The sequence below is a fragment of the Streptomyces roseicoloratus genome, from assembly GCF_004117935.1.
GTDB classification, from domain to species: domain Bacteria; phylum Actinomycetota; class Actinomycetes; order Streptomycetales; family Streptomycetaceae; genus Streptomyces; species Streptomyces roseicoloratus.
On the sequence record NZ_SDOY01000177.1, the window covers coordinates 1 to 49,699 of the forward strand.

General features: G+C 73.4%; 45 protein-coding genes, 2 tRNA genes, 1 other RNA gene and 1 pseudogene. 28 read left to right on the forward strand and 21 right to left on the reverse strand.

From position 1 onward, the window contains the following. Positions 1-1,867 (reverse strand): DNA polymerase III subunit gamma and tau (locus ESG85_RS33250; protein WP_128984907.1); only part of this gene is annotated, 1,867 nt, incomplete at its 3' end. A 36-nt stretch (positions 1,868-1,903) separates the two neighbouring features. Further along, an RNA gene (gene ffs, locus ESG85_RS33255) (signal recognition particle sRNA small type) lies at positions 1,904-2,002 on the reverse strand. A gap of 118 nt (positions 2,003-2,120) precedes the next feature. Between ffs and ESG85_RS33260 the strand changes: the two genes are divergently transcribed. Continuing rightward, a tRNA-Ser gene (locus ESG85_RS33260) sits at positions 2,121-2,205 on the forward strand. A gap of 310 nt (positions 2,206-2,515) precedes the next feature. Continuing rightward, positions 2,516-4,918 (forward strand): helicase C-terminal domain-containing protein, encoded by a 2,403-nt coding sequence (locus ESG85_RS33265; protein ID WP_309548734.1) that lies wholly within the window; start codon positions 2,516-2,518, stop codon positions 4,916-4,918. Between the two features lie 240 nt (positions 4,919-5,158). Here ESG85_RS33265 and ESG85_RS36725 read toward each other — a convergent pair whose 3' ends face one another. Continuing rightward, positions 5,159-5,362, reverse strand: a complete 204-nt coding sequence (locus tag ESG85_RS36725; RefSeq protein WP_281288106.1) for a hypothetical protein — start codon at positions 5,360-5,362, stop codon at positions 5,159-5,161. 130 nt (positions 5,363-5,492) lie between these two features. Here ESG85_RS36725 and ESG85_RS33275 point away from each other — a divergent pair, with 130 nt between their 5' ends. Then, the gene (locus ESG85_RS33275; RefSeq protein WP_128984909.1) at positions 5,493-6,965 is read left to right on the forward strand and encodes an AAA family ATPase; all 1,473 of its coding nucleotides are present in this window, start codon (positions 5,493-5,495) and stop codon (positions 6,963-6,965) included. Positions 6,966-7,089: 124 nt separating this feature from the next. Continuing rightward, positions 7,090-7,611: an Rv1352/Rv1906c domain-containing protein gene (locus ESG85_RS33280; protein ID WP_128984910.1), complete on the forward strand. Its 522-nt coding sequence runs from the start codon at positions 7,090-7,092 to the stop codon at positions 7,609-7,611. A gap of 110 nt (positions 7,612-7,721) precedes the next feature. Here the strand turns inward: ESG85_RS33280 and ESG85_RS33285 are convergent, their stop codons facing one another. After that, positions 7,722-9,515, reverse strand: a complete 1,794-nt coding sequence (locus tag ESG85_RS33285; protein ID WP_164986377.1) for an RCC1 domain-containing protein — start codon at positions 9,513-9,515, stop codon at positions 7,722-7,724. Positions 9,516-9,836: 321 nt separating this feature from the next. After that, a complete protein-coding gene (locus tag ESG85_RS33290; protein WP_128984912.1) occupies positions 9,837-10,154 on the reverse strand; it encodes a hypothetical protein in 318 nt (105 codons plus the stop codon). A gap of 275 nt (positions 10,155-10,429) precedes the next feature. Between ESG85_RS33290 and ESG85_RS33295 the strand changes: the two genes are divergently transcribed. The 5 genes from ESG85_RS33295 to ESG85_RS33315 all read left to right on the forward strand — a co-directional run bounded on the left by ESG85_RS33295 (position 10,430) and on the right by ESG85_RS33315 (position 16,568). Continuing rightward, positions 10,430-11,491, forward strand: coding sequence for an aldo/keto reductase (locus tag ESG85_RS33295; RefSeq protein WP_128984913.1), 1,062 nt, complete (start codon positions 10,430-10,432; stop codon positions 11,489-11,491). A 343-nt stretch (positions 11,492-11,834) separates the two neighbouring features. Further along, entirely contained in the window at positions 11,835-12,281 is a 447-nt protein-coding gene (locus ESG85_RS33300) for a YciI family protein (RefSeq protein WP_128984914.1), read from the forward strand. Between the two features lie 257 nt (positions 12,282-12,538). Continuing rightward, complete coding sequence (locus ESG85_RS33305; protein WP_181019186.1) at positions 12,539-13,759, forward strand: RNA polymerase sigma factor; 1,221 nt, start codon at positions 12,539-12,541, stop codon at positions 13,757-13,759. Between the two features lie 93 nt (positions 13,760-13,852). Beyond that, positions 13,853-16,093 carry a TerD family protein gene (locus tag ESG85_RS33310; RefSeq protein ID WP_128984915.1) on the forward strand — a complete coding sequence of 747 codons (2,241 nt, stop codon included), beginning with the start codon at positions 13,853-13,855 and terminating at the stop codon, positions 16,091-16,093. Positions 16,094-16,280: 187 nt separating this feature from the next. Beyond that, positions 16,281-16,568 (forward strand): metal-sensitive transcriptional regulator, encoded by a 288-nt coding sequence (locus ESG85_RS33315; RefSeq protein WP_128984916.1) that lies wholly within the window; start codon positions 16,281-16,283, stop codon positions 16,566-16,568. A 212-nt stretch (positions 16,569-16,780) separates the two neighbouring features. On the opposite strand, the gene wrbA is transcribed toward ESG85_RS33315, so the two are convergent. After that, the gene (gene wrbA / locus ESG85_RS33320) at positions 16,781-17,392 is read right to left on the reverse strand and encodes an NAD(P)H:quinone oxidoreductase (protein ID WP_128984917.1); all 612 of its coding nucleotides are present in this window, start codon (positions 17,390-17,392) and stop codon (positions 16,781-16,783) included. A 161-nt stretch (positions 17,393-17,553) separates the two neighbouring features. Here wrbA and ESG85_RS33325 point away from each other — a divergent pair, with 161 nt between their 5' ends. The 5 genes and pseudogenes from ESG85_RS33325 to ESG85_RS33345 all read left to right on the forward strand — a co-directional run bounded on the left by ESG85_RS33325 (position 17,554) and on the right by ESG85_RS33345 (position 22,786). Continuing rightward, positions 17,554-18,222 (forward strand): TetR/AcrR family transcriptional regulator, encoded by a 669-nt coding sequence (locus ESG85_RS33325; RefSeq protein WP_128984918.1) that lies wholly within the window; start codon positions 17,554-17,556, stop codon positions 18,220-18,222. Between the two features lie 227 nt (positions 18,223-18,449). Further along, complete coding sequence (locus ESG85_RS33330; RefSeq protein WP_128984919.1) at positions 18,450-19,127, forward strand: RBBP9/YdeN family alpha/beta hydrolase; 678 nt, start codon at positions 18,450-18,452, stop codon at positions 19,125-19,127. Positions 19,128-19,137: 10 nt separating this feature from the next. Further along, positions 19,138-20,181, forward strand: coding sequence for an alpha/beta fold hydrolase (locus ESG85_RS33335; protein WP_128984920.1), 1,044 nt, complete (start codon positions 19,138-19,140; stop codon positions 20,179-20,181). A gap of 93 nt (positions 20,182-20,274) precedes the next feature. Then, a pseudogene (locus ESG85_RS33340) lies at positions 20,275-20,868 on the forward strand (HhH-GPD-type base excision DNA repair protein); the annotation flags it as partial. A 364-nt stretch (positions 20,869-21,232) separates the two neighbouring features. Beyond that, positions 21,233-22,786 carry a M28 family metallopeptidase gene (locus ESG85_RS33345; protein ID WP_246095530.1) on the forward strand — a complete coding sequence of 518 codons (1,554 nt, stop codon included), beginning with the start codon at positions 21,233-21,235 and terminating at the stop codon, positions 22,784-22,786. A 30-nt stretch (positions 22,787-22,816) separates the two neighbouring features. On the opposite strand, the gene ESG85_RS33350 is transcribed toward ESG85_RS33345, so the two are convergent. Then, entirely contained in the window at positions 22,817-24,544 is a 1,728-nt protein-coding gene (locus tag ESG85_RS33350) for a helicase HerA-like domain-containing protein (protein WP_128984922.1), read from the reverse strand. A gap of 95 nt (positions 24,545-24,639) precedes the next feature. Between ESG85_RS33350 and ESG85_RS33355 the strand changes: the two genes are divergently transcribed. Continuing rightward, entirely contained in the window at positions 24,640-24,936 is a 297-nt protein-coding gene (locus tag ESG85_RS33355) for a type II toxin-antitoxin system VapB family antitoxin (protein ID WP_003999914.1), read from the forward strand. A 107-nt stretch (positions 24,937-25,043) separates the two neighbouring features. Continuing rightward, a complete protein-coding gene (locus tag ESG85_RS33360; RefSeq protein ID WP_128984923.1) occupies positions 25,044-25,676 on the forward strand; it encodes a LytR C-terminal domain-containing protein in 633 nt (210 codons plus the stop codon). A 65-nt stretch (positions 25,677-25,741) separates the two neighbouring features. Here the strand turns inward: ESG85_RS33360 and upp are convergent, their stop codons facing one another. Then, entirely contained in the window at positions 25,742-26,377 is a 636-nt protein-coding gene (gene upp, locus ESG85_RS33365; protein ID WP_128984924.1) for a uracil phosphoribosyltransferase, read from the reverse strand. Positions 26,378-26,464: 87 nt separating this feature from the next. On the opposite strand from upp, the gene ESG85_RS33370 reads away from it, so the two are divergent. The 4 genes from ESG85_RS33370 (at position 26,465) to ESG85_RS33385 (ending at position 28,078) form a co-directional block, all read left to right on the forward strand. Continuing rightward, positions 26,465-26,668 carry a hypothetical protein gene (locus ESG85_RS33370; protein ID WP_128984925.1) on the forward strand — a complete coding sequence of 68 codons (204 nt, stop codon included), beginning with the start codon at positions 26,465-26,467 and terminating at the stop codon, positions 26,666-26,668. 198 nt (positions 26,669-26,866) lie between these two features. Further along, positions 26,867-27,394 carry a tRNA adenosine deaminase-associated protein gene (locus ESG85_RS33375; protein WP_128984926.1) on the forward strand — a complete coding sequence of 176 codons (528 nt, stop codon included), beginning with the start codon at positions 26,867-26,869 and terminating at the stop codon, positions 27,392-27,394. 68 nt (positions 27,395-27,462) lie between these two features. Continuing rightward, positions 27,463-27,891 (forward strand): tRNA adenosine(34) deaminase TadA, encoded by a 429-nt coding sequence (gene tadA, locus ESG85_RS33380; RefSeq protein ID WP_128984958.1) that lies wholly within the window; start codon positions 27,463-27,465, stop codon positions 27,889-27,891. 102 nt (positions 27,892-27,993) lie between these two features. Continuing rightward, positions 27,994-28,078, forward strand: a tRNA-Ser gene (locus tag ESG85_RS33385). A 71-nt stretch (positions 28,079-28,149) separates the two neighbouring features. On the opposite strand, the gene lysA is transcribed toward ESG85_RS33385, so the two are convergent. The 10 genes from lysA to ESG85_RS35225 form a co-directional block, all read right to left on the reverse strand. Beyond that, a complete protein-coding gene (lysA, locus tag ESG85_RS33390; protein WP_246095532.1) occupies positions 28,150-29,382 on the reverse strand; it encodes a diaminopimelate decarboxylase in 1,233 nt (410 codons plus the stop codon). Then, positions 29,375-30,913 carry a hypothetical protein gene (locus ESG85_RS35415; protein ID WP_181019184.1) on the reverse strand — a complete coding sequence of 513 codons (1,539 nt, stop codon included), beginning with the start codon at positions 30,911-30,913 and terminating at the stop codon, positions 29,375-29,377. The genes lysA and ESG85_RS35415 overlap by 8 nt, the downstream gene beginning before the upstream one ends. Further along, positions 30,910-32,241 (reverse strand): ATP-grasp domain-containing protein, encoded by a 1,332-nt coding sequence (locus tag ESG85_RS36730; protein WP_128984928.1) that lies wholly within the window; start codon positions 32,239-32,241, stop codon positions 30,910-30,912. The genes ESG85_RS35415 and ESG85_RS36730 overlap by 4 nt, the downstream gene beginning before the upstream one ends. Next, the gene (locus ESG85_RS33405; RefSeq protein WP_128984929.1) at positions 32,238-33,788 is read right to left on the reverse strand and encodes an MFS transporter; all 1,551 of its coding nucleotides are present in this window, start codon (positions 33,786-33,788) and stop codon (positions 32,238-32,240) included. Before ESG85_RS33405 ends, ESG85_RS36730 begins: the two co-directional genes overlap by 4 nt. After that, positions 33,785-34,474: a redoxin domain-containing protein gene (locus tag ESG85_RS33410; protein ID WP_164986379.1), complete on the reverse strand. Its 690-nt coding sequence runs from the start codon at positions 34,472-34,474 to the stop codon at positions 33,785-33,787. Before ESG85_RS33410 ends, ESG85_RS33405 begins: the two co-directional genes overlap by 4 nt. Continuing rightward, complete coding sequence (locus ESG85_RS33415; protein WP_164986380.1) at positions 34,471-35,844, reverse strand: glutamine synthetase family protein; 1,374 nt, start codon at positions 35,842-35,844, stop codon at positions 34,471-34,473. The genes ESG85_RS33410 and ESG85_RS33415 overlap by 4 nt, the downstream gene beginning before the upstream one ends. Beyond that, a complete protein-coding gene (locus tag ESG85_RS33420) occupies positions 35,841-37,460 on the reverse strand; it encodes a SidA/IucD/PvdA family monooxygenase (protein WP_128984932.1) in 1,620 nt (539 codons plus the stop codon). Before ESG85_RS33420 ends, ESG85_RS33415 begins: the two co-directional genes overlap by 4 nt. Before the next feature lie 12 nt (positions 37,461-37,472). Then, positions 37,473-38,888: an NAD(P)/FAD-dependent oxidoreductase gene (locus ESG85_RS33425; protein ID WP_128984933.1), complete on the reverse strand. Its 1,416-nt coding sequence runs from the start codon at positions 38,886-38,888 to the stop codon at positions 37,473-37,475. After that, entirely contained in the window at positions 38,888-40,183 is a 1,296-nt protein-coding gene (locus tag ESG85_RS33430; RefSeq protein WP_164986381.1) for an ATP-grasp domain-containing protein, read from the reverse strand. The genes ESG85_RS33425 and ESG85_RS33430 overlap by 1 nt, the downstream gene beginning before the upstream one ends. Positions 40,184-40,791: 608 nt before the next feature. Then, entirely contained in the window at positions 40,792-40,968 is a 177-nt protein-coding gene (locus ESG85_RS35225; protein WP_164986382.1) for a hypothetical protein, read from the reverse strand. A 160-nt stretch (positions 40,969-41,128) separates the two neighbouring features. Between ESG85_RS35225 and ESG85_RS33440 the strand changes: the two genes are divergently transcribed. The 6 genes from ESG85_RS33440 to ESG85_RS36475 all read left to right on the forward strand — a co-directional run bounded on the left by ESG85_RS33440 (position 41,129) and on the right by ESG85_RS36475 (position 46,410). Then, positions 41,129-42,178: a helix-turn-helix transcriptional regulator gene (locus ESG85_RS33440; RefSeq protein ID WP_164986383.1), complete on the forward strand. Its 1,050-nt coding sequence runs from the start codon at positions 41,129-41,131 to the stop codon at positions 42,176-42,178. 438 nt (positions 42,179-42,616) lie between these two features. Beyond that, positions 42,617-42,781: a hypothetical protein gene (locus ESG85_RS35230; RefSeq protein ID WP_164986384.1), complete on the forward strand. Its 165-nt coding sequence runs from the start codon at positions 42,617-42,619 to the stop codon at positions 42,779-42,781. Between the two features lie 29 nt (positions 42,782-42,810). Continuing rightward, positions 42,811-43,104 carry a Dabb family protein gene (locus ESG85_RS33445; RefSeq protein ID WP_128984936.1) on the forward strand — a complete coding sequence of 98 codons (294 nt, stop codon included), beginning with the start codon at positions 42,811-42,813 and terminating at the stop codon, positions 43,102-43,104. 204 nt (positions 43,105-43,308) lie between these two features. Next, positions 43,309-44,157, forward strand: a complete 849-nt coding sequence (locus ESG85_RS33450; RefSeq protein WP_128984937.1) for an RNA polymerase sigma factor SigF — start codon at positions 43,309-43,311, stop codon at positions 44,155-44,157. A 235-nt stretch (positions 44,158-44,392) separates the two neighbouring features. Beyond that, complete coding sequence (locus tag ESG85_RS33455) at positions 44,393-45,451, forward strand: RNA polymerase sigma factor SigF (protein WP_128984959.1); 1,059 nt, start codon at positions 44,393-44,395, stop codon at positions 45,449-45,451. A 680-nt stretch (positions 45,452-46,131) separates the two neighbouring features. After that, positions 46,132-46,410, forward strand: coding sequence for a hypothetical protein (locus ESG85_RS36475; protein ID WP_246095534.1), 279 nt, complete (start codon positions 46,132-46,134; stop codon positions 46,408-46,410). On the opposite strand, the gene ESG85_RS33465 is transcribed toward ESG85_RS36475, so the two are convergent. The 3 genes from ESG85_RS33465 to ESG85_RS33475 all read right to left on the reverse strand — a co-directional run bounded on the left by ESG85_RS33465 (position 46,391) and on the right by ESG85_RS33475 (position 48,435). Next, positions 46,391-47,383: an alpha/beta fold hydrolase gene (locus ESG85_RS33465; RefSeq protein ID WP_128984939.1), complete on the reverse strand. Its 993-nt coding sequence runs from the start codon at positions 47,381-47,383 to the stop codon at positions 46,391-46,393. The genes ESG85_RS36475 and ESG85_RS33465 overlap by 20 nt on opposite strands. Next, a complete protein-coding gene (locus ESG85_RS33470; RefSeq protein ID WP_128984940.1) occupies positions 47,380-47,961 on the reverse strand; it encodes a TetR/AcrR family transcriptional regulator in 582 nt (193 codons plus the stop codon). Before ESG85_RS33470 ends, ESG85_RS33465 begins: the two co-directional genes overlap by 4 nt. A gap of 84 nt (positions 47,962-48,045) precedes the next feature. After that, complete coding sequence (locus ESG85_RS33475; RefSeq protein WP_128984941.1) at positions 48,046-48,435, reverse strand: hypothetical protein; 390 nt, start codon at positions 48,433-48,435, stop codon at positions 48,046-48,048. A 126-nt stretch (positions 48,436-48,561) separates the two neighbouring features. On the opposite strand from ESG85_RS33475, the gene ESG85_RS33480 reads away from it, so the two are divergent. Next, entirely contained in the window at positions 48,562-49,512 is a 951-nt protein-coding gene (locus ESG85_RS33480) for a helix-turn-helix domain-containing protein (protein ID WP_246095536.1), read from the forward strand. Next, entirely contained in the window at positions 49,475-49,585 is a 111-nt protein-coding gene (locus tag ESG85_RS36480) for a DUF397 domain-containing protein (protein ID WP_246095538.1), read from the forward strand. Before ESG85_RS33480 ends, ESG85_RS36480 begins: the two co-directional genes overlap by 38 nt. Positions 49,586-49,699: the final 114 nt, after the last annotated feature.

Consider the following 49,699-nt stretch of genomic DNA (forward strand, 5'->3'; position numbering starts at 1 on the left):
CACCGAAGCCGCCCGCGGCGGGCGGCGGGCTGGCGCCGCCCGAGGGGTCGATGATCGCCTCGATCCGCCAGTGCACCTGGAACTGCTCGGCGAGGGCCGCCTTCAGGACGTCCTCGCTGCCGCTGCTCGCGAAGTTGTCGCGGGCGCCGGCGTTGAGGAAGCCGAGCTGGAGGGTGGTGCCGTCGAACCCGGCGACCTGCGCGTTCTGCGAGAGCAGGATCCACGTGAAGCGGCGCCGGTTCTTCACCGCCTCCAGGATCTGTGGCCACATGGTGCGCACCTGGGCGGCACCGGCGGCCATGCCGGCGGAGCCGCCGGCGGCGGGGCCGGGCCCCTGCGGGCCGGCGTGAGCCGGAGGCTGTACGGGCGCGGGGGCCGGGGCAGGAGCCTGCTGCGGCGCGGACGCGGGCGCGGATGCGCCGGGCCAGGCTCCGGGCGCACCGCCACCGGGCCGCGCGGCCCCGGGCCAGGCGCCGGGCCGCTGGGCCTCGGCGCCTGGGGCGGGAGCGGGAGCCGGGGTCTGTACGGGAGCGGGGGCCTGCGGGGCGGCCGGGGCCTGCTGCACGGGCTGCGGCTGAGCGGGAGGTGCGGACGGGGCGGGCGCGGCCGGCGGGGCGGGCGGCGGAACGTGCGCGTCCGCACCGGGCACGTATCCCATCTGCGGCGCGGGCGAGGTGGTCGTGAAGACGGCGGCGGGCGGCGCGGCGGCGACCCCGCGCTCCAGCCGGTCGAGGCGCGCCTGCACGGAGCGCTCGTCGTCGAACGCGGCGGGCAGCAGCACGCGCGCGCAGATCAGCTCCAGCTGGAGGCGCGGCGAGGTCGCGCCGCGCATCTCCGTGAGACCGGCGTTGACGAGGTCGGCGGCCCGGCTGAGTTCGGCGGCACCGAACACGGAGGCCTGCGCCTGCATGCGCTCGATGACGTCGACGGGTGCGTCGACGAGCCCCTTCTCGGCGGCGTCGGGCACGGCCGCGAGGATGACGAGATCGCGCAGCCGCTCCAGCAGGTCGGCGACGAACCGCCGCGGGTCGTTGCCGCCCTCGATCACCCGGTCGACCACCTCGAAGGCGGCGGCGCCGTCACCGGCGGCGAAGGCGTCCACGACCGAATCGAGCAGCGAGCCGTCCGTGTAACCGAGCAGCGACGTCGCCATGGCGTACGTCACGCCGTCCTCGGCGGCGCCCGCGAGCAGCTGGTCCATGACGGACATCGAGTCACGGACGGACCCGGCCCCCGCCCGCACGACCAGCGGCAGCACGCCGTCCTCGACGGGGATGCCCTCCCGGCCGCAGACCTCGCCCAGGTACTCCCGCAGGGTCCCGGGCGGCACGAGCCGGAAGGGGTAGTGGTGCGTGCGCGAGCGGATGGTCCCGATGACCTTCTCGGGCTCGGTCGTCGCGAAGATGAACTTCAGGTGCTCCGGCGGCTCCTCGACCACCTTCAGCAGGGCGTTGAAGCCCGCCGAGGTGACCATGTGCGCCTCGTCGATGATGTAGATCTTGTAGCGACTGGAGGCGGGGCCGAAGAAGGCCTTCTCCCTCAGGTCGCGGGCATCGTCGACACCACCGTGCGAGGCGGCGTCGATCTCGATGACGTCGATCGAGCCCGGCCCGTTCCGCGCGAGGTCCCGGCAGGACTGGCACTCGCCGCAGGGCGTGGGCGTGGGACCCTTCTCACAGTTCAGGCACCGGGCCAGGATCCGAGCGCTGGTCGTCTTGCCGCAGCCACGCGGCCCGCTGAACAGGTACGCGTGATTGACCCTGTTGTTCCGCAGCGCCTGCTGCAGCGGGTCGGTGACATGCTCCTGCCCGATGACCTCGGCGAAGGACTCGGGACGGTAGCGGCGGTACAGCGCGAGAGACGACACGTATACGAGGTTATAGGCGCCCACTGACAACCCGGGAACGCAAGCGCCCCCCACGCACCCGCCAGAGCCGACCTACCCTTGCTGCCTTCCGGCCCTGGGGGAGTTCAGTCAGATAGCGCCACGTGAGGGGCTCCGCCCAGAGTACCCGATCCCCACCCCGCCCCGACCCCACTCCCCCACGGAAAACCTCCGCCCACCCCCCACCCCGGCTCACGTGCGCAAGCACCCTCTCCGGTCATGTAATGTTCTCCACGGAGGATTCGCCTAGAGGCCTAGGGCGCACGCTTGGAAAGCGTGTTGGGGGCAACCCCTCACGAGTTCGAATCTCGTATCCTCCGCAGCCGCCTGAACAGGCGAAACGAAGACCCCGGTCGCGCAAGCGGCCGGGGTCTTCGGCATGCGTGGGTCTCAGTCGCGGTCTCGCCCGTATCCGACCTTCGCGCGCGCTCTCTGCCGGTGCGCCGGAATCGGCGGCTCCCCTGCCGGTCGAGCGGCTCGCATTCAAGGGTGAAGCCTCACGTACGCCACCGGCGGCCAGGGGATGCGCCATCCTTGATCTGCGCACGGGCCGCAACCGGTCCGCCGCTCGTACGATCCCGACCCCGCGAGGTGTTCCCTGTGACGTCCCGGTCCACGCTGACGGCTTGGTTGACGGGCCTCGACGCCCCGCGGCTGGGGCGCGTGCTCGCCCTGCGGGAGGACGCCTCGGCTCCCCCTGAGCCGCGCTCGCTGGACGAACTGGCCGAACGTCTTCTGCGACCGGGCTCGGTGGCGCTCGCCCTGCCGCGGCTCCCACTGCCGTGCCTCCAGGTGGCCGAGGCCCTGGCCGCCCTGGGGACGCCCCTGCCGCGCGGCGCTTTGGCGAACACGCTGGGAGCGACGGCACCCACCGCCGCTCGGGAACTCGACGCCGTGCTGGAGACGCTGACCGATCGCGCGCTGGTCTGGCCTGATGGCGACGGAAGGCTCCACATCGCCGCGCCCTTGCGGCAAGCCTGGGAAGCACCCTTGGGTCTTGACGCTCCGTTGGAGGATCTCCTGGAGGGCGTGACGTCCGACGAGCTGCGCGGCATGCTCGTCGCGCTGGGCATCAAGCCGCCCGGCACCAGGCAGCAGCGCACGGCCGCCGTCCTCCACCACCATGGCGATCCGGAACGCATCGCCTCCGTGGTCGCGAAGGCTCCTCCCGCTGCCCGCGAGCTGCTCGAACACCGAGCGAGGTCCGCACCGCGGCACACGGAGTTCATCATGTTCGGGAGTCCCGGGCCCGATTCCCGGCCCGGCGAGCGATGGGCCCTCGACCGGGGCCTGCTGATCCGGAACCGTGACGGATACGGGCCGGCCCGCATGCCCGTCGAAGTGGCACTCGCGCTCCGCGGCCCCGACTGGCATGCCCCGTTCGATCCCGTACCGCCTGCCGCGGAGATGGTGTCCGTCGCCGCTGCGGAGGTGGAACGGGAGGCCGCGGCAGCGGCCACGGGCTTCGCGGCCCGCGCCGCCTCGGTCCTGTCGGTCTGCTCGTCGGCGCCGCCGGCCCGGCTGAAGTCCGGTGGGATCGGCACTCGTGAACTGGGCCGGATCGGCAAGGCCGCGCAGGCCGATGACGCCGCGGTGCGCCTCGTCCTGGAGGCGGCGTACTCGGCCGGCCTCCTGGCCGGAGACGGCCCTCGCGTCGCGCCCACCCAGAAGTACGACGCCTGGGCGGCGCAGGAACCCGCAGCGCGGTTCGCGGGACTGCTCCAGGCATGGTGGAACCTGCCGCTCACTCCGTCCCAGGCCCGCGACGAGGAGAACAAGGCGCTCCCCGCCCTGGCCGGAGCGCCTCCCTGCGACGGCTGCCTGCAGGCTCGCAGGGGACTCCTCACGGCTGCGGCGCAGCTGCCTGAGGGGCTGGGCACGCGGGTCGCCACGGATCTGGGCCCGCTCGTGGCCTGGCACCGTCCGCTCGCCCACCTGTCATTCCAGGATGAAATGCCGTTCGCCACCGCGGTCCGCGAGGCCGAGCTGTTGGGCATCATCGCCCGGGGCGCCCTCTCCCCGCTCGGTGCGGCGCTGCTGGCCGACAACGCCGAGGTGGTGGCCACCGAGTGCCGACGGCTGCTGCCGAAGGCCACCGGTACGGCCCGGCTGGGCAGCGATCTCACGGCCGTCGTCAGCGGCACGCCCACGGCGCACCTCGCCGAGCTCCTGGACGCGACCGCGGACCGCGAGACCAGCGGGATGGCCTCGGTATGGCGGTTCAGCTCCAGCAGCATCCGACGGGCCTTGGACACCGGCCGCGCTCCGGACGAGGTCTCCGCCGCGCTGACCGCCATCGCCGAAGGGCCCCTGCCACAGGCCCTGTCCTACCTCATCGCCGATGCCGCACGCCGTCACGGCCGTGTGCGCGTCGCCCCCGCCGCCAGCGTCATCCACGGCGACGAGCCGTCCCTCCTGGCCGAAATCGCCGCCCACCGAGGGCTCGCCTCGCTCGGGCTGCGACAGCTCGCCCCCACGGTGCTCGTCAGCGCCGGCCCGCCCGACCGGACCCTTGCCGCTCTGCGGGACCAGGGCTACGCCCCCGTCGCCGAGGCCCCGGACGGGACCGTACGCGTCGAGAGGGCCCCGGCCCAACGGGCCGCCGCCGTCCCGACCGCGCGGAAGCCATCCGCGAAGACCGGCGGACGACGCACGGCGCCCACGGCAGCCGAGGTGTCGAAGGCCGATGACTCGCACACCGTGGCTGCCCGACTGCTGGCGGCCCCGCCGACCCTCCCGGACCCCGATCCCTTCGGCGCCGGAGGCCCCTTCGGAACGGACACCGAGGAGATCGTCGCCGGGTACGCGAAGCAGCTGACGTACGCCGACGTACGCCAGCTCGGTCACGCCCTCGACGCCGGCACGGCCATCACGATCGAGTACGTCGCCGCCTCGGGCAGCCGCACCATCCGCACCCTCAGCCGCCTCGCACTCGACCCGCCCTACCTCGAAGCCTGGTGCCACCTGCGTGAAGCCGAACGCGTCTTCACTCTGTCCCGCATCCACAGCGTCATGCCGACAGGGCATGCCTGAGGCGCGGCACGGGTGGTGACCGATCGGAGCGTCCCTGTGAACGCACCCCAGCGTTCTTCCACGGCGCCCGATCCGCCGACGACCGCGCGCAAGGCTACGACCGCCCCTTCCACCAGCGGGGCCGGGAAATGGTGGTGGGGCCGCTGTGTGGACGCTCTCGCCGGTCCAGGAGCGACTCGGCCACGACGGGGTTGGGGAAGAGGGGATACCAGTCGCTGGGCGCCCGGTTGCTGGTGATGATCAGAGACCGGCCCTGCCGTTCGGAGACGAGCTCGTAGAGGTCGTCGGCCTGACCGCGGACAGCTGGCGCATCGCGAAGTCATCAAGGATGAGGACGTCGGGCCGGATGAGTTCGCGGAGCCGTTTGTCCCAGGTGCGGTCCGCGTGGCCGCCGGCGAGGTCGGCGAGGATGCGGCTGGTCTTTGGCGAAGCGGACGTGGGCACGACAGGCGCCGCAGTGCGCCAGGGCGCCTTGGGGTAAGCGACGGAGGGCCGGGCCGGCGGATGCGCGCTCCGCGGCTCCCAGAACGAGGAGTATGTTTTATGGAGGCGTACTTCTCTATCTGGAGCCCTTGTGGACAAGCCTGCCGAGATGTTCGACCGGGACCACGAGTGGTCGGCGCTGAGCCGGTTCATCACCGACCCGCAGCCCGGCGCGACTCTGGGGGTGGTCTCCGGGCGCCGCCGCCAGGGCAAGACCTTCCTGCTGGATGCCGCCTGCCGAGCCGCCGGAGGCTTCTATTTCGGCGCGACCGAGGCTGCCGATGCCGAGTCGCTACGGCGGATCAGCTCGGCGCTGACCGCCCACGTCCGTCCTGCCAGCCCGTTCCACTTCGCCGACTGGGCAGAGGCCGTCGACGCTCTGCTCGCACTCGGTGCCGAGCGGCCCGTCCCCGTGGTGATCGACGAGTTTCCGTACCTCGCCAAGGCCAACCCGGAGCTGCCCTCGATCATCCAAGAGGCATTGCGACCTCTGCGTGACCAGCGCACCGGCTCCCGTACCCGGCTGCTGCTGTGCGGCTCGGCGCTGTCCTTCATGGGCCGGCTGCTCTCAGGTAACGCCCCACTGCGCGGACGAGCCGGGCTGGAGCTGGTCGTCCGCCCCCTCGACCACCGCCTCGCCGCCGAATTCTGGGACATCACCGATCCTCACCTGGCCATGAAGGTGAACGCGATCGTGGGCGGCACCCCGGCCTATCGGCGCGAATTCGCACGCGGCGACACACCAAAGGGGCCGGATGACTTCGACGAATGGGTCGTGCGCACCGTCCTCAACCCCGAAACCCCCCTCTTCCGCGAGGCCCGCTATCTGCTGGCCGAAGAACCCGACCTTCGCGACACCGCCCTGTACCTGTCCGTGCTGGCCGCCGTCGCCGACGGCAACGCCACACGCGGGGGCATGGCCGGCTACCTCGAACGCAAGGCCACCGACATCGCCCATCCCATCAACGTCCTCGAAGACGCGGGCCTGCTGCGCCGGGACGCGGATGCCTTCCGAGAGAACCGTCCCACGTACCGCATCGCCGAACCGCTGATCGGCTTCCACCACGCGATCATGCGACCGGTCTGGGACCAGCTCGAACGCCCCGGCAGCGCGGCACGGGTCTGGCAAGCCAGCCGTCGCCGCTTCGTCAGCAACGTCCTCGGGCCCCACTTCGAGCAGGTCTGCCGGGACTGGGCTCTGCATCACGCCGACCCCGAACTGCTCGGCGGTCTACCGGCCCGCGTCGGACACGGTGTCGTTCACGACACCAAAGCCCGTACCGGCCACGAAATCGACGTGGCGGTCATCGGAATCGCAGAGGGCACCAAGCCGCCACTGCTGGCCATCGGAGAGGCCAAGTGGAACGACACCATGGGCGCTGCACACATCGACCGCCTCCGGCACATCCGTGACCTCATCACTCTGGCAGGCCGATACGACACCACGCGCACACAGCTCTTGTGCTTCAGCGGAGCCGGATTCAACGACAACGCGCACGCTGCAGCGGCAACCGACCCGGGCATCCGACTGATCGATCTGGCGACCCTCTACGGCCGCGTCTGACCTTTGCCCGAACAGCATGATGAGCGCGCCCGGTGGCGCGTCCCCCGTGCGGCCGCGGCCAAACCGTACCTCCAGCAGGACGCACTGCCGTGCGGATCAAGGGTGCCGGTCGCAGTCTGATGGCATGAGCGGAAACAAGCCCACGGGTCCGCCGCCAGGACCGCAGCGCGGTCAATCGCTGCCTCCGCCTGCGGCCCCCTATCCCCGCAGGAAGATCCTCACCCACGCCGCAGCCGCGCTCGGCGGGCTACTGGTCGGTGTACTGATCGGCATTACCGGATCGCGTGGCGACGTTGCGGACACTCCTTCGGCCACCCGGACCGTAACTGCCACTCCTCAAACGCCCCAGCCGACCGACACGGACTCGCCGCCTGTCACCAGCGCGTCAGGGGAGAACACCGCACGTACTGGGGAGATCCCTGGTGACGGTGTCTTCCTCGTGGGCAAGGACATCCAGCCGGGCACATACCGCAGCGAGGGCAAGGACAACATCCTCTGCTTTTGGGCCCGGCTGAGCGACACCACCGGCGAGTCCGGGGACATCATCGCCAACGGAAATGCTGAGGGACCGGCCATCGTCAAGATCGCTCCAAGCGACCAGGCGTTTCAGACCTCCGACTGCAAACCCTGGCAGAAGATCGGATAGGCCGGACGGCCCTGCTGGACAGCCGTGATGTGGAAGGCCGAGAGATCCCGCGAAGCCGACGCCGCGCCGCTCGCCGGCGCTCAGCTCACCGGCGGTCAGCTCATCGGCGCTCAGCTCACCGGCGTGCTGATCGTCGAGGTGTTGTTCGTCGGGTTCGGGTCCGGGGTGTCGCTGGTTGCCGTCGCGGTGTCGGTGACCGGGGTGCCGGGGGTCGTGCGGATCTTCACCGCGAGGGTGACGGACGCGGAGCCGCCGCGACCCAGGGTGCCGAAGTGGCAGGTCATGGTGTCCGTCGCGCCCGTCGGGGGGGTGTCGCAGTGGCCGGACGTGGTCGCCGCGCTCACGTAGCGCACCGTCCCCGGCAGGTGGTCGGTGAGGACGACGTTCGCCGCCGCCGTCGGGCCGTGGTTGTGCACGCGGATCGTGTACGTGAGGGTGCCGCCGTTCGCCACCGGTTCCGGGCTCGCCGCGATCGAGGCCGTCAGGTCGGCCGACTGCACCGCCAGGGCCACCGTGTGCGTGTCGCCGCCCGCCAGGGACGTGACGCCCTCGAGCAGGCGGCCGCACGGTGCGCTCTGGCCCGCGGCGCACACCCGCACCGGGAAGGTGCCGGTCGTACGGGTGCCGTCGCCGAGCTGTCCGGACCGGTTGAGGCCCCAGGCCCGTACCGTCCCGTCGTCCCGCAGCGCCAGGCTGTGCGCGCCGGTCGCGCCCGCCGCGACCTGCGTGACCCCGCTCAGCTTCGTGGCGCAGCCGTCGGGCGCGCACACCTGCACCGGGACCCTCCGGTCCAGGTCGGTGCCGTCGCCGATCGCGCCCTGACCGTTGTCGCCCCAGGACACCACGGTCCCGTCGGTCCGGGCGGCGAGGCTGTGGTGCGCGCCGGCGGCCACGCTCCGCACCCCGGTCAGGAACGACGTGCACGGCACGGCCTCCTCGACCGCGCACACCCGTACCGGCGTGCCGGTCCGCGCGCCCACGCCGTCGCCGAGCGCGTCGCCCTCGCCCCACGCCCGCACCGTGCCGTCCGCGCCCACCGCCAGGCTGTGCGCCGCGCCGCCCGCCACGGACACCGCCCCGGTCAGTCCGGAGACCAGGACGGGGACCGGGCGGTCCTGGGTCGTGCCGTCGCCGAGCTGGCCGGCCGCGTTCAGGCCCCAGGACGCGACCGAGCCGTCCGCGCGCACCGCGAGCGAGTGCCGGGCGCCCGCCGCCAGAGCGGTGACCCCGCTCAGATACGTGGCGCACGGCACCGCCTCGTGCACGGCGCAGACCCGTACGGGACTCGCCCGGTGGTCCACCGGGGTGCCGTCACCGAGCCGGCCCTGGCCGTTGTCGCCCCAGGACACCACGGTCCCGTCGGTCAGCAGCGCCATGCTGTGCGCGGCGCCCGCGGCGACGGCCACCACGCCCTTCAGGTACGACGCGCACGGCGCCGTCTCCCCGACGGCGCAGACCCGGACCGGCGTGGTGCGGTCGGTGGTCGTGCCGTCGCCGAGCTGGCCGCTGCCGTTGGCGCCCCAGGCCACCACACCGCCGTCGTCGAGAACGCCGACGCTGTGCCCGCCGGCCGCCGCGACCCGTACGACGGCGCCGAGCGCCGTCGTACAGGTGGCGTTCCCGCAGACCCGTCCGGGAACGGCGCCCGAACCGGAGGTGTTGCCGTCGCCCAACTGGCCCCTGTCGTTGCTGCCCCAGGTGAGGGGAGTGCCGGGCGGTCCCGTACGGATGTCCCGCGCGTGGTCCTGTCCCTTGGCCTGTCCCGTCCCTTCGGGGTCCGCGGACGCACGTCCCCTCCCCGCCGGGCCGGCTGACGCGGCGGCCGGAGCCAAGGCGGACGCGGCGAGGACGGCCGTCACGACGAGCAGGACGAGTGATCCGGCGACGGCCCCGGCTCCCCGCACGGCCCGTCGCCCGGCTCGGCCGACGCGTCGCACGGCTCGCCCGGCCCGTCGCCCGGCTCGGCCGGCCCGCCGCCCGGCTCCCACGGTTCCTCGCACGGCTCCCATGGTTCCTCGCACGGCTCGCACCGCTCGCACGTTTCCTCGCACGATGCGCGCTCCTCTCCCACAGCTCACGGCGTCCCGCCTTCCGTCCGACGCGGCGTGCACGGGCCTGCGCCACGACCGACGCGCCCACCATGCGGGTGCGCCCGGGTGCGTACGTGTGAACGACACCTCGCCTTCACCCGATCAGTGCGGGCGGGGCCGGTGGGGTGCGTCCGGTCAGCCGAAGTTGTCGCTGGCCAGGCGGAGGGCGAGCTCCTGGAGGATCGGCTCGGTCGCCGGCTCCGCGCCCGAGGCGTCGTGGACGTCGGCCACCGCATCGAAGGCCAGGATGAAGCCGTTGACCAGGGCGCTCAGGGGTTCCGAGAGCTGCGCGAGCACCGAGAGGCCGGCCTCCTCCGCGGTCGCCCCGGCCGGCACCGCGAACTCCCCCGGGATCACCTCGCCCAGGAGGTCCGAGACGAGGCTCTCGTCGACTCCGCCGCGCAGCGCCGTCAGTGCGGCGATGGCCTTGAGTTTGATCTCGTTCTCGGTCACGGAAGGAGCGTAGGAGCAACGTACGGGCGCAGTGGCGCTATTCGCCCGACACGCGGCGAGACCCGCCACCATGGCCTCGTCACCGCCCACCGCGGCGGACGGTCCGGTGGCGCGCCGCCTCCCCGCCCTGCGCGGGGTCTGCGTACCCGGCACCGGGCACGACCCGCACCCGGAACGGCCCGAGGTCCTCCACCGTCTCCTCGCCGGGTTCCTCGCCGAACTCCCCGCCGAACCCTCTTGCGTTGGAGTGGGCTCCAGCTCCTAAGGTGCGGCGCATGCGCTATCGGGTACTCGGTGGGACCGGGATCGAAGTCAGTACGTACTGCCTGGGCACGATGATGTTCGGAGCGGTCGGCAACGCCGACCACCAGGACTCCGTACGGATCATCCACGCCGCCCTCGACCAGGGGATCAACTTCGTCGACACCGCCGACATGTACTCGGCGGGCGAGTCCGAGGAGATCGTCGGGAAGGCGCTGCGCGACCCGCACCGCCGCGACGAGACGGTGCTCGCCACCAAGGTGTACTTCCCGGTCGGCGGCGAAGGGCCCAACCGGGGCGGCGGCTCGCGCCGTTGGATCACCCGGGCCGTCGAGAACAGCCTGAAGCGGCTCGGCACCGAGTGGATAGACCTCTACCAGGTGCACCGGCCCGACCACCGCACGGACGTCGAGGAGACGCTCGACGTCCTCACCGACCTGGTCGCGCAGGGCAAGATCCGGGCCTTCGGCTGCTCGACCTTCCCCGCCGAGCAGATCGTCGAGGCGCACGCCGTCGCCGAGCGGCGCGGCCTGCGCCGCTTCCGCAGCGAGCAGCCGCCGTACTCGCTGCTCGCGCGCGGCGTCGAGTCCTCGGTGCTGCCGGTCGCGCAGCGGTACGGGATGGGCGTGCTGACCTGGTCGCCGCTGGCGTCCGGCTTCCTCACCGGCAAGTACCGCAAGGGCCGGGACGTCGACATGACGAGCGGCCGGGCCGCGCTCCAGCCGCAGCGCTTCGACCCGTCCCTGCCGCTGACCCAGGCCAAGCTGGACGCGGTCGAGGAGTTCGCCGCGCTCGCCGAGGAGATCGGCTGCACGCTGCCCGAGCTGGCGATCGCCTTCGTCACCGCGCACCCGGCGGTCACGTCGGTCATCCTCGGGCCGCGCACGATGGAGCAGCTGGAAGGGCTGCTGAAGGGCGCGTCGCTGGGCCTGACGGACGAGGTCCTCGACCGCATCGACGAGATCGTCCCGCCAGGCACGAACGTCTACCCGCCGGACGGCGCCTGGCGCCCCGCCGCCCTCACGGACCCGTCCCTGCGCCGGCGACCGACGGGGGAGCGGGCGGCAGCGGACTGAGGCGACCGGGCTCGTGCCGCCCCGGCCGGCACGCGGACGCCCGCACGGCCCGTCGACCCCGAGGAACGGGCAGGTGGTCACGGGCAGCCGGTACGCCGTGTACGGCCGTCTCGAACCCTCCTCGACGTCGTCCTGCGGGCGGCGGGCCCGCGCGCGGCCGGCCGAGCGGGACCGTTCGTATCTTCGGGTGCGTCCGAACCAGTGATGTCCGGCGAGGTGTCGAGAAACGCGGGCCTGCTCCGACGTCCCCTGTAGAAGGCCCCGCCCGGGGTCGAGGGCCCCGCCCGGGGGCCGCGGTCACGGAACGGGACCGTAGTGGAAGAGGACTGAGCAGGAGGACGTCATGAAGTACCTGGTGATGGTGCAGGGCGCGCAGGCCGACTACGAGGCCATGAACGGCAAGGCCTCGGAGCACAGCCCCGCCTGGAGCGAACAGGACCTCAGGGCGATGTTCGCGTACATGAACGACATCAACGACGACCTGGCGGAGACCGGGGAGTTCATCGACGGGCAGGGGCTGGTCGAACCGGCCAGGACCCGGTTCGTGACCGCGGACGCCGAGGGACGGCCGGTGGTCACCGACGGGCCGTACGGGGAGACGAAGGAGGTGCTCGCCGGGTACTGGGTGCTCGACTGCGCCAGCCTGGAGCGGGTCACGGAGATCGCGGCGCGGGTCGCACAGGCCCCGCAGCCGGCCGGGGCGCCGGCCTACCCGGTGGTGATCCGGCCGATCGACGAGTCCGGCGGCGCCGACCTGGGCGCGGGCGAGCTCGCGGGAGGCGGGGTGTGAGCTCGGCCGACCCGGAGGGCGGGGAGAGCCGGAGGACGGACGCGGAGGGCGGGGAGAGCCGGAGGACGGACGCGGAGGGCGGGGAGAGCCGGAGGACGGACGCGGAGGGCGGGGAGAGCCGGACGGACGCGGAGGGCCCGGCGGGCGCGGCAGACGCCGTGGACACCGCGCACACCACACGCGCCGCGCACGCCCCGCACCCCGCCGTCCCGACCGTCCCGACCGTCCCGGCCGTCCCCGCCGTCCCGGCCGTCGCCGTGCCCGCCGCGGGCGCCGTCGAGGACCTGCTGCGCAGGCATGCGCCGCAGGTCCTCGGTGCGGTCGTGCGGCGGTACGGGCACTTCGACGACGCCGAGGAGGCGGTGCAGGAGGCGCTGTTGGCCGCCGCGGGCCAGTGGACGCGGGACGGCGTGCCGGCGAATCCGCGCGGCTGGCTGATCCGGGTGGCCTCGCGGCGGCTGACGGACGCGCTGCGGGCGGAGGAGGCACGGGCCCGCCGGGAGGAACGGGCGGTACGGCTCGCACCGCGCGAGGTACGGGCCGCGTCGGCCGAGGACGACACGCTGACGCTGCTCTTCCTGTGCTGCGACCCGGTGCTGCCGCCGGCGGGCAGGATCGCGCTGACGCTGCGCGCGGTGGGCGGTCTGACGACGGCGGAGATCGCCCGCGCGTTCCTGATGCCGGAGTCCACGGTGGCGCAGCGGATCAGCCGGGCGAAGGCGAAGCTACGGTCGACCGGCTCGGACCGGCCCTTCCACCCGCCCCGCCCGCAGGACCGGGACGCCCGGCTCGCCTCCGTCCTGCAGGTCCTCTACCTGGTCTTCGACGAGGGCTACACCGCCACCTCCGGGCCCGCCCTCCACCGCGCCGACCTGGCCCGGGAGGCGATCCGGCTGACCCGGGAGGTGCGCCGGCTGCTGCCGCGCGAGGGCGCGGTGACCGGCCTGCTCGCGCTCATGCTGCTGACGGAGGCGCGGAGTGCGGCCCGTACGGGACGGGACGGCGAGCTGGTCCCGCTCGACCGGCAGGACCGCACGCTCTGGGACCGGACGGCGATCGCCGAGGGCACCGCGCTGGTGGAGGAGGCCCTGACGGAGGGCCCGCCGGGCCCGTACCAGCTCCAGGCGGCGATCGCGGCCCTCCACGACGAGGCCGCGGGCCCGGACACCACGGACTGGCCGCAGATCCTCGCCCTCTACGAGGTCCTCCTGACGAAGACGCGGGACCCGATGGCGGAACTGGGCCGCGTGGTGGCCCTCGCGATGGTCGAGGGCCCGGAGGCGGGCCTGGCCGCGCTGGCGGCCCTGGAGCCCCGTTTCCCCGACTCCCACCGCCTCCCCGCCGTACGCGCCCACTTCCTCGAACGCACCGGCGCCCGCAAGGCCGCCGCCGACGCCTACCGCACCGCCGCCCGCGCGACCCACAGCCTCCCGGAACGCCGCTACCTCCAGACCCGCGCCGCCCGACTCGATCCATGACTCCCGGAATTCACCATTCCTCCGCAACTCGCGGTTGCGGACGCTACGGTTCCCGTGAGGCGCCTGCCGCAACGGAACTGTCCGGGGGGACACATGCACGAGTTGACCAAGGGAGCCAACGTCGGCCTCGCCGAACTGAGCGAGGACGCGGGCTCGGTGGTCGTCGGTCTGAGCTGGAGCAGCGCCTCGGGAGCCGGAGACGCCGACGTGTCCGTCCTGCTCCTGGACGGCGACGGCAAGGTGCGCAGCGACTCCGACTTCTACTTCTACAACCACCCGGCCGCCGAGGACGGCAGCGTGCAGCTGCTCGGCAAGGCGCCCACCGGGAACGGCAGCGAGGACCGCATCGGTCTCGACCTCACGGCCGTCCCCGAGGAGGTACGGACCGTCGTCATCGCCGCGAGCCAGTACGGTGGCGCGCGCTTCGGCGACCTGGACGACCTGCGGATGACCGTCTCCGACCGCTCGGGCGAGGTGCTGCTCGGATTCTCGATCGGTGACGCCACGGTCGAGACGGCGTTCATCTTCGGCGAGCTGTACCGGCGCAACGAGGAGTGGAAGTTCCGTGCGGTCGGCCAGGGTTACGAGACGGGCCTCGCGGGCCTCGCCACCGACTTCGGCATCGACATCGACGAGGACGAGAGCGAAGGGGAAAGCGGAAGCGAGGGCGAAGGGGAGAGCGGAAGCGAGCACGACGGCAACGGCGGAAGCGGCGGAAGCGGCGGCGCCGGCAGCCACGAACGGGGTACGGAACAGGACGAGGCCCTGACCGAGGCCGCCGCCCCGACGCCGGTGACCTCGGCATCGGCTTCGGCATCGACCTCGGCCTCGGCCTCGACCGCGGCTTCGGCATCGGCCTCACCAGCTGCTTCGCCCTCCGCCACCGCCTCCGCCGCCTCCCTCCCGGACACGTCCGGGCCTCCGACCGCGCCCGCCGCGGTCGGACCCGCCGTCGTCACGGCCGCCATTCCGGCCCAGGCCACCACGGACACCGCTCCGGCCCCCGCCGCGCGTCGGCGCCCCCGTACCGCGAAGAAGAAGGTCACGCTCCCCACCACACCCAGGAAGTCCCTCGCGGAGAACGACACGTGGAAGCCCGCCCGGCTCTTCCCCGCCCCCTCGTACAAGAGTGACCGGGAGCGCGAGGTGCGGGCGACGTCCGTGCTGCTGTCGGTGATGGCGGAGGTACCGGAGTTCGGGCGGCGGCTCACCGCCGCGTTCGGGGCACCGGCGGGGCGGATGCAGACGTTCACGGAGGTCTCGCTCCCGCACGGGGACACCCCGAGGCGCCCGGACGGGGTGATCCGGGTGGAGCGGGCGGGCAAGCTGTGGACGGCGCTCGTCGAGACGAAGACGAACGGCAATCCGCTCAAGGCCGAGCAGGTCCAGGCCTACATGGACATCGCGGCCCGGCGCGGCTACGAGGCCGTGATCACGCTCTCCAACGACGTGGCCCTGGAGGGCACCCCGCTCGTCGACGTCAAGATCGACGGCAGGCGGAAGCACAAGGTGGCGCTCCGGCACCTGTCGTGGGCCGAGGTCGCCCACCAGGCGCAGATGCTGATCCGGCACGAGGGCGTCGGCAACGCGGCTCACGCCTGGCTGCTGCAGGAACTGCTCCACTACCTCCAGCACGAGAACTCCGGCTGCCACGGCTTCCAGAACATGGGCCCCTCCTGGGTCCCCGTGCGCAACGGCATCGACGCCGAAACGCTCTGCCAGGGCGATCCGCGGGCCGTGGAGGTGGTGGAGAGCTGGGAGCGGCTGGTGCGCCAGGTGTGTCTGCGGCTGGGCGGCGAGCTCGGCCAGAAGGTGCTGCCCGTCCAGCGGGCCCGGCGCGGCACCGACCCGCAGTCGCGGCGCGTCGAGCTGGCGGACCGGCTGTGCGAGGACGGCCGGCTGACGGCGGAGGTGCGCATGGACGGCACGCAGAACATCCTCACCGTCACCGCGGACCTGCGCACGGGCAAGATCCGCACGTCCGTGGAGGTCGCGGCGCCGGACGGCGCCTACCCGCTCTCCGTCGCCAGGCGACTCGTCCGGATCCTGGCCGAGGCTCCGGCGGATCTGCACGTGGAAACCCTGGTGGAGGGGCGCAACGGGCCGCGCGGCACCCTGGAGCGGCTGCGGCCGGAGCCTGGTGACCTGCTCCCGAAGGACGGGGCCGCGATCAGCGGGTTCCGGCTGTCCCTGTTCAAGGGCATGGGCGTGAGCCGGGGCAGCACGGAGTCCGGGTTCATCCGGAGCGTGGACGACGCCGTGGACCGCTTCCACGGCTCGGTGGTCGCCCACCTCGGCCCGTTCGAGCGCCGGGCCGCACCGGCCCACGTCTGACCCGCGTCTGACCCGCGTCTGACCCGAGTCTGCCCCGCGTCTGACCCGCGGGCGGGCGGGCAGGGCCTGGATGGCGGCGTCGCGGGAGGCGGAGGTGGGCCGGGCGGTGTCATCCTGGGGCCGGGGCTTCGACGGGACCCCCATGTCGGGGAGCGACGACCCCCCGGGGTCGCTGTGAGGAGTGGTAGTGGAACTGGATCTCGCGGGCGCCGAGCTGAAGGCCGTGCTGAACCGGCTGCGCCGGGCGCAGGGGCAGATCGCCGGTGTCATCCGGATGATCGAGGAGGGCCGCGACTGCGAGGAGGTCGTGACCCAGCTCGCCGCCGCTTCCCGGGCCCTCGACCGGGCCGGGTTCGCGATCATCGCGACCGGTCTCCAGCAGTGCCTCACGGACGCCGAGAACGGCCGCGAGGGCGGCGAGGACTCCGAGCAGATGCGGGCCCGACTGGAGAAGCTCTTCCTGTCGCTGGCCTGATCCGCGAGACCGCGGGGCCCGGCACCCGCGCGACCACACCGGCCCCCGGCACGGCACCCGTGCGACCACGCCGGCCCCCGGCACACGCGCGACCACGCCGGCCGGCCCTGACGCCCGCGGGACCCGGCGCCTGCGGGGCCCGGCACACGCGCGATACGGGTACCCCTCGGGAGGACACGCCTCCCGAGGGGTACCCGTGTCTCCGGGACATGTCAGTCGACCGCGAGGCCCTTCAGGCGCTTGGCGATCTTCGTCAGGCGCTCGCCCTGGTAGCGGGCGGCGGCGAGGACCTTCTCGTCCGGCTCGCCGTTGGCGCCCGGGTGGGCGGTGCCGTACGGGTTGCCGCCGGCCGCGTAGACGGACTGGTCGGTGAAGCCGGGCGAGACGATGACCGAGCCCCAGTGGTGGAAGGTGTTGTAGAGCGCGAGCAGGGTGGACTCGTTGCCGCCGTGGGTGTTGTACGCGCTGGTGAACGCGGTGGCGGGCTTGTCCGCCATGACGCCCTGGTTCCACAGGCCGCCGGAGGTGTCGATGAACTGCTTGAGCTGGGCGGCGACGTTGCCGAAGCGGGTCGGCGAGCCGAGCGCGTAGGCGTCCGCCCACTCCAGGTCGTCCAGGGTCGCGACCTCGACGCTGTCGGCGGTGGCGTCGACGTGGGCGCGCCAGGCCGGGTTGGAGTCGATGGCGGCGTCGGGCGCGAGCTCGGGCACCCGGCGGAGCCGCACCTCCGCGCCGGCCTTCTCGGCGCCCTCGGCGACGGCCTGGGCGAGCTGGTGGACGTTCCCCGTGGCCGAGTAGTAGATGACGGCGACCTTGACGGACATGGCGGGCCCTCCTGAAGGCGTACCGGAAACCGGATTACTTTCCGTTTCAACGTCGGCAAGGTTAATCGGATTCCTATCCGCTTCGCAAGAGGGGCAGGTATGCTCAGGTCAAGGGGACCGACCCGAGGGGGACGCGCGAGCAGGAAGGCAGGGAGCGACCCATGAGCGCGACGAAACCGCAGGCCGGAAGCGGCGGGGCGAAGGCGGCGGCACCCACGCCGCTGCTCAACCTCCTGCCGACCGTCGGCGGCCCCGCTCCCGAGCGCGCCGACGCCGCCCGGAACCGGCGCAAGATCCTCGACGCCGCCGCCCGGATCGTCGCCGAGCAGGGCCCCGAGGCCGTCACCATGAACCAGGTCGCGCACGCCAGCGGCATCGGCGTCGGCACGGTCTACCGGCGCTTCGGCGACGTCTCGCAGCTGCTGTGGGCGCTGCTCGACGACCGGGAGCGGCAGTTCCAGGAGGCCTACCTGGGCGGCCCCCCGCCCCTCGGCCCCGGCGCACCCGCCGCGCAGCGGCTCGACGCCTTCCTGGACGCGCTCGTCGACCGCGTGGTCGAGCAGCGCGAGATCCTCCTCGCCGCACAGACCGCGGCGCCCAGCGCGCGCTACACCAGCGGCGCGTACCTCGCCATGCACACCCACCTCGCCCTCCTGGTCTCCCAGGCCCACCCCACCGCGAACGCCCCTCTCCTCGCCCATCTCCTCCTCGCCCCGTTCTCCCCGAGCCTGATGCACCACCTGTCCCGGGAACAGCACCTCTCGGCCGACGAACTGAAGGCCGGCATACGGCAGTTGCTGAGCCTGGACAGTCCCGCGACGAGCACCTGACGGAGCACTCGCCACGCCGGAGCGACGAGGCTGCGGGGCGACGGGGCTGGGGGGCGACGAGGCTGCGGGGTGACGCGGCTGAGGGGCGACGCGGCTGCGGGGTGACGCGGCTGAGGGGCGACGCGGCTGCGGGGCGACGCGGCTGCGGGCCCCGCCGCGCATCGGTCCCGTCCGCCCCTCGAAACCCCTCTGGACCCGGCCCGCCCTCCGGCCCCACGATCAGTGCCATGACCACCTACCTGATCCTCCACGGCTTCCAGAACCACCGGCCGCCCGGCCACTGGCAGTACTGGCTCGCCGAGCAGCTGCGGGAACGGGGGCACGAGGTGCGGTATCCGCAGCTGCCCTCGGCGGACGCACCCGTTCTGGCCGACTGGCTCGACGCGCTGGAGGGGCACGGACAGCGGCCCCAGGACGGCGACGGGGAGTTCGTCGTGATCGCGCACAGCCTCTCCGTGCTGCTGTGGCTGCGGGCCGTCGCCGCCGGACGGGCGCCCGACGCCGACCGGGTGCTGCTCGTCGCGCCGCCTTCGCCGCAGATCACCGCCTCGATCCCGGAGATCGCCGAGTTCGCCGAGCTGGGCGAGTTCGCCGAGCTGGGCGCGTTGGGCGAGTTGGGCGAACCCGGCGGCAGGGTGGCCGAGTTCGGCGAGTTCGGCGACGGGCCCGGCCGGGGCCCCGGTCCTGACGCCTCGCGCGGCGGCCGGGTGCGGCTCGTGTACGGGGACGGGGATCCGTACTGTCCCGAGGGCGCGGACGTGCACTACGGGCTGCCGCTCGGGCTCGACCTCGACCACGTGCCCGGCGGCCGGCACCTCAACCCCGAGCTCGGCGGCTACGGGCCCTGGCCCTCCGTCCTGGAGTGGTGCGAGAACCCGGCGGAACGGGTGACCGGCAACCGGTAGCGTCGGGGGGATGCGCCTGGAGAGATTCCCCGAGATCGCACCGTACGACGAAGGAACGCTCGACGTCGGCGACGGGCACCGCATCCACTGGTCCGTCGCCGGAAACCCCCGTGGCAAGCCCGCGCTCGTGGTCCACGGCGGGCCGGGCGCCGGCTCCTCGCCGGGGTCCCGCCGGCTCTTCGACCCGGAGCTCTACCGGATCGTCCAGTTCGACCAGCGCGGCTGCGGACGCTCCACCCCGCACGCGAGCGACCCGGCCACCGACATGGCCCTCAACACCACCGCCCATCTCGTCGCCGACATGGAGCGGCTCCGCGTGAGCCTCGGGATCGACCGCTGGCTGCTGTACGGGGGCTCCTGGGGCTCCACCCTGATCCTGGCCTACGCGGAGGCGCATCCCGAGCGCGTCACCGAGATCGTCGTCCAGGCCGTGACGACCACCCGCCGCTCCGAAATAGCCTGGCTCTACGAGGGCGTCGGCCGGTTCTTCCCCGAGGCCCACGAGCGCTTCCGGGAGGGCGCGTGCGGAACTCCGGGCCTCCCCCGGACCCCTGACGCCCCGGACGGCCGAGCCTCGGGCCCCGGCACCCCCGGGGCCGCCGGCCTCCGCGCCCCGGCCCTCCACGTCCCCGACCTCCTCCGCGCCTACGCCGCCCTGATGGAGCACCCCGACCCCGGGGTACGGGAGAAGGCCGCCGCCGACTGGAGCGCCTGGGAGGACGCCGTCCTCTCCGGGGAAGGCCAGGGCACCCCGTACTCCGACCGGGTCGACCGCGCCCAGCTCGCCTTCGTGCGGATCTGCTCGCACTACTTCTCCCAGGGCGCCTTCCTGGAAGAGGGCGCCCTGATCAGGGACGCGGGCCGGCTCGCCGGCACTCCGGGCTTCCTCGTGCACGGCCGGGCCGACATGGGCGGGCCGCTTGTCACCGCCTGGGAACTGGCCAGGGCCTGGCCGGACGCCGAGCTCCACGTCGTGGAGGGCGCCGGCCACCTGGGCGGCGACGAGACCCGTCGTCTCGTCATGGCTGCCCTCGCCCGCTTCGCGAAGGCCTGAGCCCCACGCCCTCGGCCCCCGCCGTCACCCGACGGACCCCGCCGACGGGTGCGTCACCGGGCACGCGCCCCGCCCCGGCGGGATGATCGGAACATGGCCGATCGGAACCAGAGCCCCGTGATCCACCTCGCCCAGCAGCCGGAAGCCGACGCGCTCCTCGCCCGCTCCCCGCTCGCCGCACTGGTCGGCATGCTGCTCGACCAGCAGGTGCCGATGGAGTGGGCCTTCTCCGGCCCGTACACCATCGCCACCCGCATGGGCCACGACGACCTCGACGCCCACGAGATCGCCGCCCGGGACCCGGAGGCCTTCGCCGCGCTGCTCTCCGAGAAGCCGGCGGTGCACCGCTACCCGGGCTCCATGGCCCAGCGGATCCAGCAGCTGTGCCGCTTCCTGGTCGACGAGTACGGCGGCGACGCGGAGGCGCTCTGGCGCGACGCGGCGAGCGGCAGGGAGCTGCTCGCCCGTCTGGAGGCGCTGCCCGGCTTCGGCAGGCAGAAGGCGCAGATCTTCCTCGCGCTGCTCGGCAAGCAGTACGGCGCCGGCCCCGAGGGCTGGCGGGAGGCGGCCGGCGCGTACGGCGAGAAGGACTGCTACCGCTCCGCCGCCGACATCACCGGGCCCGAGTCGCTCGCGAAGGTCCGCGCCCACAAGCAGGAGATGAAGGCCGCGGCCAAGGCGGCCAAGGCGGCGACCGCGGGCAAGGAGACGACCGCGGGGAAGACCGGGAAGTCCGGGAAGTCGGGGAACACGGGGCCGTCGGGGAGAACTGGGACGTCGGGGAAGACGGGGGCGTCGGGGAAGACAGGGCAAACAGGGACCTCGGGGAAGACGGGGACGTCGGCCAAGGCGGGCACGGGCGCCACGCCTGCGTCCCGTCGCGCCGCGGGCCGCACGGCCGGGCCCGCCAAACGTGCCGAAAGTACCGGGAATCGATGATTCCCGATGTCAATCCTGTTCCTCTCGACAGGAATTGTGTGAGATGTGTTCACAGCATCCCCCGGGCATCGCTAACTTCCCCCCTACCTCGTACGTACCGGGAAGGACTTCTGTGAACGCAACCCAGCGCAGAGCAGCCGCCGTTCTGGCCGTCGCCGCGCTCGCGACCCCGCTGATGCTCGCCGCGCCCGCCACCGCCAAGCCCGCGCCCGGCGCCGCCGAAGCACGCGACGCCGCCAGGCTGGCGAAGAAGCTCGTCCGCGAGACGACCGCGAAGGACGCCTTCAAGCACCTGCAGAAGTTCCAGGCGATAGCGGACTCCGCCGGCGGCAACCGCGCCGCCGGCACGCTCGGCCACGACGCCTCCGCCGCCTACGTGTACGCCCAGCTCAAGAAGGCCGGCTACCACGTCACGTACCAGAAGTTCGACTTCTGGTACACGAAGACGCTCGCCGAGAAGACCGCCGTCCTCACCCCCGCCCCGCGCGACCTGCCGATCCGGGCGATGACCTACACGAAGTCCACCCCGGCCGGCGGCATCAAGGCCGAGCTCGCGGCCGTCCCCGTCGACGCCGACGGCACCACCGGCTGCGAGCCCGGCGACTACGCCTCCGGCGCCTTCACCGGCAAGGTGGCGCTTATCCAGCGCGGCGGCTGCGCCTTCGCCGTCAAGCAGCAGGTGGCGGCCGACGCCGGCGCGGTCGGCGCCATCGTCTACAACAACGTCGAGGGCATCCTCTCCGGCACCCTCAGCGACCCGGCCAACGGCCGGATCCCGACCGGCGGCATCACCAAGGACGAGGGCGAGAAGCTCGTCGCCGACCTCGCCAAGGGCCCGGTGAACCTCGACTTCGAGATCCGCCAGCTCATCGAGCGGCGCACCACCAACAACGTCATCGCGGAGACCAAGGGCGGCAACGCCGCCAACACCGTGATGCTCGGCTCCCACCTCGACTCCGTCACCGACGGCCCCGGCATCAACGACAACGGCTCCGGTTCCGCCGGTCTCCTGCAGGCCGCCCTGGAGCTCGCCAAGACCCAGGACAAGGTCCGCAACAAGGTCCGCTTCGCCTGGTGGTCCGCCGAGGAGAACGGCCTCGTCGGCTCCGACCACTACGTGGCCACCATGAGCTCCCTCGACCGGAAGGAGATCAAGCTCTACCTCAACTTCGACATGATCGCCTCGCCGAACTACGGACTCTTCGTCTACGACGGCGACAACTCCGACGGCGTCGGCGCCGAGGCGGGCCCCGCCGGCTCCGCCCAGCTGGAGCGCGACATCAACGACTTCCTCGACGGCCGCGGCATCCCGCACGAGGGCACCGACTTCACCGGCCGCTCGGACTACGGGCCGTTCATCGAGGTCGGCATCCCGTCCGGCGGCACCTTCACCGGCGCCGAGGGCATCAAGACCGCGGCCCAGGCCGAGAAGTTCGGCGGCGAGGCGGGCGTCGCGTACGACGTGAACTACCACGCCGCCGGCGACGACATCACCAACGTCGACATGACGGCCTTCGACGTCAACATCGACGTCATCGCCAACGCCGTCGGCACCTACGCCCACGACATCAGCTCCCTGAAGAAGCCGGTGCCGTTCGTCCCGACCACGGGCGACGCGGGCAGCGGCGGCGGTCTGCACGACGACCACCACCGGGTCACGGAGTAGAGCGCGTAGGGGGTCACACCGAGAGCGGCGCTATCTGCGCCGCCTGCGCGCGGTCCCGAAGACCGACCGGCTGATCTCCCGGCCCAGCTGGGTGCCGATCGACCGCGCGAGCGACGAGAACAGGCCGCTTCCCACGACCTGTTCGGCAAGCGAGGGCTCCTCCTTCTCCCGGCCCCGCCGGGACCGCTCCCGAGGAGCCCTCGCCTCCTCGGCGGCCTCCTTCCTGGCGGCCTCCGCTGCGGCGGCCTCGGCGGCGGCCCGCTCCGCCGCCTCCTCCGCCGCCCGCTGCTCGGCGGTCAGCTTCTCGTACGCCGACTCGCGGTCCACCGCCCGCGCGTACCGCCCGTACAGCGGCGAGGACCGCACCGCCGCCGCCAGGTCCGCCGCCGGGACCGGGCCCATCAGCGACTGCGGCGCCCGCAGCCGGGTCGCCGCCACCGGGGTCGGCGCGCCCTTCTCGCTGAGGACGGTGATCACCGCCTCGCCCGTGCCGAGCCCGGTCAGCACCTCCTCCAGGTCGTACGCCGAGTTCGGGAAGGTCCGTACGGTCGCCTTCAGCGCCTTCGCGTCGTCCGGCGTGAACGCCCGCAGCGCGTGCTGGACCCGGTTGCCGAGCTGGGCGAGCACGTCCGAGGGCACGTCCTTCGGGGTCTGCGTCACGAAGAACACGCCGACGCCCTTCGAGCGGATCAGCCGCACCGTCTGCGTGACCGACTCCAGGAACGCCTTGGAGGCCCCGTTGAAGAGCAGATGCGCCTCGTCGAAGAAGAACACCAGCTTCGGCTTGTCGAGGTCGCCGACCTCCGGCAGGTCGCCGTACAGGTCGGCGAGCAGCCACATCAGGAACGTCGAGAACAGCTGCGGCTTGTCCTGGACGGCGGGCAGCTCCAGTACGGAGACCACGCCCCGGCCGTCGGCGGCGGTGCGCAGGAACTCGCTCGTGTCGAACTCGGGCTCCCCGAAGAAGCCGCCGGCGCCCTGCTGCTCGAAGGCCGTGATCGCCCGCAGGATCACCCCGGCCGTCACCGTCGACAGACCGCCGATGCCCTTCAGCTCGGCCTTGCCGACGTCGGAGACGAGGAAGGCGACGACCGCCCGCAGGTCCTTCAGGTCGACGAGCTCGAGGCCCTTGCTGTCGGCGTAGTGGAAGATCAGGCCGAGCGACTGCTCCTGGGTCCGGTTGAGCTGGAGCACCTTCGACAGGAGCAGCGGACCGAAGCTGGTGACGGTGGCCCGAATGGGGATGCCGGAGCCGACGCCGGAGCCTGGGCCGGAGCCGGAGCTGCCGCTCTGGCCCGAGCCCGTACCGCTGCCCGTACCGCCGGGACCGTCGCCCGTGCCGCCGCCGGTACCGCCGCCGGTACCGCCGCCGGGGGCCTCGCCGCCCCCGAGTCCGTAGAACTCGCACGGGAAGCCCGTCGCCGACCACTCCTGGCCGACCTGCGCGGCCCGCTCCCGTACCTTCTCGCCGTCCTGGCCCGGCGCCGAGATGCCGGAGACGTCGCCCTTGACGTCCGCGAGGAAGACCGGCACGCCCTGGGCGGACAGCTGCTCGGCGATCAGCTGGAGCGTCTTGGTCTTGCCGGTGCCGGTCGCGCCCGCGACCAGACCGTGCCGGTTGAGCATCGGCAGGGGGATGCGGATCCGCGCGTCCGGGTGACACGTGCCGTCCCAGAGCAGAGCCCCCAGATCGAGTGCGGCTCCGTCGAAGGCGTATCCGGCGGCGATCGCCGCCCACGGCTGCTCAGCGGCACTCATCGCACACCCCTGTCACGTTTTCATCCGTTTTGCCCCAGCATCGCACCGGCCCGGCGTGGCTGCGCCGGGAGCCGCTTGCCCGGTAGGCTTTCCGTGTGATCTTCAAGCGCATCGGAAACGGCCGGCCGTATCCCGACCACGGCCGGGAAAGCACCCGGCAGTGGGCGGACGTGGCACCGCGCCCGGTCCGCCTCGATCAGCTGGTGACCACCAAGGGCCAGCTGGACCTGGAGACCCTGCTCGCGGAGGACTCCACCTTCTACGGCGACCTCTTCGCGCACGTCGTGAAGTGGCAGGGCGACCTCTACCTGGAGGACGGACTGCACCGCGCGGTACGGGCGGCGCTCCAGCAGCGCCAGGTGCTGCACGCACGCGTGCTGGAACTGGACTGACGGACCGCGGGCCCGGCTGAGCCTTTCGGGCCCTCTTCGCGCCCATCCGGACGCGATCACATGATCATCCAGTAGGCATCCTCCACGGGCGGCATTACGCTGCGTCCATGAGCATGCTCACCCCCCCCGGAATGGGTGGAAAGTACCGCATCACGGGGGACGTCTACCCGCGCATGCGCCGCCCCCGTCGTCGGCGCAGGATCGTCCTCGGGGCCGCGGCCGCCGTGCTCGTACTCGGAGCGGCCGGCTGGGGAACGGCGCAGCTGATCGACGTCTTCTCCGGCGGCGAGGAGAAGACCACCACGGCCGCGGGCAGACCCGACTGCAAACCCGCGCCCAAGGCGACCGCGGAACCCGCCGCGGCCACGCTCCCCAAGCCCGCCCAGATCACCGTCAACGTCTACAACGCGACCCCGCGCAGCGGACTCGCCAAGGCGACCGCCGACGAGCTGAAGAAGCGCGGCTTCGTCATCGGCAAGGTGGGCAACGCACCCGCCGCCTACGACAAGAAGATCCCCGGCACCGGACTGCTGCTCGGCTCCCCCGGCGCCACCAAGGGCACCTTCTCCGTCGTCGGCACCCAGCTGAAGGGCGCCACGACGAAGGTCGACGCCCGCACCACGGCGGACGTCGACCTGATCATCGGTACGGCCTTCAAGACGCTCGACCCGAAGGCGGCGGCGGACGCGGCGCTCGTGGCGCTCACCAAGCCGAAGCCCCCGGTACCGGGCCGCTGCTGAGCCGGCAGGGCAGGCGGCCGGGCCGCCGGGACGGACGGCCGGGCCGGCGCGGCACGCGCGGAGGACTACTCCGCCGCGCCGTACATGCGGTCACCCGCGTCGCCGAGGCCCGGCACGATGTAGCCGTGCTCGTTGAGCCGCTCGTCGACCGAGGCCGTCACGACCGTCACCGGCGTGCCCGCCAGCTCGCGCTCCATGACCTCGACGCCCTCCGGGGCGGCGAGCAGCACGACGGCCGTCACGTCGTCCGCACCGCGCTTGATCAGCTCCTGGATCGCCGCCACCAGCGTGCCGCCGGTGGCGAGCATCGGGTCCAGGACGTACACCTGGCGGCCGGACAGGTCCTCCGGCATCCGCGTCGCGTACGTCGACGCCTCCAGCGTCTCCTCGTTGCGGATCATGCCCAGGAAGCCGACCTCGGCGGTGGGCAGCAGCCGCACCATGCCGTCGAGCATGCCCAGGCCGGCCCGCAGGATCGGGACCACCAGCGGCCGCGGGTACGACAGCTTCACGCCGGTCGTCGGGGTGACGGGGGTCTCGATGTCGACCCGCTCGGTGCGCACGTCCCTGGTCGCCTCGTAGGCGAGCAGGGTGACCAGCTCGTCGGCCAGTCGGCGGAAGGTCGGGGAGTCCGTGCGCTTGTCGCGCAGGGTGGTGAGCTTGTGGGCGACCAGCGGGTGATCGACGACGTGGAGACGCATGCCCCAACAGTAGCCGGGACTGGCGTCAACCCACGCCAGCGAGGGAAGGTGGGGACACACGGACCCAGTCACGGGGTGGTGTGGCCAATGCCCGACCTGGACGGCAAGCCCGGCGCGGACGCTCCCGGGGAGCAGCCCCGCCAGGAGACCGACGCGGAGCGCCGCAGGCGCCGCGCGCAGTTCCTGCGCGAGCTGAACGAGGCCAAGGCGCTGCGCGACCGCGTGCAGCCGCGGCGCGCCCGCGCGGCCCGGATGCGCCAGGCGATGCGCATGCGCACCTTCCGCTGGTGAGCGGAGGGCCCCGCCGGTGCGCCCCCTCTGTGCGCCGGGGTCGCGCGCCCGCCCGATCCGGGCGTCGTTCAGACTGATGCACGACGCAAGAGCCGAAGACCTCTCCTGAAGCCGAGGTTTCTGTCACGATGCCGATTGGGCGGGGCATCAGGAGCGTCGCCGCCGGATCATCACACCTCTGATCAGTGGGAGAGTCAGGTGTACTTCGCCGCACTGCTCGCGCGCACCGAAGACGGGTGGGAAGCGAGCGATACAGAGCTCGACAACGTGGAGACGCTGGCGGACCTGGCCGATCTGGCCCGCGAGTCCGCCAGTGACGACGGGGAAACGGTGATCGTCTTCATCGAGCAGGAGGACACGTGGTTCGGCATCGTCCGCGTCGACGGCGAGGACGACCCGCGGGTCTTCGTCTCGAACGCGGCCGCCGCCGCCCGCTCCTCGTACGGGGAGATCCTCACCTCGGAACTCCTCGGCGACGACGAACGGGACGACCAGCTCGACGAACTGACCGACCTGGACGGCACCGAGGACGGTGAGCCGGAGCACGACGAGGACGAGGACCCGGCGGCCGGCGCCGGCGCCGCACCGGCCGGCCCGCTCGGCGAGACCCGGATCCTGGCCGACCTCGGCCTGCCCGAGCGGCAGCTCCTCGCCATCACCGAGGACGCCCTCGGCGAGGTCGCGGAGGCGATCGGCGCCTCGGACATCCTGGAGACCGTGCGCTAGTGCCACCCCTCGCCACACCCGGCCCGGCCGCGGGCGCCGATCCCGTACGGGACCCCTGGCGGGACCCGATGCGGCTCGCCCTCGCCGAGGCCGACCTGGCCGCGTCGGCCGGTGACGTACCGGTCGGCGCGGTCGTCCTCTCCCCGGACGGCACGGTCCTCGCCTCCGGCCACAACGAACGGGAGGCCGCCGGCGACCCGACCGCCCACGCCGAGGTCCTCGCCCTGCGCCGGGCCGCGGCGGCGACCGGCGAGTGGCGGCTGACCGGCTGCACCCTCGTCGTGACCCTGGAGCCGTGCGTGATGTGCGCGGGCGCGCTCGTCCAGGCGCGGGTCGAACGGGTGGTGTTCGGCGCCTGGGACGAGAAGGCGGGCGCCACCGGCTCGCTCTGGGACCTGGTCCGCGACCGCAGGCTCAACCACCGGCCGGAGGTCGTGCAGGGCGTCCTGGAGGCGGACTGCTCGGCCCAGCTGACCCGCTTCTTCCGCGACCGCTGACCACACCGCGGGCGACCCTCCGAGCAGCCCGCCGGAGGCCCTTCCGACCTGCGACGGGACACGGATTTCAGTCCACGGCGCCTTTGGGCTAAGCTCTCTCTCGGTAGCGTGTCCGAGCGGCCGAAGGAGCTCGCCTCGAAAGCGAGTGTGGCGCAAGTCACCGAGGGTTCAAATCCCTCCGCTACCGCCGGTCGAACACCCCCCGGCCCGTAGAGATACGGGCCGGGGGGTGTTCGCTTTTCCCGCTCGTCCGGGCTTCTACGCCTCCGCCGGCTCCTCCAGGGCCATGAGGTCCTCGATGGTCTGCCGTCGGCGGATCAGGCGGGGGCCCTCCGCCGACAGGAGGACCTCGGCGGCCAGCGGGCGGGAGTTGTAGGTCGAGGACATGCTCGCTCCGTACGCGCCCGTGTCGTGGAACACGACCAGGTCGCCGACCTCCACGGCAGGCAGCGGCACGAAGTCCACCGCGCCGTCGGCCTGCTGGGTGAAGATGTCGCCCGACTCGCACAGCGGACCGGCGAGCACGGTGTCCGTGCCCTCCCCCGGTCGCGGCGTGCCGTCCGGTGCGAGCGCCGTGACGCGGTGCCGGCTGCCGTAGAGCGCCGGGCGCATCAGGTCGTTGAAGCCGGCGTCGACGAGGACGAAACGGTTCGGCCCCATCCGCTTCTCCGCCCGCACCTCGCTCACCAGCGTCCCCGAGCCCGCCACCAGGTAGCGGCCCGGCTCGATCTCCAGCTGGACGGCGTGGCCGAACTCGGACTCCAGCTCCCTGCGGACGGAGTCCCAGCTGTCGAAGTAGCGGTCGACGTCGACCTCCGGGGCACCCGGCTCGTACGGGACGCTCAGCCCGCCGCCCGCCGAGACGGCCCGGATGTCGCGGCCCAGCATCCTCGCCTGCTTCAGCATGGCCTCGCACACGCTCTCCAGGTGGGCGTAGTCCACGCCGGAGCCGATGTGCATGTGCAGGCCGACCAGGTCGAGGCCGTACCTGTCCAGGTGCCGCAGGCTCTCGTGCAGGTCCTCGTGCCAGATGCCGTGCTTGCTGTGGGGGCCGCCGGTGTTCGTCTTGTTGCTGTGGCCGTGCCCGAAGCCGGGGTTGATCCGCAGCCACACCGGATGTCCGGGCGACACCCGGCCGAGCTGCTCCAGCATGTCGGGCGAGCCCGCGTTGACGGGGACCTTCAGCTCGGCGACGCGCCGCAGCGTCGGCCGGTCGAGCAGGTCGGCGGTGAACACCACCGGGGACGGGTCACCGCCCGGCCGGTAGCCGGCGGCCAGGGCCCGCTCCAGCTCGCCCAGCGAGACCGCGTCCACGCAGACGCCGGCCTCGCGCATGAGCCGCAGCAGATGCGTGTTGGAGTTGGCCTTCTGCGCGTACCGGACCACGTCGAACCGGGACAGCCGCGCGATCCTCTCCCGTACGACGTCGGGGTCGTACGCCCAGAGCGGCGTGCCGAACTCGGCCGCGGCGCGCGCCAGAAGCTCAGACACGACCGGCCTCCTCACCGCTCCGCGCGTCGAACACGCAGCCCGCGTACGCCTTGTTGTCGTACGAGATCACGTCGGCGCGGTCCGTCGGGAGGCCGCGCAGGAACGCGCCCGCGTAGCGGCGGCCGAAGAGGAAGGCACCCCAGTTGAGGGTCCACGGCTCCGGCCCGCCACCCTCCTGTCCGGGGAAGAACTCCGGTCCCGGACGGACCAGTTCCTGGACGACGTACCGCCCGCCCACCGCCTGGGCGAGGGCGGCGGCCCACGCCTCGTCCGACACGCTCCGGCCCACGACCGTGCCGACGCCGCCGAGGCCGTGCGAGGGCTTGAGGACCAGCTCGGCGCGGTGGCGCAGGCAGTGGTCGAGCAGGTCGTGGCGCTCGCCCCGGATCACGGCAGGGCCGGGCCGCAGCTCGCGCGTCCACGGCAGGAACCGCCGCACCAGCTCCCGTTCGGCGGTGTCGTACGTCTCCACGCAGCGGTCGTCCCACAGCATCGAGAGGGCCCGCTTGTTGCCGTGCATGGAGGTGCGCAGCGGGGACAGCACGGGGACGCCGCAGCGCGCGAAGGTGTCCAGGAGTTCCTCGGCCGTCGCGAGGGCCGAGGCGTCCGCGGTCAGCTCGCCGAGCGTGAAGTAGCGGTAGACGACGTCGACCGGACGCCCGTCCACGGTGACGCGGCCGCCCTGTTCCCGGACCTGGCCCGTGTGGCAGGGGATCGCCTCGATGCCGTGCGGCTCCAGGAGTCGGGCGGTGGCCCTGATCTCCGGGCCGGTCTTGGCGTAGCCGGCGTGCCAGTCCATGAGCGCGACCCGGGGCGCGTGCTCCGGGCGGCCCGTCTCGGCCAGGGCCTCCTCGGCGGCCTCGCGGATGACCGCGGCGAGTTCGCCGACGGTGTCGGGGAACGCGAGGCCCTCGGAGGCGGCGAAGGCCGCCAGGCCCTCGTCCTCCAGGAGCAGCCGGTTGAGCTCGGGCGTCTGCAGGCCGCCGAGGGCGCTGCTGAGGTTGAACTCCAGGAGCCGGAAGCCGGTGCCGTCGTGGTACAGGTCCGCCCGCCCGATCCGGGCCGGCCGCTGCCCCGGCGCGCGCAGCGCGAGCCGGGCCTGTTCCGGGCGCAGCCCGACCGCCGCCGCGAACGCGTGGGCGTCGCCGTCGAAGAGCCGCTCGGGCAGCGAGAACAGCAGGTCGACCGTGCCGTTCAGGTCCGCTTCGAGTGCCGTGACCTCGGCGGTGTCGAGGAACACCGGCCGGGTCAGATAGCGGTCCTCCAACGCCTCGGCCACCGTCGCCCACCGCTCGGGATCGGGCCGCTCGGGCCACACGGGCGCCGCTCCGGCGTCCGAACGGAACCAGCGCTCGGTCAGGGCGTTGCGGGCGGCGGGGAGCGAGGCGGTGAGGGTCGGCCCGGTCGTGGGGCCGGTCGCGGACCCGGTCGTGGGGCCGGTCGTGGGGCCGGTTATGGGGCCGGTCGTGGGGCCGCTGGACGTGGTGAGGGGGGCGGGGATGGCGCTGGGGATGGTGTCGGTGTCGTTCATCGGGTCTCTCCCTGGCTGGCGGACGGCGCCTGCGCGGCTTCCGCGCCGCTGCCCGACGGCGCCTGCGCGGCTTCCGCGCCGGCGGTCTCCGTCCGCACCGTCACCAGGCCGACGGCCTCCCGGGCCCGTGCCAGCGCCTCGTCCCCGGTCGCGCCCACCGCCGTCACCGAGCCGCACCGGTCGTCGCTGCCGCCCAGCGGGCCGACCGCGTCCCCGGGCTCCACGTCGGGCGACACGCCGACGATCCCCGGCTGCCCGGCCGCGGCCTCCCAGCCGGACACCTCGCGGACGACCCCGGGTTCGGCGGTCAGGAACCAGGTCGCCGCCGCTCCGGCCACGTCCTCGCGCGGTGCGGGCAGCGGCGCGCCCGCGGTCTGGGCGGCGAGCAGGTCGCGGACGTCGAGGCCCGTCACGTGGCGGACGAGGTCGACGATGCCGTCGCCGCCCGGGCGGTTGTGGGACTCGACGACCCGCGGTCCGCCCGCGGTGAGGATGAGCTCCGTGTGCCCCGGGCCCTCGCGCAGGCCGACGGCGTCGAGGAAGACACGGGTCGCCTCCTCCAGCGCGGCCCGCTCCTCGGCCCCGATCCGGGCGGGCACGACGTGCCCGATCTCGACGGATCCCTCGCCGGTGAACTTCTCGGTGACGGCGAGCACCTGGTGGCGCCCCTGTCCGCTGAAGGTCTCGACGCTGAACTCCGGCCCCTCCAGGAACTGTTCGGCCAGCAGCGCCCCGGGCCGGCCGTCGACCAGCCGACGGGCCTCCGCCAGGCCCGCCTCGTCCCGGACGATCGTGATGCCCTCGCTGCCCGAGCCGTCGCGCGGCTTGAGGACGAACGGCAGGCCGACCCGCGCCACGAAGGCGTCGACCTCACCGGGCGTGCCCATCACCCGGGCCGGCACGGCGCTGTCCGGGGCGCGCTCGGCGAGGAGCCGGCGCATCAGCGACTTGTCCTTCAGGACCAGCACCGTCTCCAGCGGGTTGCCGCCGAGACCGAGCGCGTCGCCGATCCGGGCGGCGGCGGTCAGGAAGCGCTCGCGCACCGTGACCACGCGGACGAACGGCACCTCGCGGTGCAGCGCCATGGCCCGGGACAGCCAGGCGTCCTCGGAGCCGTCGGCGAGCAGCCACGCCTCGTGGCACAGCGCGCCGTGCGCGGCGGTGAACTCGCCCGTGGAGCCCGCGTAGACGACGTACATGCCGTGGTCCCGGAGCATCTGCGGCAGTCGGGTGCCGCCGCCCAGGACCAGGACCGCGCCGCCCTTCGGGGCGGTGGGGACGGGCTGGTGGTCCGGCGCCGGCGTGGCGGCGGATTCGATGACAGTCATGCCGATTCCTGTACGGGGAGTCGAAGGGTGGAGGTGGCGGCGGAGGCGGCGCCGTCCGGCGCGGTCGCGGGCACGGTCTCCGCGGCGGTCGCGGTCGCCGTCGCGGGCACGATCTCCGCGGCGGTCGCGGTCGCGGTCGCGGGCACGGTCTCCGCGGCGGTCGCGGGCACGGTCTCCGCGGCGGTCGCCGGCGCGGTCGCGGGCACGGTCTCCGCGGCGGTCGCCGGCGCGGTCGCCGTCGCGGTCGTGGTCTCTGCCGCGGTCGTGCTCGTCGTCCCGTTGGCGCGCAGGGCCCGGCGGGTCGCCGCCGGGACGGCGGACGCCACGGCGGCGACGACCAGTCCGAGGAGCAGCCAGCCGCTGACGGGACGCCAGTCGGGGCCCTCCGCGAGGCAGACGGTGGTGACGACGATCGGCGCCAGCGCCGCGGTCAGTCCGCGGCCGAGCGAGAAGAACCCCTGGTACTCGCCGTGCGATCCGGCGGGCGCCAGCTCGTAGCTGAGGCCGTAGCTGCCGGCGGAGTGCCACAGTTCGCCCGCCGTGTGCAGCACCATGCCGAGCACGAGCAGCCCGATCGCCAGGACGGGCGAGGCGACGAAGACGACGGCCGCGATCGCGGCCCAGCCCGCCCACAGCACCCAGCCCGACCGGCGGACGACCGCCGCGGCGGTCGCCGCGTCGCCCGTGCCCCGGGAGAACGGCACCTGGAGCAGGACCACCAGGACGGTGTTGGCCAGGATGACGGCGGAGATGCTCCACTCCGGGGCGCTGCTGTGCCCGGCGATCCACAGCGGCAGCGCCAGCGACAGCACGTCGTAGTGGATGCTGGTGATGCCGCAGAGCACGGTCACCACCGTGTACGGGCGGTTGCGCAGCACCGCGCGACGCGGCGGCCCGTCGGTGCGTGCCCTGCCCCCGACGGCGGCGGCCGCGACGGCCGGGACGCGCACCAGCGGCAGGGCCGCGAGGACGTAGGCGGCGGCGTTGGCGAACACCACCGCCAGGTACGCGGCGCGGCTGTCGGCCGTCAGGGCCAGCGCGGCCAGCGCCGTCCCGAGGCTGAGGCCGATGTTCGTCACCGACTTGAGCATGGCCCGCAGCCGGACCCGGGCCTCGCCGGTGCCGACGCCTCCGATGAGGGCGCCGCGGGCGGCACCGCCGCCGCGTTCGGCGAGCGCGGCGACCGTGCTGACCACGACGAACGCCCAGAGCGAGTGCACCAGGGCGAAGGAGGCCGTGGCCACCGCCTGGCCGAGCAGGGCGACCGCGTAGGTGCCGCGGGCGCCGAACCGGTCCGCGATCCGGCCGATGGGGACGGCCGCCGCGAGCCCGATCAGGCCGGAGGCCGCGAGGCCCCAGCCGACCTGCGCCGGGGCGAGGCCCACGGACCGGGTGAAGAACAGCGCGCTGACGGGCAGGAAGAGACCGCTGCCGGTCTGGCCGACCAGGGTGGACAGGGCCAGCGCGCGGGGTGCGCCCGGCGCGGGGACCAGGGCGCGGATCCGGCCGCCGAGCGTGCGGCCGGCCGTGCCGGCGGACTGGCTCACGGTCGTTCCCCGTCCGGTTCCGCACCCCGGTCGCCGGCCTGCTCACCGGCGTGCTCGCGAACCTGCTCACCGGCCTGCTCACCGACCCGCTCGCCGGTGTGCCCGGCACCGCCACCCGCCGCGGCCTCGGCACCGGCGGCCGGCTCGGTCCCCGGCGCCGGCTCGGTCCCCGGGGCCGCCTCCAGCTCCGCGACCGCCTCCAGGACGATTTCCGCGTGCCGCTCCGGGTCGGGGATCGGGTGGATCAGGGCCCGTACGGCGCCCGCCCGGTCGAGGACCACGGCGGCCCGGGCGAACAGGGTGCGGTCGCCGGCCTTCACCTCGGGCACGCCGAGGGCGCGGCCGAGCGCCAGGTCTCCGTCGCCGAGCAGCGGGTAGCCCAGGTCGCGGGACGCGGCGAAGTCGGCCAGGTGGCCGGGGGCGTGGGCGCTGACGCCGAGCGCCCGTACGCCGGCGCGGGCGAACCGGGCGGCGTCGTCCCGTACCGTGCACAGGCCCGTCGTGCAGCCGGCCAGTTCGGGCAGGATCTCGCCGATGCCCGGCTCGGTGATGAAGAACAGGGCGGTCCACCGGTGGTCGGGGGACGGGACGGCGATCGGGCCTTCAGTGCTGTCGACGGTGACGCGCATGGGGGCGGTTCCTCCGGTGGGGCGGGGGTGGTTCGAGGCGGCGGTCGGCACGGTCACCCGTTCTCCCCGTACCGCTGGATCTCCCAGGGGGTGATGACGCGGTGCCAGGCCGCCCAGTCTGCCCGCGCGTTGTGGTCGACGGCGTGCGCGGCCAGCGGGCCGAGCGCCGCGGTGACCGTGGTGTCGTCGGACAGGGCGCGCAGGGCGGACGGCAGGTCGGTGGGCAGCTCGGCGATCCCGCGGACGGCGAGCTCGTCGCCGGTCAGTTCGTCGGCGGGCACCTCGCACGCCTCGGGGAGCTTGAGGTCCCGGTCCTGGCCGTCGGCGAACGCCGCGAGCACACCGGCGAACAGCAGGTACGGGTTGGCCGACGGGTCGGGGCTGCGCATCTCCAGGCGCATCGAGCGCGGCGCCGCCGGGTCGCCGACGACCTTGAACGCGGTCGACCGGTTGTGCCGGGCCCAGCTGCGGTGCACGGGAGTGCCGGAGGCGGGCACGAGCCGCTTGTAGGAGTTGACGGTCGGGTTGCCGAGGGCCGTCAGCGCGGGCGCGTGGTCGAGCACGCCGGCGAGGGAGCCGCGGAACAGCGCGGACATGCCCATCGGGTCGTCGCCGTCGTGGAACAGCGGCCGGGCGTCCGCACCGGGGCCCGTGCCCTCCAGGGACACGTGGACGTGGAGCGCGTTGCCGTAGAGGTGGGCCAGCGGCTTGGGCATGAACACCGCCGTCAGGCCGCGGCGGCGGGCCATGACCCGGGCCGTGTGCTTGAGCAGCAGCAGCCGGTCCGCGGTCGCCAGGGCGTCGCCGTGGCGGAAGACGATCTCGCGCTGCCCGTGGCACACCTCGTGGTGGTGGCCGTCCACGGTCAGCCCCATCAGCTCCAGGGCCTCGCCGATGTCCCGGCAGACCTCGTCGGCCTGCTCGTCGACGCTCAGGTCCCAGTAGCCGGAGGAGTCGGCCGGTACGCCGGCGCTGCCGGAGTCCGTGCCGCGCAGCAGGTAGAACTCGGCCTCCACGCCGAAGACCGGACGCTGCCCGCGCGCCTCCGAGGCCGCGACGGCCCTGCGCAGGACGGCCCGCGGGTCGGCGGCGAACGGCCGGCCGGCGGCGTCCAGGACCTCGCAGAAGACCATGCCGACGGAGCGGCCGGACGGCGTGGTCCACGGCCGGTGGACGAACGTGTCCGGATCCGGCTTCAGCCGCAGGTCGCTGTGCTCGGCGTCGCCGTAGCCGAGGAGCACGGACCCGTCGAGGGTCCAGCCCCGGTCCCGCACCTCGGCCCAGCGGGCGGCGGGGACCTCCAGGGTCTTCAGACGCCCCGCGATGTCGGTGAACAGCAGCTGGACGAAGTCGACGTCCTGGTCGATCCGGTCACCGACCTGGTCGGCGTCCTGCTCGGGTTCGTGGGTGGTGGTGTGTCGGATCACGAGTGCGACGCTCCGGGGCGCGAGGAGGGAAGGGAGGAGCGGCCGGCCCGCTCGGGCCGGACGGCGGCGGCGTGCAGCCCGGGCTCGGCCGGTGCGGACGCCGGTCGGGCCGCGGCGTGCTGCGCCGGCTCGTCCGGCGCGGTCGGCACGTACGAGGCGAGGACGCGGTCGGACAGCAGGCCGAGGGAGCTCAGGTTGGGGAACCCGGGGCCCTGGGCCAGCGCCGCCAGGTTCGGCAGGTGCAGCGGCGCGGGCAGCCCGGTCACGGCGAGGGAGGTGCCGATGGCCCGTTCGAGGCGGTCCCGGCTCACGGTGCCGCCGAGCGCGGCGCGCAGCGCCGTCCGGGCGCGCGGGCCGAGGATCTCGCCGAACCACAGCGGGTCACCGCCGGTGGCGTCGACGACGAGGTCGCAGTGCCGGGTCCGCTGCTCCCCCGCGTACAGCAGCTCGACGGCGACCTGCCCGCCGTCCGGGCAGGACGTGCCGACCACGCGGCCGGACTCCCAGGAGACGTTCCCGGCGAGCGTCAGCTCGTGCTGCACCTCCTGCGAGAAGACCGCCCGGTCGGTGCGCCGGATGAACTCCCGGCGGTCGTCCTCGGTGAGGGCGGTCCAGCCGGTCGGGTCGCTGTAGTAGCGGTTCTCGAAGGGGCTCTCGCCGCGGCTGTAGACAGTGGCGCGCGGGGTGACCACGGTGACCTGGCGGCCGAGGCCCAGGGCGAGCTCGCGGACGATGGTGCCCGCGGTCTCGCCGGCTCCGACGACGGTCACGTGACGGACCCGGTCGGGCAGCCCGTCGGCGGCGAGCCGCCAGAAGTCGGCGGTGCTCAGGACCCGGCCGCCGTCGGCGTTCACGACGCCGGTGGCCGGTCCGGGGCCCGAGACGACGAGCCCGCAGCCGTGCACGAGGCTCGTACGCGGCGCCGCGCCCGGGCCGTCCTGCCGGCGCTCGCCCGGCCCGTGCTCGTACGGCCCGTCCGTGGACGACCCGTGCTCGTACGGCCCGTCCGCCTCCGGCCCGCGCCCGTACGGCGCTCCCGCGGCCTGCGCTCCCGCGGCCTGCGCGCCGTCGGCCGGTCCGTGCTCGACGGTCAGCGTCCAGCCGCCGTCGGAGAGTTCCGCGCGGCGCACCTCTCCGGTGACCGTCCGCAGGCCCGCCCGTTCGGCGGCCCACTCCAGGTAGTCGGCCCACTCGCCGTGGGTCGGCTGGGGCCGGCCGCGGTCGATCCAGCGGCCGTACAGGCCACGGTCGAGGAGATGACCTGCCCAGCTGTACGCGGACATCCGCTGCGCCAGCTCGCCGATCACCGGGTCCGAGGGGTCGCCCCAGAGGGAGGAGGCGTACGGGAAGCCCAGGTCCTTCTCCGGGAGGGTGCCGAGCCGCTGCCGTCCGTTGGTCCAGCCGCGTCCGCCGCGCCAGTTGGCGGCGGTGCGGTCGCGCTCGACGGCGACCACCTCGGGCACGTCGAAGCCGACGGCGCGCAGCACACCGGCCTTCACCGCGAGCGCGATCGCCTTGGGGCCCGCGCCGATGACGAGCAGGGGCGCGCCGCCGTGGCCGGCGGTGCGCCAGGACTCGTCCGCCGGCGCCGGCGAAAGTATCGAAAGGTCAGACATGGTGTCTCCGGATCAGAGGAAGCGGGCGGGGTCGAAGGCGGCGGGGATACCCGCTCCCGGCCCTCCGAGGATCCGCTCGGCGAGTTGTTCCGGCATCACCTGCGAGTACGGCATGCCATGACCGTTGAACGCGGCCATCACCCACAGCCCCTCGGCGCCCGGCCAGGCGCCGACGAGCGGGCAGCGGTCCGGGGTGAAGGCCATGACTCCGCTCCACGCCCGGACCACCGGCACCCCGGCGGTCTCCGGCAGCAGCGCGGGCAGGGCCTCGGCCAGCCGGTCGGCCAACTCGGTTGAGAAGGCGGGCGTGTTGGCGTCCCACGGCAGGTCGACGCCCTCGTCGTGACCGGGCACGGTCTTCCGCAGACCGCCGATGAGCAGCGAGCCGTCCGGCGTCTGGCCGCCGTAGACGAGACCGCGGTCGAGTCCCCACTGCGGGATGCGGAAGGACACCGGCGCGGTCTGCACGAGCTGCCCGCGGACGGGGGTGATGACGGACGCGAGCTCCGGCAGCAGCCGGGGCGTCCAGGCGTTGAGGGCGACGACCACCTGGTCGGCCCGCACCGGGCCGCGGTCGGTGGTGACGAGCCAGCCGCCTCCCGGCGCGGGTTCGACGGCGGTCACCGTCACGCCGCACGCCAGCTCGGCCCCGGCCCGTACGGCGGCTCCGGCCATGCCGCGGACGTACGCGACGGAGTGGACGGCGTCCTGGTCGGGCCGGTGGAGACCGCCGAGGACGGTGTCGGGCAGGTCCGTGCCGAAGACCGCGCGGGCGCCGGCCGGGTCGAGCCATTCGGCGGCGACACCGTCCGCGCGCAACGCCTCGGCGGTGCGCTTGAGTTCGAGCGCCTCGTCCTCCTCGACGGCCAGGTCGAGCTTGGCGGTGGAGAAGCGGGTGCCTTCGAGTCCCTCGCGGGCGACGACCTCGCGGACGAGGTCGCGGTTGCGCAGGGTGGCCTGGTAGATGCCGAGGGCCTCGGCGTGGCCGTGGCGGTCGACGGCGACGGCGTGCTGGGCGTGGCCGCCCTGGATCAGCCGGCCGGCGTTGCGGCCGGAAGAGCCCATCGCGGGGCCGGAGTTGCGCTCCAGGACCAGGGGCCGGCGGCCGGCCCGGGCGAGCCAGTAGGCCAGGGTCGTGCCCATGACGCCGGCGCCGAGGACGCACACGTCGGTGTGCGCGGGCAGCGTGGTGGTGTCGGAGGTGGTCGTGTGGGGCCCTGAGGTCCCGTGGGGGTTCCACTCCGGGCCGGTGGCGAGCCAGTAGGAGTCGGGGGATCGCATGGTGGTCCTTGTCGTGGTGTCGCGGCTCGTGGTGTCGCGACTCGGGGTGTCGCGGTTGCCGCGGCTTGGCGTGTCGCAGCTCGTGATGTCGCGGCTCGTCGTGTCGCGGTTCCGGGCGTCGCGGCTCGTCGTGTCGCGGTCGGCCATCAGGTCCAGCACTCCGCGCTCGGCAGCCGGCGGGCGGGCGGCTCGCCCTCGGCCGCGGGGGACGTGTGGACGGTGACCATGGCGGCGATCTCCTCGGCGCGGTCGACGGCCTCGCGGGTGTCCTCGCCGACGGCGATGACGTAGCCGAACCGGTGCAGGTTGCTGGTGACCGCCTCGACGACGTCGCCGGGCCTGGTGAGCAGCACCAGCCGCTCCCGGGCCGGGTCGAGCCGGGCCGCGGCGGCGGCGACGCCCTCGACGCTCCGTACGACGCCGGGCTCGCCGGTCAGGAAACGGATGGCCGCACCGCCGGTGAAGCCGGAGCGGCCGGTCTCGGCGAGGGCGTCGAGGTCGACGGGACGGCCGAGCGCGAGGTCGGCGGCGAGGTCGTACACGTCGACGCCGCTGGTCAGGCGGACGAGATCGAGGATGCAGTCGCCCGCGGGCCGGGGGTTGACCTCGATGATCCGCGGACCGGAGGCGGTGAGGATCATCTCGGTGTGCGCGATGCCGTGGTCGAAGCCGACGGCCTTCAGCGCGGCGGCGGCCACCTCGTGCACCTCGCTCGCGAGGGCGCCGCCGAGGCGGGCGGGCACGGCCTGGCCGAGCTCGACGAAGGACTCGTCGCGGGTGCTGAGCTTCTCGGTGCAGGCCAGGACGGCGGTCCGGCCGCCGACGGTCACCGTCTCGACGCTGATCTCGTCGCCGATCAGCTCCTCCTCGGCGAGCAGGCTGCCGGTCTTGGTGAAGCGGGCGGCCGTCTCCCAGGCCGCGTCGAGCTCGGCGGCGCTCGCGGCCCGTACGACGCCGCGGCCGGCGGACGAGTCGGCCGGCTTGACGATCAGCGGGTAGTCGAGGCCGTCGACGGCGGCGGCGCGGTCGTCGCGCGGGGTCGCCGCGTCGAGCACGCGGAACCGGGGTCCCGGCACGCTGCTCTCGGCGAAACGTTCCCGCGCCCAGGTCTTGTCGGTCAGGGCCTGCAGCGTCTGCGGGGAGCAGCCGGGCAGGTCGAACTCCTCGGCGAGACGCGCCACCAGCGGCAGCGTCGAGTCGAGGAAGCCGATCACGCCCTTGCCGCCGGTGGCGGCGGCGAGGGCCGCGCGGCAGGCCTCGTACGTCTCGTCGGCGGGGCGGTCGGGAGCGAGCGGGATCTGGCGGTCCGCGAGGCGCAGGTAGGCGGCGGTGGCACTCTCGGCGAGCGCCAGTTCGACGTCCTGCCGGGCGGTCCAGGCGGTCAGCGCGCCCTCGCGCAGACAGCCCACCCGGACCAGGAGGAGGAGGTCTTTCGGGTCCATCACGTCAACTTTCGTCAGGGAGGTGAGCATCGGACGGCCCGCGGCCGTCCGAGCAGGCGTCGGCGCCCCGGCGGGCATCAGCCCGGCGGGGGTGGCCGTCCGGCACGGCAGGCGCTCGGCCGGCAGGCAGGCAGCGGACCGGCGCGCCGCCGTCCGGCAGGCGTCGGTCAGCCCCGCATCGCCGCAGGGCAGGCGCCACTGCCGGCGGGCAGGCGTCGCTGCCGCCGGGCGTCGGAGGGGCCGGCGGGCGTCGGAGAGCCCGCGCCCGGACCGGCAGGCGTCGGAGGGGGCCGGTGGGCGGTCAGACGGCAGGCGTCGGAGGGGCCGGCGGGCGGTAGGCCGGTCAGAGTTTCAGCTCGACCGGCGTGAGCCCGCCCAGCGGTGCGCCCGGTCGGCGGTCAACCCGACCGGCGTCGCCGAACGGCAGGCGATACGCCCGGTCAGCGGTCAACCCGACCGGCGTCTGCCCAACCGACAGTTGGCCGACCGGCGTCAGCCCGACCGGCAGTAGGCCGACCGGCGTCAGCCCGACCGGGCGGTAGGCCCGGTCCGGTCAGCAGCCAGCGGCCAGCGGCCAGCCCGGCCCGGCCGGCGTCAGTCCGGCCTGCTCATCCCCAACCGGTGTCCGAGGGCGCCACGGAGGTCGCGACGACGCGCCCGTGGTCCGTCCCTGCTCCGGCGCCGCCCCCCGCGGAGCCGTGGTCGCCGCCCGCCGCCACCTGGGCGCCCGTGCCGAGGACGGCTGCCGCGAGGAGCGTGAAGAGCCAGCGCTTGACCTTGTTCATGTGATTCCACCCCGTTTGGTTCTCATGGTTCTTCCGGGCCTGGTTCGAAGGGGTTTGCCCTTCGAAGCGGCCCGGAATCCATCCTTGTCAGGCAACAGGGCCGTGGCCAGAACCGTCAGGGATCATGGATAGGCAATGACAGTTCATGAAGGCAGAACAAATGGCAGATGAACAGTCGGTAAACGGACAAAAGGAGGGCTCGGAAGGCGACGATCTCGCCCTGGCCCGCCTCTACAGCTACGCCCTGCGCCACACCACGACCACCCAGCGCGACCTGATCGACCACACCGGGCTGCCGCCCACGACGGCCGCGGCCGGCTTCGAACGGCTCCGCGACCTCCACCTGCTCCAGGAGAGGGAGGACCGCAGCGGAGCGTACGAGTGGTGCGCCCCGCCGGTGGCCGAAGCCCGCACCCTCGGCCCGCTGCGCCGCCGCCTCGAAGAGCTCCGGCAGGAGATCGACACCGCCACGCTCGAGTTCGCCGCCCTCCGCGAGGTGTACGCCGAGCAGGCCGGCGGCCCCACCGAGGACCCCAGCGTCGTCCTGCTCGAAGCGGCCGACGTCAACGTCATGCTGGACCGGGCGGCCCGGGAGTGCCGTACGGACCTGCTGACCGCGCAGCCCGGCGGCCCCCGGCCCGCCGAGGTCCTGGACCAGGCCCTCGCACGGGACGCCGAGATGCTGGAGCGCGGCGTCCGGATGCGCACGCTCTACCAGCACAGCGCCCGCTTCAGCCCCGCCACCGAGGCCTACGTCGAGCGGCTCACCGAGGCCGGCGCCGAGGTCCGCACCCTCAACACCCTCTTCCCGCGGATGATCGTCTTCGACCACCGCGTGGGCTTCGTCCCGGCCGGCGACGGCAGCAGCGCCCTGATGGTCACCCATCCGGACCTGGTCACCTTCCTGATGGACACCTTCGACGCCGCCTGGCACTCCGCGATGCCCTTCGCGACGGCGTACGAGACCCGGCGCCGGAAGCTCATCGCCTCGGACATGCAGAACGCGGTGGCCCGCCTGCTGCTCCAGGAGGACAAGGACGCCGCCATCGCCCGCCGCCTCGGCATCAGCGAACGCACCTGCCGCCAGCACGTCGCCAAGCTGATGGCGGAACTGGGCGCCCGCAACCGCACCCACCTCGGCTACCTCCTGGCCACGGAGATGAACCTGCCGCACGAACCGGGACTGAGGCCGGAGGGCGCGCGAGGCTGAGCTGCGGGCAGGACCACCGGGCCGCCGGGCCACCGGGCCGCTGGACCACCGGGCCGCTGGACCACCGGGCCGTCGGCCACCAGGCGGCCGCGGGGCCGCGGGGCCGCACCCAGCCCGCCAGTCGGCGGAGGGGCACGGAGGAGCCGGACGGGGGGAGCGGCATCGGGGGGACAAGCCGCTCCCCCCGGCGCGAACCGGACCACAAGCCCTGCGCCGCGTTCAGGGGGAAGCGCGCGGCGCGGACCCCGCAGAGGGGGCCGGTTCCCAGCCCCGCGGGTTCCTGCCAGACCCGCCGGGCTCGCCCTCCATCCTGCTCGCCCCTCACCCTTTCGGGTGCGGGCAAAAGGCCTCGATGCCCGGGCCCTTGGTCCATAAAGACTCGGTTAGGCTTACGCGGCCGGAGAGGCCCGTGCGGCGCGGCCAGGGGAGGGCGGACGAATGGCGCAGGCGAAGAAGATCGCGCTCTACGCGGTCGTGGTCTTTGTGCTGTACACGATCATCACATCCCCGGCCAGGGCGGCGGACCTGGTCCAGGTAGGGTTCGAGGGCATATCGAGCGCCGCTCAAGGCGTCGGCCAGTTCATGACCGAGCTCGTCAATTAGGACGGCTCCGGACTACCGGGAGTACCGCCGTGATCCGCCATCTGGTCCTCTTCAAGCTCAACGACGGCGTGCGGCGCGACGAGCCGCGCGTGGTCGCGGGCGTCGAGGCGTTCCGCGCCCTCGGTTCGCAGATCCCGGAGCTGACGTTCTGGGAGTGCGACTGGAACATCACCGACCGGCCGATCGCGTACGACTTCGCCATCAACTCGGCCGTCGAGGACAAGGACGCACTCCAGCGCTACCTCGACCACCCGGCACACCAGGCGGGCGTCGCCCAGTGGCGCGAGTTCGCCACGTGGGTGATCGCCGACTACGAGTTCTGAGACCGGCCCCGTCCGGCCGCTCAGCCTGGGCCCCTCGCCGTCGAACGGCGAGGGGCCGAGGTTTTTACCCGTCCAACGCGCCCTCAACACGTAGTTATCCGGTGCTTGCACACAGTGGACATGTCTTGTGATGCTATGACCGCTTTTGACGGATGAGTCGACCGAAGTTGACCTGCGAAGTTGACGTGAAGGGGTGGCGTGAACGTGCCGGCCAGTACAGCGCCTCAAGTCCCGCCCCAGAACGAGGCCGGGGCCGCCCCCGAGCACCCACGCCCCCGCCCCCAGAGCGCCCGCGGCGCCGACACCCGCGCCCTCACCCAGGTGCTCTTCGGACAGCTCAAGAACCTCGAACCCGGCACCCCCGAGCACCACCGCGTGCGCGGCGCGCTCATCGAGGCCAACCTGCCGCTCGTCCGCTACGCCGCCGCCCGCTTCCGCAGCCGCAACGAGCCGATGGAGGACGTGGTCCAGGTCGGCACCATCGGACTGATCAACGCCATCGACCGCTTCGACCCCGACCGCGGCGTGCAGTTCCCCACCTTCGCCATGCCCACCGTCGTCGGCGAGATCAAGCGCTACTTCCGCGACAACGTCCGCACCGTCCACGTCCCGCGCCGCCTCCACGAGCTGTGGGTGCAGGTCAACGGCGCCACCGAGGACCTCACCACCGCGCACGGCCGCTCGCCCACCACCGCCGAGATCGCCGAACGGCTCAAGATCGGCGAGGACGAGGTGCTGGCCTGCATCGAGGCCGGCCGCTCCTACCACGCCACCTCCCTGGAGGCCGCCCAGGAAGGCGACGGCCTGCCCGGCCTGCTCGACCGGCTCGGCTACGAGGACCCCGCGCTCGCCGGGGTCGAACACCGCGACCTCGTACGGCACCTGCTCGTCCAGCTGCCCGAGCGCGAGCAGCGCATCCTCATGCTGCGGTACTACAGCAACCTGACCCAGTCCCAGATCAGCCAGGAGCTGGGGGTCTCGCAGATGCACGTGTCAAGGCTCCTCGCCCGGAGCTTCGCCCGATTGAGATCCGCAAATCGGATCGAGGCGTAGCCGGAACGGGTATACCGCTTCCGAGCGACCTCACGCGCCATCAACTGCCGTACACCCCTTGTTTCCTGCGGATATGTCAGCTCACGATGTCGACATGTCACTACAGCGTGTTGCCGACATGTGACATTCTGCAGGAACCGCGTTTGCCGCAGCCCCGCCTCCGGTATTCAGGTGGAGGCTGCGTTCCTCAGATGGTCGTGGCCGCCACGACCGTCCGCGACCTCAAGGGGGTGGCATGTCCGCAGAACAGGGCAGCTCGAAGGTGCTCACGCTCACGCCCATGCAGACGCCCACGCTGACGCCCGTGCCCGCGCAGACGCCCGTTCCGGCGCAGACGACGGCACCGACCGCCGCGGACGCCACGGCGGCGGACCTCGGCGCCTCGGGCGTCGCCATCGCGGACCGCGCCGTGGCGGACCTCGCCGTCCCCGACACCACCGCGCGCACGGACGCCACCGCCACGGACGGCACCGAGGGGGCGGAGACGCACCCCGCACCGCCGGCCGTCGCGCCCGAGGCACTCGACACCCGGACCCTGTCCCGCTCCCTCTTCCTGCGGCTGCGCGCCCTGGACGACGAGGGCGTGGCCGCGGACAGCCCCGAGCGGACGTACGTCCGCGACACCCTCATCGAGCTCAACCTCCCGCTCGTGCGCTACGCGGCGGCCCGCTTCCGCTCCCGCAACGAGCCGATGGAGGACATCGTCCAGGTCGGCACCATCGGCCTGATCAAGGCGATCGACCGCTTCGACTGCGAACGGGGCGTGGAGTTCCCGACGTTCGCGATGCCGACCGTCGTCGGCGAGATCAAGCGCTTCTTCCGCGACACCTCGTGGTCGGTGCGCGTCCCGCGCCGCCTCCAGGAACTGCGGCTCGCCCTCACCAAGGCCAGCGACGAGCTCTCGCAGAAGCTCGACCGCTCGCCGACCGTGCCCGAACTCGCCGCGGTGCTCGGGGTGTCGGAGGAGGACGTGGTCGACGGCCTCGCCGTCGGGAACGCGTACACCGCCTCCTCGCTCGACTCCCCGTCCCCCGAGGACGACGGCGGCGAGGGCTCCCTGGCCGACCGCCTCGGCTACGAGGACACGGCCCTGGAAGGCGTCGAGTACCGCGAGTCCCTGAAGCCGCTGCTCGCCAAACTCCCGCCCCGGGAACGGCAGATCATCATGCTCCGCTTCTTCGCGAACATGACGCAGTCACAGATCGGCGAGGAGGTCGGCATCTCCCAGATGCACGTCTCCCGCCTCCTGACGCGCACGCTGGCACAGCTGCGGGAGGGCCTGATCGCGGACTGACGCCACCGCGAGGCACGAACGGACCGAGTGGTCCGGGGCGGACCGGGGCGGACCGAGTGGACCGAGCGGACCGGAGCGGACGAGAGCAGACCGGAGCGGCCTTCTACCACGAAGTCCGCTCCGTCGACCGGAAGTCCGTCGTATTGCTTCCTTGTTGACGGGTCGTCAGCCACACTGGCGGGATGCGACGGAGGCGGCTGGTGTTTCTCACGGCGGCGCTCTGCCTCGGCGGAGCGCTGACCGCGTGCGGGTCGGGCGACGACGGCGACGGATACGCGGCGGTCGGTGCCGGCACCTCGCCGAAGGGCGCGGTGGCGCCCTCCGGCTCGGTCACGCTGGTCCCCCTGGACCCGAAACCGGGTGACGCCATGTCCCCCGGCCTCACGTCGAGCACGTCGCGCCCGTCACCGCGACCGGACGGCGGGCAGGGCGGTGGCGGTACGGCCCCGAGCGGTACGGCGACGGCCCCGCCCCCGGTCAAGGGCGGGACACCAGGCACGCCGGGCACACCAGGCACACCAGGTCGCCCGACCGCACCCGCCACCCCGTCCGGTCAGGCACCGACGACAACGGCGCCGCGCCCGCCGGCACGCCCCTCGTCACCGCCCCCGGCACCGGCACCGTCCCCGTCGGCGACCACGAAGCCGCCGACGCCCGCCGCGCTCACCCTCTCCGCGCCCGTGCTCACCGACACCGACAGGCGCTGGTGCGAGAACGTCACCGTGACCTTCCGCAACGCCGGTGGCACGGCGGCGCGTTCGGGCACGGTGAGCTTCGCGACGCACGTCATCGGAGCGCTGGGCATCGACTGGGGCACGTTCACGTCCTCCCAGCCGCTGCCCGCGCCGATCGCGGCCGGAACGGCCCGTACGCACACCTACACGGTCTGCGTGGAGTCCTGGCGGGTCCCGCTCGGCATGCGCGTGGACACGCAGCGGGTCAGCGCGACGTGGCAGTAGGCGCGGCGACGGGCGCAGCGACGGGCTCGGAAGCAGAGACGGCGACGGCCGCGACGGCCGACTCGGCGGCCGACTCGGCGGCCGACTCGGCGGCGGACCCGGCACGGAGGGCGTCGAGCAGCAGCCCGGCGAACGGCTCCGGCTGCTCGACGCAACCCAGGTGCCCGCCGGGGAACGCCGTCACCGGGGCGCCGGTGAGCTCCGCGAGCCGCCGGGCGGGCCCGACCAGCGCCTCCTGATCGCCCGTCCCGCGCCCGACACCGAGGACCAGCTTCCCGGCGGCGACGCGCAGCCCGTCGAGGTCGGGCGCGGAGGAGGAGAAGGGGCACAGGACGTGCTCCAGGAACACGGGCATATTGGCCGCCATGCGGTCGGCCATCCGCCGCATGAACTCCGGCAGTTCGGCGTCGTGGCGCTCGGGCCTGCGCCCGTCCGGCGTTTCGGCGAACCGGGCCATGGCCGGCCCGAGCCCCCGGGTGCGGTGGAGCTCGCGCACCTCGGCGAAGTGGTCGCGGTACGGAGCGGGCTCGGCGAGCAGCTCGACGAGGGGCGGCTCGTGGGCGACCACGCGACGCACCCGGCCGGGATGGCGGGCGAGCAGGGCGAGCGCGACGACGGCACCGGAGCTGGCGCCGAAGACGTACGCGGGCGGAGGTGGTGCGGGGGTGGTCTCTCCGCCGTCGCGGGAGACGGCGGCGAGGACGGCGAGGGCGTCGTCGGCCCACTCGGCCACGGACTGGTCGCCGGCGATGCCCGGACGCACGAGGGGGCTGCGGGACAGCCCGCGCTGGTCGTACGAGACGACGGTGTACCCGGCGGCCGCGAGCCGGTCCGCCATCCCCTCGTACATCCCGGCATCGCCGGCGCCTCCGGGGATCAACAGGAGCACGGGACCGCTGCCGCGCGCCTCGTAGCGGAGGGTGGCACCGGGCACGACGACACTCCCGACACGCGTGGCGCTCGTGGCATTCATCGGATGTTCCCCCAGGTCTCCAAGGTGCTGTGGAGCGCGTCGAGCGAACGCGCCCAGGACGCGGCGACGGGCCGGGTGTGGTGGAAGCCGCCGCTCAGTTCGAGGTGGATGTAGCCGTGGAAGGTGGCGCGGAGCAGGCGCGCGGCGTCGGTGAGGTCGGGCTCGGTGAGCCCGTAGCCGCGGAGCATGCCGTACGTGAGCTCGACGGCCCGGACGAGGACGGAGCCGTCGGCGGCGACCTCGGAGGGCTCGATCCGCTGCTGCGTGGCGGCGTAGCGGCCGGGGTGGGCGAGCGCGTAGTCGCGGTACGCGCCGGCGAAGGCGACGAGGGCGTCCTTGCCGGAACGCCCGGCGACGGCGGCGCCGATGACGTCGTTCATCTCGGCGGAGGCGAGGAGCGCGAGCCGGACCCTTAGATCGCGGAGGTTCCGGATGTGTGAGTAGAGGCTCGCGTCCTTGACGCCGAAGCGACGGGCGAGCGCGGAGACGGTGACCTTGTCGAGCCCGCCTTCGTCGGCGAGCTCGGCGGCGGCCCGAACGAGGAGCTCGGGGGTGATCCCGGCACGACGACGCACCATGCGCGCGACTCCTTCCTAGGGGAACCAGCCAAAAAGCTAATGCCTCTAGGATCTCGGCCGCACCCGATTTACGAGCGGAACCGGTCACTCGGGGTGATCCGCCCGCAGATGCCGACGCAGGAGGACGTTCGCGTCGGTCTCGGCGCTCCAGTCGAAGCGGTCACGGGCGGCGGCACGGGCGGCGGCGAGCGCGGCGCAGTGGACGCAGTGCGGGACAGGGACGGGCGGGCGGAGCAGCTCGTACGCCGCGCCGGCACGCTCGTTGACGGCCCGGACCCCGGCAGCGATGCGCTCGTCCCGCGTCGCGGGACGCACGCGCTCAGGATCCGCCCGCCACTCCCGCCCACCACCGACGGGCCGCAGCACGGCGTGGGGCCCGGCCTGCCCCCGGTACTCGCCGACCTTGCCGGCCGCCGGATCGAACAGGTAGTCACCACGCTCCAGCCCCGCGCCTGCACCCGAGCACCCTGCCATCGCGCTGTTCCTCTCATGCCTCACCCGATCGGGCGATTACTCTGCGTGGTTCCAGCGTTGCTCAATGGAGAGGGGGGCCACAACGCTGATCGCGTTCCAAGGCCTGTTGTCACAAGGGGGATTGCGGTGCCCAAGAAGAGCACGACGGGAAGCGAGGCGGCCGCGACGACGGCGGAGGTGTTCGGCGAACTCCTCCGGCACTACCGGGAGTCGGCGGGTCTGACACAGGAAGCACTGGCATGCCTGATCCCGTGCGACCGCTCACTGGTGGCCAGGGTGGAGGCCGCGAAGCGCGTGCCGACGGACGCGTTCGCGAAGGCGTGCGACGAGATCCTGAAGACGGGCGGGGTGTTGTTCCGGCTGTGGGGGCGGATCGACTGGTACCCGCAGGTGCAGCACCCCGACTGGTTCGAGCGCCGGGCGGAGATGGATGCGAAGGCCACGGAGATCCGGGCGTACCAGATTCAGGTGGTGCCGGGCCTCCTGCAGACCCCTGCCTATGCGCAGTCCCTGTACGCGCAGCGACTCGAAGACGCCGAGGAGGTGGAGGAGCGCGTCCGCGCCCGGCTGAGCCGCCAGCAGCGCTTCCTCTCGCCTGGCGGGCCGGTGTACATCGCGGTGCTCGACGAGAGCTGTCTGCGGAACATGGTCGGAGATGCCGACGTCATGCGCGAGCAGTGCGCGCACCTGCTGAAGGTGGGCGGACTGCCCAACATCCGGGTGCAGGTGGCGCCCTTCAACCAGCCGGGGATCGACCGGCCGGACGCGTCGATGTCGCTGATTCTGCTGCCCGACGGGCGGCAGTGGGTCTACTCGGAGTCGCTCGACAGCGGCCACTTCAGCGACGATCCGGCCGTCTTCGCGCGACACTGCCAAACCTATGATGTGCTGAGGGCTGACTGCCTGTCGGGCCGCGAGTCCGCCGCTCTGATCAGCGACATGATGGAAAGGTACGGGCACCATGCAGAGGCACGATCTGTCCGCGGCGACCTGGATCAAGAGCAGCTACAGCGGGGCCAACGGAGGCGACTGCCTCGAAATCGCCCCCGGATTCCCCGGCCTCGTCCCCGTACGTGACAGCAAGTCCCCGGAAGGCCCGGCTGTCGTCTTCGAGCGTTCAGTCTGGGACAGCTTCATCCACAGCCTGTGAATCGTTTCCGTCGCGCGAGGGCACAGAGGCCGCGGCGGGCGGGGGTGCGGTAGGGCTTCTGGGGTTGGTGGGGCGGGCCGTGTCTGGTGGGCTTCTGGTGCGGCCGCCCTTGTT

Coding starts and splice junctions, on each gene's coding strand:
- ESG85_RS33280 (WP_128984910.1), top strand. CDS start 7,090: ATGAGCGGAAACAAGCCCACGGGTCCGCCGCCAGGACCGCAGCGCGGT.
- ESG85_RS33295 (WP_128984913.1), top strand. CDS start 10,430: ATGCGCTATCGGGTACTCGGTGGGACCGGGATCGAAGTCAGTACGTAC.
- ESG85_RS33300 (WP_128984914.1), top strand. CDS start 11,835: ATGAAGTACCTGGTGATGGTGCAGGGCGCGCAGGCCGACTACGAGGCC.
- ESG85_RS33310 (WP_128984915.1), top strand. CDS start 13,853: ATGCACGAGTTGACCAAGGGAGCCAACGTCGGCCTCGCCGAACTGAGC.
- wrbA (WP_128984917.1), bottom strand. CDS start 17,392: ATGTCCGTCAAGGTCGCCGTCATCTACTACTCGGCCACGGGGAACGTC.
- ESG85_RS33325 (WP_128984918.1), top strand. CDS start 17,554: ATGAGCGCGACGAAACCGCAGGCCGGAAGCGGCGGGGCGAAGGCGGCG.
- ESG85_RS33330 (WP_128984919.1), top strand. CDS start 18,450: ATGACCACCTACCTGATCCTCCACGGCTTCCAGAACCACCGGCCGCCC.
- ESG85_RS33335 (WP_128984920.1), top strand. CDS start 19,138: ATGCGCCTGGAGAGATTCCCCGAGATCGCACCGTACGACGAAGGAACG.
- ESG85_RS33350 (WP_128984922.1), bottom strand. CDS start 24,544: ATGAGTGCCGCTGAGCAGCCGTGGGCGGCGATCGCCGCCGGATACGCC.
- ESG85_RS33360 (WP_128984923.1), top strand. CDS start 25,044: ATGAGCATGCTCACCCCCCCCGGAATGGGTGGAAAGTACCGCATCACG.
- upp (WP_128984924.1), bottom strand. CDS start 26,377: ATGCGTCTCCACGTCGTCGATCACCCGCTGGTCGCCCACAAGCTCACC.
- ESG85_RS33370 (WP_128984925.1), top strand. CDS start 26,465: ATGCCCGACCTGGACGGCAAGCCCGGCGCGGACGCTCCCGGGGAGCAG.
- tadA (WP_128984958.1), top strand. CDS start 27,463: ATGCGGCTCGCCCTCGCCGAGGCCGACCTGGCCGCGTCGGCCGGTGAC.
- ESG85_RS35415 (WP_181019184.1), bottom strand. CDS start 30,913: ATGAACGACACCGACACCATCCCCAGCGCCATCCCCGCCCCCCTCACC.
- ESG85_RS36730 (WP_128984928.1), bottom strand. CDS start 32,241: ATGACTGTCATCGAATCCGCCGCCACGCCGGCGCCGGACCACCAGCCC.
- ESG85_RS33420 (WP_128984932.1), bottom strand. CDS start 37,460: ATGTCTGACCTTTCGATACTTTCGCCGGCGCCGGCGGACGAGTCCTGG.
- ESG85_RS33425 (WP_128984933.1), bottom strand. CDS start 38,888: ATGGCCGACCGCGACACGACGAGCCGCGACGCCCGGAACCGCGACACG.
- ESG85_RS33430 (WP_164986381.1), bottom strand. CDS start 40,183: ATGGACCCGAAAGACCTCCTCCTCCTGGTCCGGGTGGGCTGTCTGCGC.
- ESG85_RS35225 (WP_164986382.1), bottom strand. CDS start 40,968: ATGAACAAGGTCAAGCGCTGGCTCTTCACGCTCCTCGCGGCAGCCGTC.
- ESG85_RS33440 (WP_164986383.1), top strand. CDS start 41,129: ATGGCAGATGAACAGTCGGTAAACGGACAAAAGGAGGGCTCGGAAGGC.
- ESG85_RS35230 (WP_164986384.1), top strand. CDS start 42,617: ATGGCGCAGGCGAAGAAGATCGCGCTCTACGCGGTCGTGGTCTTTGTG.
- ESG85_RS33455 (WP_128984959.1), top strand. CDS start 44,393: ATGTCCGCAGAACAGGGCAGCTCGAAGGTGCTCACGCTCACGCCCATG.
- ESG85_RS33465 (WP_128984939.1), bottom strand. CDS start 47,383: ATGAATGCCACGAGCGCCACGCGTGTCGGGAGTGTCGTCGTGCCCGGT.
- ESG85_RS33470 (WP_128984940.1), bottom strand. CDS start 47,961: ATGGTGCGTCGTCGTGCCGGGATCACCCCCGAGCTCCTCGTTCGGGCC.
- ESG85_RS33475 (WP_128984941.1), bottom strand. CDS start 48,435: ATGGCAGGGTGCTCGGGTGCAGGCGCGGGGCTGGAGCGTGGTGACTAC.